Source organism: Planococcus shenhongbingii (assembly GCF_030413635.1).
GTDB lineage: Bacteria > Bacillota > Bacilli > Bacillales_A > Planococcaceae > Planococcus > Planococcus shenhongbingii.
In genome coordinates this window covers 1,379,478-1,437,148 of record NZ_CP129235.1, presented here as the reverse complement: position 1 = coordinate 1,437,148, position 57,671 = coordinate 1,379,478, and the positions used below count along the sequence as shown (strand labels likewise).

Genomic DNA, 57,671 nt, shown 5'->3' with positions numbered 1-57,671 from the left:
GGCAAAAGTAATTTGCCCCCTTCATTCCCTGCGAGGTCTCAGGACTCGCCCTATTCCCGCAGATGTCGCCGCCTTCCGCTGCATTCAGCTCGCTTTTGCCCCCTTTAGAGACGCTCTAAAAGTGTGACTGTTTGAGAAAGCTCTCTTCTGTTGCTTCCTGCTCTCCAGATATGGAGCCAAACAGCGGAGACGCCTGCGGGATAGCGAGACAGCCGAGACCCCGCAAGGCGCGAAGCGGCTGAGGAGGCTTGGCGCTCGCCCGCGGCAAGCGCAGCTGGTTGGCGGAATATCGGTTAATCGATGATACCTAATACAAATTTCAACTTTCTCAACAAGCTGGAAAAAGCGTGGAATCATTATCGATTCCACGCTTTTTTATTCCTTCTCAGCTGATGCTTTTCAAGGCTTGCTTTACAGTGGCAAAAGACTCGATTGTCGACATGTCTATGCCGCTTTTAATGATCGTCTGTGCCAAATCTGGCCGCAACCCGGCCGCAACCACATGAATCCCCATCAGCCTAAGTGTGCTTCCAATTTGATGAATCGCTTCTGCGACTTGAACGTTAATGGTCACCAGGCCCGAAAAATCCGAAATCACATGTCCTACATTCATATTTGCTAATCTCGGAATAACATTGTCGATAATATGCTTGATCCGCTCTTCATCAATAAAACCAATCAGCGGCAACACGACAATATCATCTTTTATAGGAACAATCGGAGCTGACAATCTTGTCAGTTCTTTTTTGGTTTCTTCCTGATACTGGGCAGAAAGCCGTTCAAACGCAAAAAAGGTTTCGTTCAAACTGACATCCAGCAGCGTATTAATCCGTTTGAATATGAATGCCGATTCCTTAACGGTCAAATCCAAGTCTATGCTGATATCAGTGAATAGTTCATTGAAAATTTCTCTTGTAGGAGAATAGCGGATGACGATTTCAGAGATTCTGCCTCCAGCTGACACTTGCATGGCGGCATTCTTTTTACTCCATTCGATTAATGGCTCTGGAACCGACTCTTCATCTTCGTTCACCAACAGATCTCCAAAAAAACTCAAAAGCTGATTGTACATTAAAATCGCTTGTTCCCTCTCCGCTTCCGAAATTATGAGATCCATTCTGCGGATCACATTATCGACGATATCAATGGGCAACGCGTCGATATTTTTCTGTATGTATTGGGAAAAACTATAAATTCCGTTCATTGTAATTCCACCTTTTTCTATTCTCGTCTCTTTATTATAGCTTAAAATAGTATTTTTTCTTAGCACAATTTGTAAGTACACGAAAATTTTACTTAAAATAGATTAATACAAAAAAGCTGCCTGCATTTGATCTGCAAGCAACTTTTTTAAAAATTAAATTTTATTGCGGTTCCACTTTCCGGAAAGTCAAGGTTTTTCCAGTGTAGCCATATAAAACTGTTAATATCGGTGATAATAGGCAGAAGAAAGCGAACGGCAAGTATTCCAAAGTAGAAACCCCTAATATGGAAGTGATGAAAATACCGCAGACGCTCCAAGGGACAAGCGGATTGACGACTGTTCCGGCATCTTCCATCACCCGGCTTAAGTTTTTACCGGTTAAGCCCAGTTTTTCATATTGTGTATAAAAAGCTTGACCGGTCAATAAAATCGACAGGTACTGCTCTCCAATCAATATATTGATGCCGATTGCCGTAAATGCAGATGCTGCAATGACAGAAGAAACCTTTTTCAAGACGCTTTCCAGCTTCGCCAGCAAACATTGGACAATCCCTAATGTGAAAAGCAAGCCACCCATGCTGAGCGCAAGCAAGACCAATCCAATTGTAAACAGCATGCTTTCCATGCCCCCTCGCGAAAGCAATGCATCTATTTCAGTAACACCTGTTTCAGATACGAACCCACTATACAAGACGGCCATAACTTCAGCAGCACTATAGCTGTGGTGGAAAAAAGAAACGATTACAGCCGTCAAGGAACTGATGGCCAATGTCATCATTGCTGGAACTTTTCCTATCGTCAAAACGATTAAGGCAAGTAATGGTATCATTGTATACCAATGAACAGCCCCCGTTTCAAGGAGCCCTTGCTGGAAGAATGCGACATCATCCACTTCACCCATTGATGCATCGGGAGACAGGACAGCAAAGAATATTAAAGACAATATGAAAGCAGGCACTGTCGTCCATCCCATATTGCGGATGTGTTCAAACAAATCCACGCCAACCATTGAAGAAGCTAAATTCGTCGTATCCGACAAAGGAGACATTTTGTCTCCGAAAAAAGCACCGGAAACAATTGCACCGGCAGTAATTGCGAGTGAAATATCCATTACAGCTGCCATGCCGATAAAAGCAACTCCTACTGTAGCAACGGTGGTCAATGAACTGCCAATCGATATCCCTATGATCGAGCAGACAACAAAAACAATTGCAAAGAAGAACAAAGGAGTTACCAGATTAAAGCCAGCATAAATCAGTGTTGGAATGGTCCCACTCATCATCCACGTACTGATTAAGATGCCAATAAAGAAAAACAGGAAGACGGCACTCATGCCTGCCCCAGCTCCCGCTACCAATCCACTTTCCAGTTTGTGATAAGGCACTTTTTTAAACAGGCCAAAGCAAAACAGCAACATGATGGATAAGAGAATCGGAATATGCGGGACTGCTTCAAATCGGATGAGGCTTACGCTAATGATCAGAACAATCGAGACGATCAATGCGACCGCTTCTTTGACTGATGGTGAAATAACTTCTTTAATTTGAAACATGAATGATTCCTCCTGAAATTAAAAAATTAGAATAAAAAAAACCTATCATCCCCATAAAAAAGGGACGAAGGTTTTCTCCGCGCTACCACCCAATTTGACGGCTATTAACCATCCACTTCATTAAAAAGTTGAAAAAACGGATGGCGTACTTCATCCATATCGCTGCCTGAATTTTCACCGCTCATCCAGTCTCTGCTTGCTGCACACGAAAAGATTACTGTACCATCTTCAACATTGCTTATTATATTTACACAATCAATTGTTTTAAATATTATCATGTTCCTAAAGCAAGTCAAGGCCATATTTTTACAATTTATGCATTCTGCTTAATTTCCATTAGCTGAATCGGCTAAATCGCTCTGTTTTGCTTTAGTTTCCCGCCCAGCCAAAAGTTTTACAAAAGGCACGATAAAAACTGAAAGAAATAAAATCCGGAATAATTGGAACGCAGTAACCACTGTGACATCCGCCTGGACCGAAGCAGCAATAATTCCCATCTGGTCGAGCCCGCCCGGCACAACGCTTAAAAAACTAGTGGAAAAACTTAACATATATATGTCCTGTAAAATAAAGCTGATGCCGTATGCCACTGCTATCAAAACAGCACTTGAAAAAAACGAATAAAAAATCAGTTTTGGCGTCAGTTTTATATCTTCTTTCTTTAAAAGAAGACCGATATAGATTCCTATCAGCAATTGGGCAATATGCAGCAAAAGACTTGGCATAAGCGGTACTTCGATGCCCACGATATTCAACAGCATGATGAAAAAAATGGGGCCAAGCAAAAAAGCTGTTGGCACTTTTATTCTGCTGAATACCATACCAGACACATAACAGAGAACTAACAGACCCAAAAGATAAAATGAATAATTGCCTTCAGCGATTTCCCCAGCCTGCGGTGAATTTCCACTTGCAACGATAAAAGGCACAATTGCGACGATCAGCAAGACTCGCAGTACATGATAAAACGTCACAGCAGCTAAATCGACGCCTTTCTGCTCTTCTGCGAAGGTGATGATTTGCGACATTCCACCTGGGACGCAGCAAGTCATAGCCGTGGCTTTATCCACTTTCGTCCGGACAGCCATGATAAAACTGATGAGCAGGAAAAGCAGAAAAAAGACAATATTAATCAGCAGCATGGCTCCAAAATACTGTTTCATTCCTTGCAATGCTTCTAAAGTAAAAGCAAAACCGATTACATATCCGGCAATCACCAGCCCCGTATTCCGAAAAGCTGGATGCCATTTCAAAGAAAGTGGGGTAAAAAATTGAACTGCTAGAACAGCAAAAAGCGATCCTAGCAGCCAAGGCATCGGAGCTCCAATAACTTCGAATAATAAAGCTCCAGCCAGTCCTACAATAAATGCTTTTCCCATCGGATGTATGGTCACATCGGTCATCTACTTTCTTGGAATCCAATCTCATTCTTCAATTATAGCTTTTTTTCCTCTCTGATAGAGTAAATATTTGCTTCACTGCCAGATTGTTTAAAAGCAGCAAAAAGCCTGCCCTTAGCGGCAAGCTTTTAAGTTGACTCTATTCTTTTCCACTCGGCTGAACGGCTTTCCATTACTTCGCCTTCTTCAAGAAATGGCCTGCTCTTTATAATATGGAATCGGCACATCGGATGTCCCTCGGACTTTGGCAAGAAATCTGGCTGCTTCTTTGGATAAATACATTTCTTTCTCTTGCATTTGATTACGCAGAACCTCCAGCATTCTTTGAGCCGTTTCTTCGCCTTGGTAAGACGGATTCACCGAGAAATGCAGAAGGATAAAATGGTTTTCATGCAGTTCTATCCCCACAAGCCCTGTTACATTGTCTCCTTCTTTCCAAAGAAACAATTGCCAATTCGGATTTTGCTCATATTCTTGGATGGTCTCCTGTAATTTTTTAAAATTAAACCCTTTGGACATTAAAGACAGTAACCCCATTGCGACCTTTTGATATGATTTTTTGTATTTGCATAACATCCTGCTACCCCTCGATTTCAAATTCTAAAATCTTTTTCTCTTTATTCTATAAATTGGCATCACCATTAAAGTTCCTTATCCTACGTTTATATACTCTTTTTTTCTGAAATTTAAACATTTATTTTTATTACGTATTTTTCGAGCATAGACATAAAAAAGTCCGCCATTTCAAGACAGACTTTTTTTATCCATATCATAAACCTTCAAAAAGATGCAAGATAATTCACCGAATGCAATGCACGTATGGCACTGGCTGCATGTGTGCCCCAATGAATTTCGAAATTGTATTTCCATTCCCAGACTGCTTCGGCATGGTCACCTTGTTCATAAAGGATTAACCCTCGTTTGATGTCACTGTAAATATCCAGTATGTCGTCAGTCAAAGTTTCGTTTAAAGGCTCTTCCATCATTTCTTCCAAATCCTCATCCGAGTGATAGGGATCATAAACTCCCCAGTAGACATTATGAGTTCCAAAATCAACTTGTGGAAGTTGAAAATCAATATCAAAAGAATCATCTTTTCCAGGCTCGGCTTCTGGCAGATAAAGGCCTTTCGTGTACAGTTCAGTAACTGCAACATGTAATTGCTTGAATTTCTCAATTTCGCCTAAAGAGCCTAACGATTCAATTAAATTGCAATAGTTCTTCGCTGCCTGCAAAAAAGTTTCTACTTTTATTGTTTCCATATCCCTGTCACATCCAGTCCTTGAGTATGCTTCTATATTAAATAGCCATTTTTCCATCTGACTGTTCGCTACTTCTTTTTCATGAGCTTCGTATACTCTTGATGTACAAAATCCCTGAATTTCTCCTGTTCTTCTGTGTATTCAAGAAGCTGCATGGTGTTTTTGGTGTCTCCCAGAAATTTTCTCACTTTCGAATTGTAACGGATGATATGGTCATACCTAAAATCCTGTCTAATCGCGGCAAACCAGTCTTCTTCATTTAACCGTTCCACATTCTTCTCGAAATTCGAAGGGCTTAAAAGAACGTTTTGCAGTTTATCCCCGGCTTTGAATAACACCGCATTCCCTAATATCCTGAATACAAATTCAAACATGAAAAGCCATCCCTTCTAAATCGTTCTTGAACCTTCCCTTATCTGATAATGAGCCAGTAAAGCCGTTTTTTAACAAGCGCTTGCTGCATTATATAGGAACACCCATAAAATCGTTAAATGGCTTCACTAAATTAAATTCTCGCTTTTCCTATTAAATTCCTTCTTTAGGAATTGCTTCTGCCATTCGCTTATCCGGCCAGTTCACTAAAAAAATCCCAGCGAAAATCATAGTGCCGCCGGCAAGCAAAGTAAAACCGATTTCCTCGCCAAGCAATAGCCAACCGGAAATGATTCCGAAGAATGGCGCTAAAAACAGAAACGCACTGACTTTTCCTGGGTTGCCGTTTTGCAGCAGGAAAAACCAGACAGCAAATTGGACAATTGATGCTGGAATAGCTAGCCATAATACGATAAAAATTGAAGCAGGGTTGATCACCAGCTGTGTATTTTCCAGCAGCAAGCTGCCCACCAGCAACAGGATTCCGCCAAAAAGCATTTGATAGGCGGTCAAGACCCAAATGTCAAAGCGTTGTCCCCATTGTTTAATCAGCAAAGTGGCCACTGCCCAAAAAACCGCACTTGAAAATCCTAAAAGGGTGCCGACTTCTGCTTGAAGCTGTCCGCCCATTGTAACAAATACTCCGATAAATCCAAGGAGCACGCCGCTCCATTGAACGGGCCGGTACTGGATGCCGAGGGCAAGTGTACCAAAGACCACCACGAGCAGCGGGTTCATGAAAGTCAAAATGGCAGATTCTCCGGCCGTGATTGTCCGCAAGCTCAAAAAGATGGCACCCATCACGCCTGTTGTCTGGAAAGCGCCGATCAATAAAATCCGCAGCCAATCTTTCAGTTTTTTCGGATGCGGCCGCTTTAAAATCAGTACGATGGCACCCATCAATATTCCCGCCAGCGTAAAACGCATGCCAATCAATAATAAAGGAGATATATAGGACATTCCGATTTTTCCTACCGCAAAAGAAGAACCCATTAAACTCGTTGTCAGAATGACCAGCAGCGCAAAAGCTAATTTATTGTTCAAATTCTAGTCTCCTTTAAAATTCTTAAAAACCTGTATCTCCAACTCTGTCGACTAAAGAGGACATTAATGTTTTCTTCACCTGTGCAGCATTACCCTTCTTTTCTAAAGCCGCCGCCAATATCTTAGAGAAACCGGATTTTCTTTTTCGATGGAACGGTATACTGGCTGTTCACTGCAGCATATAAATTCCCGTGCTTCATAAAAAGGGATGCCTTTTTGATTTTCTTTGGCGACTGATACCCATTGATCCTTGGCGCCGAATTCTTCTTTCTGCTGGCGGGTTATTGCGTCCAAAAGCATCGTCCCGATTCCTTCTCCCCGCCTTATGGGGTCCAAGTAAAGAACGAAAACTTCCCCCGTTGTTTCAGCGATCATTCCACCGCCTCCGGCTCCAATCACTTCACCGTCTTCGAGGGCGACGAAGTATCCGCCCCATTCTTTTCCGCTATTTGTCACTTCGTTCAATATTCGCTTCTCGTTATAAAATTCCTGGACCACAGCCTTAATATATTTTTTTGAGAACATCTCGCTATAGGTTGCCCAGTAGCCCTCCGTGCAAACCCGGGCAATTCCTTTTACATGTTCGGGTTCTGCTTTACAAATAAGCACCATTATAAAACTCCTTTCAATTGCTTGCATAACCGAGGATTTTTTAGCAATTTTTAACGAATTGATTTTTCAGGTATTCATATTCCATTTTTTTGTTTATGCTTTTATTAAAATAAAAGCCGTAGCAGGTACATTAGGAGGCTGGGCAATGATAACTCGGAAAACCGTCATTTTACTTGGCTTATCCCAGCTGATTTGCTGGGGCATCTCTTATTATTTGATCGCAGCATTCGGGGAAGTGATTTCCGGGGATCTTAATTGGAGCAGAACTTTGGTATATGGCGGATTCTCTGCAGCACTGCTCATCATGGGCCTCACTTCTCCTTTAACCGGCAAACTGATTGACCAGTACAGCGGGCGCTTTGTTATGTCTGCAGGATCTATACTCCTTGCAATCGGCTGTTCCGGAATTGCCTTATCCCAGTCTCTTTTGGTTTACTACCTGTCCTGGATTGTATTGGGTTTTGCCATGCGCTTGACTCTTTATGACGCTGCTTTCGCTTCATTGGTCCGAATTGCCGGTTCCGGAGCGAAACGGTCCATTTCGCAAATCACGCTTCTCGGAGGTCTCGCTTCGACCATATTTTGGCCCATCGGCTTTTTTCTTGCGGAATCATTTGGCTGGCGAGCTGCTCTTCTGGTGTATGCCGGTTTTGCTCTTTTGACTCTTCCATTGCATTTGGCTATTCCACAAGAACGTTTCACAGAAGGCAATAGCGCTGTGAGCTCGGATAAAGGTGCTTTACCGAAAATGAACCTGACCGGCCGTGAACGCTTTATTTCCGGCAGCCTCTATGCGCTGATTTTCTCTCTGCTTAGCTTTTTGAATTCTGCGATGTCCGCTCATATGATTGGCATATTATCCGGCCTCGGCCTCGCGGCAGCTGTTTCCGTCTGGATTTCCACTTTGCGGGGAATCGGCCAATCTCTGGCACGGGTGACTGAGGTATTATTCGGAAGCCGCCTGCATCCTTTCACGCTGACAATTTGGGCTTCTGGATTGCTGCCCCTTTGCTTTATCTTTGGCTTATTCAGCGGCAAACTTATTATGACTGCGTTCATCTTCGCGTTTCTTTACGGTGCCGGCAACGGATTGATGACCATCGTCCGCGGCTCTCTGCCGCTTGTTCTATTTGACAACTCCACCTACGGCTCATTTGTCGGTAAATTGCTCATGCCAAGTTTTTTATTGTCCGCTATTGCACCCATTGTCTACTCGTTGATCATCGAAAAATATGGTGAACAAGCTGCCCTTGCTCTTTCTGCCGCTCTTGCTTTTGCTGTTTTCAGCGCCGCTGTCCTATTGAAGAAGAGATATCCATATAGAACTTCATAAATCTTCAACTTCAGCTTTTTTAAATTCCATCAGCCAGCAATCTTTCATTTCCCCTTCATGCAGCTCATGCGCCGGAAGAAATTTTATTTTCTTGAAACCGCATTTCTCGTAGCAGGCTATAGCCCGTTCGTTCCAGACCTCTGGATCCATTACGAGAACATTTGCCTGTTTTTCAGATAATAAATATTCTTTAATCAGGTTAACGAGCAGTTTCCCCAGACCTTTACCCCAATAATCCACTTCTCCTATGAATTGGTCGGTACCATAGATAATTTCTTCCGGATTCCAATATCCATATTCCATTCTGTCTTGTTGATCCAAAGGATAAAATTGAATAAAGCCAATCGCTTTTTCTTCGTATTCGACGATGCACCTGGTCGTCTCATCTTCCTGTCGATAAAAATGCCGGTCTACTTTTTCCAAGTCATGGGGATTGTCCCGCCCTTCGTAGTATTTCAGTACTTCCGGGTCGGTCAGCCATTTCACCATCATTTCTTTGTCCGCTTCCTGCAATTTCCGGATCATCATTTTTTCGTTTTGGATCAACACTGCACTTACCTCCTCCGAAAGCAGATTAATTAATTGAGCTGTATGATATCAATTGGTCTTTTTCGTTATTTATAGTGGTCAAAAAGAAAATTTCTCCTTGATTAGATGAGCTACTTTATCGGGTTGCAGGTTGGAATTATCAATCCGGATATAATTCTCATATTCAATTTCGCCTTCCAGCGAATTTAGCCGGTATTTCTTCATAGAATCCAGTAATTCCCGTTCTGATTCTTCAATATTTCGTTTGGTTGGCTTTTCTTTAAGCCTGCTGGCCGATTTATTGCGCTCAATTCGTATTTCTGTTTCCGCTTCCAACTCGACAAAATAAACTTCATTGCCATTCGACTCGAAAATCTCACATGTTTTTCGAACGAAATTCCAGTCTTCTTCCATGTCAAATGCCCATACATAAGTGAAAATGATACCATTTATTTCGCTTTTAGATAACGCTTTGAATATTTCTGCTCGAAATAGATTCGACAGACGCCACATCTCAGAACTGAATCCAAAAAAGGGATGCAGCAATTCAATGGTCATATGATTATGAAATAGTTTAAGTCCTGTTATTTTTTCAAGTTCTTTTCCTATTGTCATTTTTCCGGTTGCTTGAGGTCCGAATAATAAAATTAATTTCATAATTGCTCCTTTAGTTCAGTTTTTTTATTGGCTTCCAATATCAATACATGCATTTCTCCCATCGGCTCTCTTCTTTAATTGTACCTAAAAATTCCAGTTACCGATAGAACTATTAGAATGTTCCGTTAACATTCCGCTCTAATGCCAAATATAAAAATCCTCCACTCATATGGGATGCATGAGCGGAGAAAATTTATAGAACTGCTTCAGTTGTTTCCGTACTTTTCGTACTTGTCCCTCTGATAAACAAACCGGTATAAACAAGGAAAGTGCCAATCATCAAAATAATGCCGATATAGACGGACATCATTGTGGGAACTAGATATGCGCCAATAACAATTGTGGAGCGTGCGATCAGGTCGGCTCCACTGAATGAAAGATTGGAGAAGGCAGAATAGGAGCCCCGCTTGTCAGCCGGAATCATATTTGCCACTTCAGTATTCCGCACCGGTGAATAAATCAGCTCTCCAAGAGTGGCGATAACGTTAAAAAGAATCAGGATGTACCAGCTGTCCGCTGAAGTGACCGTGATATAGCCAATGCTATAAACAATCAGCCCTACCAGCAACACTTTGCGATTTTTAAAACGGTCTGTGATTTTGCTGATCAGGAATGTAAAGCAGACAACAAACAGCATGTTTTGGATATTGAGGATACTCAGCATTCGGACGCCCGCAATATCGAAATTCCCGACACTTACAGTTTCAAAAGTTTCCGCGAGCCGCACCCCGATATAGCTGTTTAACGAGAATTCCGCAGCGAAGATAAACATCGATCCAACCACTACTTTGACAAAAGGCAAATCCTGAAATGCCACTTTGTAATTTTGGAAGACATCTACTAACACATTGGCATGCTGTTTTTTCAGCACGCTTTTTTGTTCATCAATCAACCAAAGGTGATAAGCAAGCGGCAAACAGATGGATGTGACGGTCAGCAGCACAAATAATTCAATTTGATGATTGACGTATAATAACCCGCCAAGCGCTGCGCCGATCGCCATCGATAAATTCGTTAGCCAGTATTCAATCGTATAAACCGCTTTCCGATTTTCAGGGGTAGTCGAGTCGATAATGATGGCATGCATCGCCGGCCTCCCGAGACTGCTTGAAATGATGAAACCGATATAGGAAGCCGCAAAAAGCCATATGAGGTTCTCGCTCGGCACTAAGCTGATGGTCATCGTCAGAAATGCCAAAGCACTCATCAACGATGTCCATACGACAACTCCTTTGCGAGGAAAGCGGTCAGAAATATAGCCGCCAATCAAGTTGATAAAAAAGCTGATGATGACGGTGCCGACTAAAAACAACCCAGCCCAGACTTTGCTCATCTCCAGCGCAAAGAACAAGGCCATAAACGGCATAACTGCTGAGCCTACTGCCCGGTTGAAAAAAGATGTAATTAGGCGGACTTTAATATTTTGTGGATAGTCTTTCCAGCTCATGTTGTCAACCTCCTTTGTCTTATGTATATTAAACTAGACGAATAAATTGAAAAATGGACATTTTTAGAATATATGTCTACTTTTTAGGAGATGGTGAAGTGGAAAAGAATTTATTGGCGCTTTGGCAAGCAGTCCCTTCTGGTGAAATAAAAAAAGAGAAAATTGTTGAGGTCCTCGATTTAAGCGCCAAACAAGCCACTCGTTATATCCGAAAGTGGGCAGCGGAAGGCTGGTTTAACTACATTTCCGGACGTGGAAGAGGCAACTCTTCTGAACTGCAGTGGCTGAAAAATGTGGAAGAAATTTATGAGAAACAGCTGATGGAAATTATTGAACAAGAAGCAGTTGAAACAAGCAGCAAGTATTTAATGTACGATTGGTCAATCGACAGCAAAACTCGCCTCATCAATAAATTTCGATCGAAATTCGGTTTTTTCCAACATACCAGTGATGTCGACAAATTAATCATTCCGAGAAAATATGCAGTTACAACGATGCATCCTTTGGAAGCGGCCGATATTCAAAGCGCTAATGTCGTCGCCACTATCTTCAATCGGCTTGTGGCTGTTGATGCAGCAGGCAAGGTTTTGCCTGAACTTGCCCATAGCTGGGATGTGTCGGCAACCAGGTTGAGAATGTATTTGAAAAAAGATGTGAAGTTCCATGATGATTCTTTTCTGACGGCTGAAGATGTGGCGGAGTGTTTGAATCGACTGCGTACCCATGTCCACTACAAAGAATTATGGGAACCGGTTGAAAAGATCCAAGCAGTTGGTCCTTTAGTGATCGATTTTGATTTTCCCTCAGGCTGCAGTTATTGCCTCCAAATGCTGGGCTTGATGAACTCAAGCATTTATAAAGAAAGTCAAGGACAGTTGATTGGAACCGGCAGTTTTTACGCTGACAACAGCCATGATTTCAAAACAGTTTTACATGCTTTTAAGGATTTTTTTGGTGAACGCCCTTTATTGGATCGGGTTGAATTCGTCCAAGTTCCGAGCGATTTCGACTTTGTCTACCGCTCAGCGACACAACCGGATACGGAAAAAACGTTTATGGTGGAAAGCGACTCAGGTGTTGGGGTGGTCATCATGAACGCCTTTCGGAATTCAGATATCCGACGAAAAGAAGTGCGTGATTATCTCCACTGGATCATTGCAAAATACCGGCATGAAATCGTCCAATATAACCCTCGGGCTTTGCCTAATCACCAAAGCATGCTGATTGGACAAAATCAGCATTATCAAGTCGAGGAAGTTAAACGACCTATTTTCACGAAACCGCTTATCATCAAAACAACGGATTACTTGGAAAAAGCTACCGCATGGATTCAAGCTGCCTTTGAAAAAGAAGGGATTCCGATCGAAATTCAACATTTGCCATTTGAAGAAATGTTGTTTGATAATGGAATAGACCAGCAGGCAGACCTTTTCATCCGTGGGGAAGTATTTGAAATGAATCAAAATTTCTCTTTTTACCATTTTCTTAAAAACGGAAATTCCCCTCTGGTGAAGATGATCAATACAGATGAAAATTTAAGCCATTTGTTAGAAAAGTATGTACATAGTCCCTTTGAAGAATGGCTTTCATTAAATTTAAAAGTTGAAAAAGCATTGATGGATTCATCTATTCTGATCCCCCTCTATTATGAAAAACGGCAAATTCCTTTTTCCGCTGACTTGATGAATATCAACATCAGCCATTTTGGATATGTGGACTTTTCTAAACTTTGGGTCCGGCCAACTATTGCAGGATAAAAATATTTTTAGTCTGAGCACTGCGAATGATAATGCAGCTGCTCAAAGACGGTATGAAAGAAATGGCTATATGCCAGACTCAATATATCTCCATTACGAACTGCCTTTATAGTTTTTCATTCTCTTAATCCAAGATAGGAGCGATTTCATGAAACCGACAATGAAGAAAACGGAGTTGAAGGACTCTGCAGATATTTGGAACGCGGTCATTTTCGAAATCAGCAGCCATGATTTTCCTACGAATAATCCTTTAATAAACGAAAGTTTTCTAGCTTTCCAGTACTATTCCGAACTCGAAAGCGGTGGCCATGAAATCTTGTTCAACTGGGTTCAGGAGTACATTGAGGAGGTTGGAATCACTCTTTATCTGAATGATTTGTCAGTTGCTTTGGAGAAAATCGGTGCTGACGACTATGGACAGATTATAAAGAAATACGGCGAAGAGCTGTGGCGCTTGTTTAGGGCTTTGGAGAATGGTGAAATGGATGAACAGGCATTTTATGAATTGGTGGAAAAAGCGGACAGAGACTATTATGCTTTAGGCGGTAAATTGGAACAACAATTGGAAGCGCATTTCCTAAACATTTATACAGAGCTGTTTGAAATCATTTGATTCCACTTGAACAATTTCTATAATTTGCTGGACACAACCATAAAAACAGTTCAGTCGAAAAAACCTGAACTGTTTTTATGGTTGTGCTTATTCCATTTACGCCATATATAATAAACAAATTTCACTTGCTCACCGTTTAAAATAATTTCTTCATCCATAATTTCTATTTGCTTGAATCCATTTTTCTTCAATACTTTTTGAGAGGCTTTATTGTTGGTTGTAGTTTTCGCTTCTATCTGCTGAATGTTTATATCATCGGCTGATTGAAGAAGAATTTTTACAGCCCGGCTGGCAATTCCATGGCCGACGAATGATTGTCCCACTCGATACCCCAAATATCCGCTTTGGTTTGTTTGATCGATATCCGCCAGATTGAGACGCCCCAGGATAGAACCTTCCCCATTTTTTATTAAATAAAAGACAGAATCCCCTGCCGAATGTTCTTTTAGTAAAATTTGATGATTTCGCTCAAATACATCCCGCTGATAATATTCGTCTCCACGGCTAGGAATTCTTTCTTCAAAAAAACTCCTATTCTTCATTTCAAACTCAAACAGCGCTTCTGAGTCAGCACCAGTCAATTGCTCAAGTTTTATTTCCATTTTGCCACATCCTGCTTCGCCATAATAAGTATATTGTAAACTTAAAGATTCTCATTCTGTTATAAGCTTCTTTTTGTTTCTTGGCGCGTATGGATTTCCACCATTTTTCTGAGCAATGTTTCTATCTGGTCTCTTTCCGCGACTCGGGCAAGAATCCATTCAATTTCCTCTTCCACTAGCTTGCTGATTTGCGAGGCTGCTTCTGCATGCCGGCTTGCGGTCATCTGATTGAATATATTTTCTGTTTTCAATAAAACCACAGCCGGCAGCGCCTTGCTGATCGCCTTCAACCCTAAACGTGCACGCTCTGGAGCATATTTATAAAGCAGCACCCTCGCCAAATGGTCCATGACGCTCGACAGCATCTTCACGGCCCAGATACCATTACCTCTGGCTGCCGCTTTTTGATACTGGAACAGGAACCATGCTACATCGATTACATCATCCCGGAATTCACTTTCATCCAATTCCAGGCTCTGTGTAGCCACAAATCTTTCCATTACGTTATCAGGATCATATAGCACCTTGAAATAATCTTTTTCCGTAAACTTCTCTGGAGTTACCGTAAACAAATCGATATGCAAAAGATTGTCGAAGACTGCGATGATTTGAGGAGCAATGATGAAAATATCGTCTTTGAATATAACCGGCCGGTATGCCTGTAAATGGTGCAACCGATTATCCATAAAATGTTTTTCATTTTCTTCGTCAACGAGACAATAAAGATCAACGTCGGAATGCTCATCGTGTTCATTCCTGCCCATTGATCCTTTTAGATAAACCGCCCGTACGAATGGATCGGTTTTTAAACTTGCACAAATCTTCTGGACTGCGAGTTCCTGGGGCAACATGGCTTCTCCTGCTTTCAATAATTTATAGATCCGTTAAAAAATTCTCGGCTTCTTTGCCCAATGGTCTGGCCGCGAGATCGCTTCCGGCAATTTCGTATGGCAATCTCCGATGGCCGCGTTTGCCTGAACCTGTGTCAGGAAAAGACTTGTGGACAAATCGGCTCCGCTGATGTCGGCATCCCGGAAATCAGCACCGATTAAATCTGCCGTCCTCAAGTCCGCTTGACGCAAGTTCCCCGCTATGAAATAAGCTCCTCTAAAATCGACGCCCTTCAAGTCGGCTCCTTTTAATTCTGCTCCCATCATATCTGCATTCCGCTGGGTTAGTTTTTTGCTTTTCCGTCCTTTGTTTCGTTTTAAAACATCGGCTCTGGCCAGTTCACTGGCTTTCACCAGCAAATCGTTGACTTGAGCACGATGGATGGGGATATCCAAAGCCATTAGTTCCGGCACTTCCAATAAAGTCAGCCGTTCTGTTTTTTGCATCATTTCTTCCAGTTCATTATAAATTTGCTTAGCTGTTTCTTGTTTCATCGCATCCGCTAAATACCATAGCATTTCATGCAGCTGGGTCATTACCGGAAACACCGCAAACATCTCTTTCGCCGCACCGGGATCTTTCCGCCAATCTTTTCCCTTGAACGTCACCTGTGAGACCTTTTGGCCGGACCCGTAGCAGTCGAACACCGTGCATCCTTTAAAACCGCTCCGACGGAGATCCTCATGAATACCGCAGCGGAAATCGGATTGCAGATTTGGACAAGGCACACCGGCCGCTTTATCAAAAGCAAAATCAGCAGATGCTGTAAAACAAAGACCCGCACAGCAGAGAGCGAAACAATTTCCACAGTCGGCCTTCAGGTTTTTCTGCACAAGCTCTAAATTTTTTTTTGCTCCGTCACGGTTTTCCATCATGATTTACACTCCTTTTGCATATAGAAATAGACAACCGGATTGATGAATCCAAGAGCGAGAATGGCGAGAAACAGGTAAGTCTCAACAGGATCCCCTCTAACCCAAGCTCATCCACAAGAATTCCATGGTAATACATAAGCTGCACTGCCAGCCATACAGTGAGTGCCGATAAAGAGACAACCGCAAAATGATTTAGAAATTTGTTTCTAAATGCCAGAATAAGAATCGCCAGGAATAAAACCAATGGGAAGATGACAAGCGTATAGAATACCGTGCGCAGCAGCGTAAATACGCCAAAAGGTCCATAAGTATAATTAGCTTCTGCTCCCCCAAAAAATCTGTTTTTGCTCACTTCCTTAATAAGTATTTCCATTATAAAGGAATCAGCGATGAATTAAACAAACATTTCAAAAAACATAATGAATTTTTAAAAAAGGCAAAAAAAGAGATGCCTCAATCTCCAGGCATCTCTTGTCTGACTTTCATTTCCTTTTTCCAGCAACTTCTTCCTGAACCATTTCAGGCAAATGCTTCGTGCAGTTATAAAGCGTGCATTCCCATTTGCTTTCAATATTCTCCAAAATCGTAATCGATGTATTATGTAGATTTGTTTTAGTGAAACGTTCAGGCAAAAGGCTTTTCAATGTAGTGCCAATCAAAGCACCGTGGCTGACCATTAAAACTCGTTTGCCCGGATATTTTGCTAAAGCTGCCTCAATGGCTTCCCGTCCTCTTTTAGCGCCTTCTTCCTTCTTCTCCATGCCAAGATCCAATGTCCGCCAGTCCACACCCCATTTTTGAATGCGTTCTTCTTCTGTGGACCCTTCAATCTGGCCGCCAGACAGTTCACGGATGAGAGGTTCAATCCGGCTGACCGACATCCCCAGTTTCTCAGCAATGATTTCCGCCGTTTCCCTGGCGCGGATCAAATCACTGGATATGATGGCATCCCAAGGTTCTTCTTGTGCCAGCCGCTCTGCAATAGCACGCGCTTGCTCTCTGCCGGTTTCGTTTAACGGAATGTCCGAACTGCCTTGCGCAATCCGCTGCATGTTCCAATCTGTTATGCCATGTCTAACAAATCCGATTGTGGTCATTTCTCATTTCCCCTTTTGTTGTATTGAATTCCATCATACTGGATTTTTCACCTGCATGTCGATTGAAGTTCCTTCAGCAACTGTTCCACTCAATAGAAAAAACCCGGCATCCAAATGCCGGGTTCCTCATTACACGCCCATTTTCCGCCGTGTATTATTCACTTTTTTGGTTTGCTGGCTCTTCATCTTTTTTGTTTCCAGTGAAGCGCCACTGCCGCCTTTGTTGTTCGAAGCCTGGTTTTTCTTTGCTTCCAACTGGCGTTTAACCGCTTCCTGCAAACTTACTTTTTTAGGAGTTTCATTTGTTTCCGTCATGTCCATCCCTCTTTTCTTTTAAGACTATCAATCACGGATGTATTAATGACTTCCATTATAACACAATATGTTCCATATTTACTGTTTATTTTCTTTGAACCACTGGCTGACTTGCGAAAAGAATTTAGCCATTGAATTGGCATTCGACATGCTCGGTACACGTGCCAACAGGACTTCCTTCGGCGCTTTAATGCCTTCTTTTTTCTTCTGCAAAATCAGAATGCCTTTAGCAAAAGCTGAATTCTTGAATAAGCTGTCAGGCAGCTCCATAACCGACTGAATGTAAGCCGTCTTTTTTAAGAAAGTATGCAGCTGGCCGGCCTGGGGCGATTCAAATAAGGCTTTTGGAATGACCAAAAACAGATAGCCACCGTCCACTGTATGCTTCAATGCTTGTTCAATAAATAAGTGATGCGCATACGACAAGCCTTCTTCTGCCTTCAATTCATAAGTTGCCGCTATTTCTTCATCCGGATAATAACCAACCGGCAAGTCAGCGACTACTGCATCCACAGGATCAATCAATAAAGGCTGCAAGGCATCCTGGCGGTAAAAAGTGACCGGCTGTTCGACCAAATCCGCCGTTGAAGCTGCCAACCGGATCAGCATATCATCAATTTCAACACCTGCTCCGGTAATGCGGCCATCCAAGTAATTCATCACCGTCAACAGCAGATTTCCTGTGCCAAGCGCTGGATCGAGCAGCGTGAACTCTTTCTCTTTCACAAAAAGCTCCACTAAATAACCCACTAAAAGGCCAAGTGCATCCGGCGTCATCTGGTGATGCGGCTGTACATGCTCCTTCATCCCTTTTAATACAGCCAGCTGGATTGCTTTCCGGACATCTTCTTTGCCCGCTTGTTCCGAAGGCTGGATATGCCCATCCAGCCATGTCTCAGTTGTTTCCAGTAAACTTTCCAGATACGGCAGATCCTGCTCTTTCTGCATTTCTGTCGCATGCTGATCAATAAAATTAAAAATCTTTTCCATTGCTGAATTCATCTATAATCCGTCCTCAATAAGGAAACCCACTCAGCAGGAGTGGGTTTCTTGTATTAGTTTGTTAATGCCTTCACGGCTTCAATTGCTTTATCGTAATCCGGATGATCAGTGCCTTCAGAGACATATTCCACGTATGCGACTTTATCATTTTCATCGATGACAAAAATCGAACGTGCCAATAAACGAAGCTCCTCCATGGCAACACCGTATTCTTCACCAAAAGACAGATCCCGGTGGTCAGACAAAAGAGTAATGCCATTCGTGCCGTTCTCTTCAGACCAGCGTTTCTGAGCAAATGGAAGATCAGCTGAAATCGTCAATACTTCCACGTTATCGCCAAGTGATGCCGCTTCTTGGTCAAAACGTTTCGACTGCAGCGAACAAACACCGGTATCAAGCGAAGGAACTACGCTGATTAAACGAACTTTCCCTGTCGTATCCTGCAATGTAACCGGGCTTAAATCATTTGCCAGAACTTTGAATCCTGGAGCCTGATCTCCCACTTTCACTTCTTTGCCTGGTAAAGTCACAGGATTTTGCTTGAACGTAATTTGTACCAATAATAACGCCTCCCTTTCAACATACCCTTATCTTACTAGAACGTTTCGGCCTCTTGCAACTCAGACCCTTCAGAACGTTTTTTCTCAAACAGAATTCGCTTGCGGTATGTCTCTTCATGGATGACAGTAGTATCTGCTACAAAGTCATGGATTCCTTGTTTTAATTTTGTAAACCCGACAATCCAGTACAAAGGCCAGATGGTGGCAGATATAAAACGGCCTATCCATTCACGGAACAACAACGTCCCCCATGACAGCTTTTCTTCTTTTAAAGAAACGACACGCAGCCCTAAAATCATTTTGCCTACTGTCTGTTCAAAAAACTTCGTCATCAGCACGAAATAGGCATAGAAAACGACAGCGGAAATAATGGCGTATGGGGCGTACCATGTATTGCTGGATGTTTCTAATCCGATCAATAAAAATATCGGTTTAATTAAAATCGAAGTAACGGAAGCAATGAGCAGAAGATCGATCAAGTATGCCCAGAACCGCACCCAAAAGCCAGCAGGCTTGCGTTCATAAAACATCACTTCTTTATAATTCGGTTCAACAGGGCGATTGTTCTGCACATTTTCCACAGAATGAGTTTCATTATCCATATGATTTGTCATTGTCATCGCCCCTCCTTATTTTTCACCATACAAATACATCATACGCGGCGAGCTATTTTCGGTTAGCAATTTAGTGATCATTTGCGATTCCAGGTCTTTGCCAAACAATGAATTAAGCTTCATTGAAAACAGTGACCCAAGCCCTTGAGATGCTCCATATTCAAAGACTTGAGCATCTTCCAAATTGAAGTCTGTGCGAAGCGCTGCCAGCACATCTTCTTCGAAGCCGAAGTCATCTGCCAGCTTCGCGTCGACTGCCTGTCTGCCGTTCATGATGCGTCCATCAGCAAGCTTTTTAACCTGTTCCTCGGACATATCCCGCCCTTCGGCGATTACGTCAACAAACGATTCGTAGGAATCATTCAGCATTTCCTGGAGAATGGCTTGCTCATCCGCAGTCATTTCACGCGTCGGATTTCCGATATCCTTGAATGGCCCCGATTTGATGGTTACAAATTCCACTCCATATTTTTCTGCCAATTTCCCATAATTGACCGTTTGCATAATGACACCAAGAGAACCCGTCATTGTTTCACGGTTCACAAAAATTTTGTCCGCCGGGGCTGAAATGTAGTAGCCGCCGGAAGCTGCAGTGGCGCCCATTGAGACATAGAAAGGTTTTTTTGTTTCTTCCTGAATTTCTGTAATTTTATCGTGGATTTCCGCTGATTCGACTACTCCGCCGCCCGGCGAATTGACTTTCAGCATGACAGCTTTTACCGTATCGTCATTTTTCACTTGCTCTAATTGTTCCATGAACAAGCCGTGGTTATATCCGGTCTGTCCGAGCAGCGCAGAAGCTTCGCCGGTATCCTGGATGGTTCCTTCCACATTCAAAACCGCAATCCGCTTATTAAAATCGCCGTCTTCAATCACTTCTTCTGAAACATCTGTTTGTGCCGTAGCCAGCAAATCGTCAACGCCTGTGCCTAGTGTGCTTTGGAAAATCGCAAATGCTGAGTTGATGACCAACGAAATCCCCAGTATAGCCGCTGCTACAACCAATGCTATCCATCTCTTCGTATTCATTTATCATTTGACCTCCTTTTTTCTCTCTTTATTATACGGCTATCTTGTACAAATGTTTCATTTTACCTCGGATGAATCAATGCTGCGCATTCAACTTCTCTTTTTTAATGCCTCTTGCTTCCAAAACTTTTGAGGTCGTAAATATGATCAACGCTACCCAAATGAATGAAAATGAAATTGCGCTGATTCGATTGAAGGATTCACCGTAAACCAATACGCCCAAAAGGAGCATCAACGTCGGTGCGATGTATTGCAAAAATCCGATCATATACATGGGAATAAGAGGAGCCCCTGTTGCAAATAAAACCAAAGGAAGCGCTGTAGCGGCACCGCTGATGATAAGCAGAATATCTGTCGAAGCTCCTTCGTTCAGGAAAGAAGCCTGGCTGGTGGAAAACAGATAAATATAGTAGATAATCGCAAGCGGCAGCACAAACAAAGTTTCAAGTGCCAGTCCCCGCAGCGCATCCAATTTGATGGTCTTTTTGATCAAGCCGTAGAACGCAAAACTTAAAGCCATCCCGAAAGCCAGCCATGGCAGCGTACCATACGAGATCGCCAAGATGCTGACACCAATTGCCGCAAGCACAAAAGCGACTTTAATAGCCGGTGATAATTTTTCCTTTAAAAAGAAAACACCCAGCAGCATCGAAACAAGCGGATTGATGTAATAGCCCATGCTCGTTTCAACAATCCGGTCGTTTGTAACGGCAAAAATATACAAAAACCAATTGGCGGTTATCAAATAAGATGCCAGCATTAATGTAAAGAAAGTTTTTTTGGATTGCCATAAACTCTTCAAGTCAGCAATCAATTGTTTTCCGCCATTTATCACAATGATAAATAAGACTGTCAAAACAAAAGCCCATAGGATGCGGGACGTCAGTATTTCGTCACTTGGTACGTGGTCGACTTGTTTCCAGTAAAGAGGTAATATTCCCCAAATGGCGTAAGTTAAAATCGTATATAGTATGCCTTTTTTTTCTGCTGCCATCTCGCTTTTCTCACCATTCTTCCTTTTATTTTGTTTCTCGAAATAATAGAACTATTATATGCCCGTCTTATTCTAAAGTAAACAATTGAAAAAAGCAGCCAGTTTGCACCAGCCGCTTTTGCTTTTCGTTGAGATTGCTGAATAGCCTTGCACTCTCGGCCATTTAATGGGTATTCCATGAAAAGCACCCACCTGGAGTGAAATGGAATATCAATCCCCATACTTCTGCTTATTTTAATAAAACTTCCGCTCTTACTTTTTCGCTTGTTCTTTTTGGCGCAATTCGACGCGCCGAATTTTTCCTGATGCGGTTTTTGGCAATTCCTCTACAAACTCGATCGCCCTCGGATACTTATAAGGAGCTGTCAGTTCTTTCACATGATCCTGCAAGTTTTTGACGAGGTCTTCGGAAGGCTCGTTGCCTGGAACCAAAACGACAAATGCTTTAACGATCGTTCCGCGGATTTCGTCAGGCGCTCCGATTACTGCACATTCCTGGACAGCCGGATGTTTGACGAGTGCATCTTCCACTTCGAACGGTCCGATTGTATAGCCGGAGGAAATGATGATGTCGTCGCCTCTTCCTTCAAACCAGAAATAACCGTCATCGTCTTTCGATGCCTTGTCTCCCGTCACATAGTATTCACCACGGAACTGCATTTTTGTGCGTTCGTCGTCTTTGAAATATCCTTTGAACAATGCAGGTGTATTCACATGGACAGCAATGTCTCCCACTTCGCCGGCTTGCGCAGGCTTACCGAATTCATCAATGATTTCCACCCGGTTGCCCGGCGTCGGTTTCCCCATTGAACCGATGCGGATTTCCATCCCTTTCATAACGCCGACAAGCAAGGTATTTTCTGTCTGGCCATAGCCGTCTCGGACTTCAAGGCCGAAGTTTTCTTTAAACACGTTGATCACTTCCGCATTCAACGGTTCACCGGCGGAAACTGCACTGTGCAAAGCCTTTAAGTCGAATGATGAAAGGTTTTTCTGTTTCGCCATCAAGCGGTACTCGGTTGGTGTACAGCATAATACATTGATTCCGCGGCGTTCCAGAATCTGCAGATAAACTTCCGGATCGAATTTGCCATTATAAACAAATCCGGTTGCTCCGCTGCCCAAAGTAGCAAGGAATGGGCTCCAAATCCATTTCTGCCATCCAGGGCTGGCTGTCGCCCAGACCAAATCGCCTTCTTTTGCACCGAGCCAATGCTCTGCAGAAGTCCGCAAATGTGCATAAGCCCAGCCATGGCTATGCACTGCGCCTTTAGGGTTCCCTGTCGTTCCTGACGTGTAAGATAAAAACGCCATATCGTCATTTCTCGTGTCTGCAGCTTGATAAACGTCAGAAGCTGATTCCATTGCTTCTGTCAACGAAACCCATGACTGATCGGAATGGCCGATAACGAATTTAATGACATTTTTCATTTCTTCCACTTCATTGAATTGATCCATAAACGGCTCATACGCAATGACCGCTTTTGCGTTACTGTGGTTTAAACGGTAGGAGATGTCTTTTGCCCGCAGCATTTCCGAACTTGGAATTACAACCAAGCCTGCTTTCAAGGCGCCGATATAGGCTACATACGCTTCAATCAAGCGCGGCACCATCACGAGGACGATATCTCCTTTTTTCAAACCTGCTTTTTCAAAACTGTTCGCTGCCTTATTGGCACGGAGAATCAGTTCATCGTATGTAACTTGCTGGGAGTCTTCTTTGTCATTTTCCCAAATAATCGCTAATTTGCCGTCGCCTGTAGCAAATTTCTCAATTTCTTCGACTAAATTATAACTTTCCGGTGCCAGCAATTCTTCACGATTCATTATATATCCCCCTGTATGAGTGAATGACTTTATACTTCTATTATTATACAGGAAGATTTTAATTATTCAAAATCATTATAAAAAAAGAAAAAACAGCTATGAGTAAAATTCGGCTTTTACTCATAGCTGTTTTTATCGTTGTTTTATAGCAAGCCCTCGAACTTCGCTTCCTGCACCCTCGGAAATTTGATGGTTTCTCGTTCTTGCACCGCTTCTTGAATCAGATCATCAAATGATACAAATTTTTCGTAATATTCCACTTTCTCAAGCTTCGGCTTCGTTTTCGGACTAGACGGCGTGAAAATCGTGCAGCAATCTTCAAAGGGACGAATGGAAATCTCATAAGTACCGATTTGCTGTGCCGTTTCAATGATATCCAGCTTGTCCATCGCGATCAACGGCCGCAGCACTGGCGTATTCGTTACTGCATTGATGGCATGCAGCGACTCTAAGGTTTGGCTGGCTACTTGCCCGAGGCTCTCTCCTGTAATGATTGCCTGGCATTTTGTTTCTGCAAGCACCAAGTCCGCGACGCGCATCATCATCCGCCGCGTCGACGTCATCGTGATATTATCCGGCACTTGTTTGTGCACTTCCTGCTGCAGTTTCGTAAACGGAATAATATGCAGATTGACCGAAGAACCAAACTGGCTCAACTTATCCGCTAAATCCAACACTTTTTCTTTTGCCCGGTCATTGGTGAATGGAGGGCTGAAGAAATGGATCAACTCCAGCCTTACCCCCCGTTTCAGCATATGATAGCCGGCAACTGGGCTGTCGATGCCACCGGACAGCATTAAGAGCGCTTTTCCGCCCGCCCCCACCGGCAAACCGCCAGCGCCTGGAATCACTTCTGCCATCATATATGCCGCTTCTTCACGAATCTCCACTTTCAGTTCAACATCCGGATGCTTCATTTGGACAGTCAATTCCGGAAAGCTGCGAAGTACATGTGAACCGATTGCCTGCGTAATTTCAGGTTTCTCATATGGAAAAGCTTTATTCGGCCGTTTCACTGATACTTTAAAGCTTTTGTTTTGTCGGTCCACTTTACTGACCACTGCAATCGCTGCTTGCTTCATCGCATCAAACGTCAATTCTGACTGGGTTACCGGGCTGAATGATTGGATGCCGAAAACCAGTGGCAATCTTTCCAACACTTTCTCCATATCCTTTTCCTCATCTGAATAGATAAACATGCGGTCGCGCTCTGCTTTGATCCGGATGCTTTCTAAGTCAGAAAACGTCTGGCGGACGTTATCCCGCAGCCGTCCGATAAACGAGCTGCGGTTTTTTCCTTTGGTTGATAGTTCCCCGTAACGGACAAGGACTTGGTTTGTTTTCATGCTGTTTAAACTCCTTTATTTCCCTGTAAATTTATTAAACTAAACGGTAAACCCGCTCGAATGCTTTTTTCAATTCCGCTATATCCTGCGCGGTGGTAAACGCTCCAAAGCTGATGCGAATGACCCCTTCTTTAAATTCACGGGGGACACCGATTGCTTCAATCACATGGCTGATTTCTTTGCTTTTGGATGAGCAGGCACTGGATGTGGAGACAATGACCGATTCCTGTTGAAGCCCTGTTACCAAAATCTCACCTTTCAAGCCTTTCAGTGCAATCGCTAATATATGTGGAGCCGCTGTTTCCGGACTGATAATTTTAACCCCATTAAATCCTTTGAAAAATGTGCGAAGGTCTTTATTCCATTCTGCATAGTCAGGCTTTGGTTCTGCCAGGCGTAATGCCTTTGCTAGCGCTGCCGCTTGCGGCACGGCTACTGTCCCGCTTCGCAAACCGAACTCCTGCCCACCGCCGTGGAGAATTGCCTCTAATTCCACTTGGTTATACGCCAAAACCCCACTGCCTTTCAGTCCATGGATTTTATGGCCTGAGATGCTCAATAAGTCCGGCATGGAATCAGCAAGAAGTTTAACTTTCCCAATGCTTTGGACGGCATCTACATGGAATAAAGCCCAAGACCCTTTCAGAAGCTTTTTGATTTCTGCAATTGGATGGACTGTACCGATTTCATTGTTGACATGCATCAAGCTTACAAGAATCGTATCTTGTCTGAGTGCGTTATTCAACTCATTCAAATCAATGGCACCTGAACGATCGACCGGCAAACGCGTGATATCAAACCCTTGCTGTTCAAGAGCTTCTAAGCTTTTCAGCACAGATGGATGCTCGGTGACTGCTGTTATGATGTGTTTTCCCCGGTGCTGGTAAGCTTTAGCAACACCGAACAATGCTAAATTATTCGATTCGGTCCCTCCAGATGTAAAGACGGCGTGTTCCATCTTTAATAATTGCTTGATTTGGGCACGCGCCCCTTCCAATAAATCCTCAGCTTCGTTTCCCATCCGGTGAATGGAGGCAGGATTCGCATAATATTGCTCGTTTACTGTAATAAAAGTTTCGAGCACTTCTTTTCTAGGTTTGGTTGTTGCGCTATTGTCCAAGTAAATCATTTTCTCCACCTCCGAAAAGAAAACCACCAGCACGGGAGCTGGTGGTTTTCTTTTTGTTTTTAAACTCGCCACGCCTCTTCTTTAACCAGTACCTCAATCCGTTTCATTGAACCTGGTTCAAAGCTTTCGACTGCTGTAGCTGCCTCGTCTAATGCTTTCGTATACCGGAGCTGTCTGAACGATTCTTCTGCTTCCATCAACTTGGCATGCATCTGTGGATTCGTTTTTCGGTAGCGGTTGCCGTATTGGATGATGCGTTCAATCAGCAGCACGTTTTCAATCATTTCTTTTGCTTTTTCTTCTACGTCTTCAATGCTTTTCTCAGCTTTCACTAAGTAATTATCAACTAAATTCATATTTAATGGAACTTCTTGCAAGCCTTGCATGGCAACAAATAAATGCTCTTCCGCTTCTTCAAGCCGGACATCCATTTCTTCTGGAATGCCTGGTACATTGGCTTTATACAGCATTCTGTCAGTTTCCTGCAATTGGCGCTTCAAGTCTTCCACTCTAGTGCGGGCTTCAATTTCATCAATTCGCAGGCTCTTCAGCGAGCTTGTGAAGTCATGCTGAATGACATCGATTTTTGCCAGCTCTTCCTGGATGATTAACAGTTCTTCTTCGAGACTGGAATATGCAGCATGTTTTTCTTCAGAACGGGATTTAAGTAAATCGAATCGCTGCTGCAAATCTTCCAAAGTTTGCAGACATGCTTTAGGAATCGCTGCATCGCTGTCCGGAATTTTATAACTTTGCTGGACCACTACGCACTCATCATACATATCACGAGTATCACGTGTAATCAGTTCCAGATGGCGCGATGTTTCTGCTTTATGCTGATCCACATAATGCTTTGCTTTAACTTCTTTTTCAAGCAGTTCGTAAAACGAATCAATGCGCTCTTTCATCGCTTCGGCTTTTTCTTTTGTCTCCGCGACATTCAGTTCCGCAATATTCTGTTTCATCACAACCAGCTCTTGCTCCATGTCATCTAATTGGTCCGTCAATTCCAAGTGGTTCAAATAATAAGACTGGCTTTCCATTTCGCGGATTCCATTGCGCAGTTCATTGATATAAGACGGTATTTTCGAGTGGATGTCCGTTAACAGCGGCGGAATGTCATCGATCAAAGAGAAAACATAATCTCCTTCATCTGCTAAGCCCATAACAATTTCACGAGCTTTCAAATAATTTCCTTGCTCAGTCAATTGATCGTATTCGGCAAATAGCGGTGAGAACGATTCCAGTCTTTTTTCAAGAGGAACAGCCGCCGCTCCATACGAATGCTGATGAGCCAATAAGTTTTTCCGTGCCAGGCGGTAATGGTCTCTCATCATATCCATTTCGCTGCGGTTTTTTTCTTCACTGCCGATTAATTCTTCAAGTTCACTTAAGATTTCATTCATCTGCCGGTCGACATCATCGATGCGGACTTCGACGTCATTTTCAATCTTTGAAGCTTTTCCGAATCTGAAGCGGTCAATCGCATCTTCTGCATCAAAGAGGGAAGCATCAATTTTCGGAATATGTACATCCATAATTTCCGTCCATATGTCACGCCAGCGCTCGAACATTTCTTCGGTCTGGCCGTTCATGTTCAATTGTTTTACTTTTGTCAATTCTTCGAGTATCGGTTTGTTTTGTATTTGCAGTTTTAATTGTTCCAAGCGTTCAATTTCCGCGTTATGCTTCTTGCGAAACAAAAAGCCGACGATAATTACCGCTAATAGAATGATGACCGCAATGATGATATACTTCATCATAAGTCATATAGCCCCCTGTTCAAAATCACATTTCCTATTCTATATAAATGTTTTACATGATTCTACTATTTTAACATGTATTCTACTCTTTTGTTCGTGAAAATAGAATAAATGAAAGAAATATTTTCAAACTTTGAAAGAAAGCTGGTGTTTTTATGAAAAGAGATGGACATATCCACACTCCTTTTTGTCCTCATGGCACTAAAGACAAGCTGAATGCCTACATAGAAAAAGCGATTGAATCCGGTTTTGGTGATATTTCCTTTACCGAACACGCTCCCCTCCCCTCTTCTTTCATGGATCCGACTCCTGAAAAAGACAGCGGGATGACTTTGGAGAATATGCTCCCTTATTTGGACGCCATACGACAAGCAAAAGATGCATACAAACAGGATATTCTCATTCGAGTCGGATTGGAAGTGGATTATATCATTGGCCATGAATCAGAAACCCGTTCTTTCCTTGAAGAATACGGATCCTCTCTCGATGATTCTATTTTATCCGTTCATTTCCTTAGAGTAAACGATGAGTATCTTTGCATGGATTACAGCAGTGAAGTTTTTATGCAGCTTGCTCAAAAAGCCGGCTCGGTTCAAAACGTCTACGATCTATACTACGATACTGTAGAAGCTTCGATTGCAGCTAATCTTGGCCAGTTTAAACCAAAAAGAATCGGCCATCCGACGCTCGTCCATAAATTCCAGCTGGCTCATGGGGAAAAAATCGATGATTCCCGCCGCATACATGGCGTCCTTGAAAAAATCGCTAAAGCCGGCTATGAAATGGACTTGAATGGCGCCGGCTATTCCAAGCCGGATTGCCTGGAATCTTATCCGCCGGCAAACTTCATCCCTGTTGCCGAATCTCTTCGTATTCCGCTGGTGTTCGGTTCAGATGCCCATAGCGTCAATGGCTTGCATAAGCATTACGACAAACTTTATAATTAAAAAAGCACCAATACCGATATAATCTTCAAGGCATGGAATTCTTGTCCATGCCAATCATAATACGAAATGAGGCCTATCATGTTCACTCAAACAAGTTACAGCGGTACAAGCATAGAACAATACACGCTGCTTGGAAAGCAGTTAGATGCTCTGTTGGAAGGTGAAACTAATACCATCGCTAATTTAAGCAACGCTTCCGCATTGTTGAACCAATTTTTAGAACGGATCAATTGGGTCGGTTTTTATTTAATGGAAGATGGCGAACTTGTACTCGGTCCATTCCAGGGTCTTCCGGCATGTGTCCGGATCCAGGTAGGCAAAGGGGTTTGCGGAACTGCGGTTTCTGAAAAGAAAACCATGCTCATTGAAGATGTCCATGCTTTTCCTGGACATATTGCCTGTGACGCAGCTTCTCAGTCCGAAATTGTCATTCCATTGATTAAAGACGGTGAAGTGATTGGTGTTCTTGATATCGATAGCCCGGAACTCAGCCGCTTTACGAAAGAAGACCAAGAAGGCCTGGAACTGTTTACAACCGTATTATTGAAGCATCTTTGAAAAAATGAAAACGCCCGGACTTCTATTTGAGAAGTCCGGGCGTTTTGTTATGCTTTTTGCAATTTCGCTTTTACCGTTTTAAACGCTTCTGCCAAGTCTGCCGTCAAATCATCTATATGTTCAAGACCGACCGATAAACGCATCAGCGATTCTGTAATTCCCATCGCTTCCCTGCTTTTTTGCGGAACCACAGCATGGGTCATTGAAGCGGGATGCTGGATAAGTGTTTCAGCATCCCCCAGACTGACGGCAATCTTAATCAGCGATAAAGCGTTCATAAACGCCTGTGCTTCTTTTTTGCCGCCTTCAATTTCAAATGAAATTAGCCCTCCGCCGTCGCGCATCTGGCGTTTTGCAATTTCCACTTGTGGATGGTCTTCATCAAATGGATAATAAATCTTTTTCACCAGCGGTTCTTGTTTCAAGAACTCCAGCACTTTCTTTGTATTTGAAATGTGCCGATCCATCCGGACATGGAGAGTTTTCATACCGCGAAGCAAAAGCCAGGCATCAAATGGTGACATAATCCCTCCGACATCTTTCTGGACGCTCATTCGAATCCGCTGCATTTCTTCTGCATCTTTGCCGACCAATATTCCGCCAACCACATCCCCATGGCCGTTCAGATATTTAGTAGCGCTGTGCAAAACAAAATCCGCGCCTATCTGCAAAGGATTCTGCAAATAAGGGGAGCTGAATGTATTATCAACTACTACACGCAGGCCGCGCCTTGCAGCCACTGCACAGACCGCTTCCAGATCCACAATTTCCATCGTCGGATTGATCGGAGTTTCAACATAAATGCATACGGTTTCTGGACGCAATGCCTGTTCAATTTCCTGTTCAGTAGTCATGGCAACCAAATTATGGGTAATGCCATATTTCTCTTCCATCATTTCCAGAAGTCCAAAGGTACAGCCGTAAATCCCCCGAGAACAAAGAACGTGGTCTCCGGCTTTTGTCAGGTGAATCAATATCGCGCTGACAGATGCCATCCCCGAGCCAAATGCAAGTGCCCCTTCCCCGTATTCAATTTCTGACATGCGTTCTTCCAATACACGGACTGTCGGATTTCCTAAGCGGGAATAAATATTGCCTTCACAGGTTCCGGCAAAACGGTCTTCCCCTTCTTCCGCAGTCGCAAACGAAAATGTCGAAGTCTGATAAAGCGGAGTCGCTAAGCTGTCATGATGAAGTGAACTTTTATACCCCTTATGAATTACTGCCGTCTCCAAATTAATCGTTTTTTCATCCATAGTTATACACCCCTTAGCCAAAATAGAAAGCGCTTACATTCCATCTAATTTCATTTTACCTTGAATAGTAAAAAAAGGAAAGCTGCCTTTTCTTGAAGCTGGGTATAACTATTGACTTTTGATTGGCTATCCGGTTATACTATAGTTTGTGTAAAATAATCGCAGCAGTTGTATGTGCGTGTCCGTCCATTTTATTCCTCTACAGTAGGTGTATCGCGTAACTCATGGCTGCAGGGCGAAGGTACAAGAATATAAAATGGCTTACAGCATGAATGCATCTGGTTTTTATTTTACTTCAAAAACCAAAAACAGAGGAGGAGACATATATGTCTCGTTATACAGGTCCAGCATGGAAACTGTCCCGTCGTCTAGGAGTATCTCTTAGCGGAACAGGTAAAGAATTAGAAAAACGCCCTTACGCACCAGGTCAACACGGTGCTAACCAACGCAGAAAAGTTTCTGAGTACGGTTTGCAACTTCAAGAAAAACAAAAACTTCGTTTCATGTTTGGGGTTAACGAACGCCAATTCAAAACTTTATTCAACAAAGCCGGCAAAATGCCAGGTAAACACGGTGAAAACTTCATGATCTTGCTTGAAGCTCGCCTTGATAACGTTGTTTATCGTTTAGGTCTTGCGCGCACTCGCCGCCAAGCTCGTCAATTGGTAAACCACGGACACATTCTTGTTGATGGCAAACGCGTTGACATTCCGTCATTCAGCGTAAAACCAGGACAAACAATCGCTTTCCGTGAAAAATCAAACAACCTTGATATAGTAAACGAAGCAATCGAAGTAAGCAACTTTGTACCTGAATATGTATCAATCGATGCTGACACTAAAGTAGGTACTTTTGTACGCTACCCAGAGCGCAGCGAATTGTCTGCTGAAATCAGCGAACAGTTGATCGTTGAGTACTACTCACGTTAATAAAAGTGCTTAGTAAACAATAGTATTTAAAACCCTGAAAACCTTGTTAAATCAAGGACTTTCAGGGTTTTTTCTATTTACCTACTTTTCGTAATACATCGGACTAGATCGTTCTTTTTTGGGGGGGCAAATAATAAGTGGACAGGCGCTCATCATACAAAAAAACGCCAAACCTTTCATCAGGTCAGGCGTTTTTTCTAATTAATCATATTTACTGATACCATTTCATCGATAATTAAGTGTCGCTGCTTAAACGGATCTTCATATGTGAGTATTCGGGACTTCAAATCAATGCTCACAATCTTACCCTCATGCCGTATTATCTTCCCGTCTATATCTGTGGTTTTTGGATTTCAAGTATTTGTTCAGTTTAGGATCACTCACACTGTTGGGCAGCTTACAATATAACTCCCTCTTCTTCCGCTCTTTTTTTAATTTTAAAATCTGTAAACTGGATATACTGCCTTTATTCACAAAGACAATATAGTAAATTAACATAGGTTTAATACTTATGTCTTATAGTTTAACTACATCTTAGAAAAGGAGTGTATTTTATGAAATTAAAATCATTAACCGGAATAATCATCATTGTATGTGCGGTAATTTTAGTTACTACCAACTTCACCACTTTCTCCGTTCAAGGAAAGGGCAATGAGAATGAAAAATTGCAATTTAACTCTGATGGCAAGTATAAGATTGTACAATTTAACGATATCCAGGACGACGAAGATGTCGATTCCCGCACGATCGAATTGATGAACACGGTGCTTGATGATCAAAACCCGGATATAGCCATATTAAATGGTGACATGCTTACTGCTGAGATTGATACTGCTGAAGAAGTGAAACAAGCCTTGGACACCATTGCACAGCCGATGGAAGATAGAGGCATCCAATGGGCAGTTACTTTTGGTAATCATGATGAAGACCATACACCTAAGACCGGTTTGGATGAAACGGACATGCTCGAAATTTATATGTCTTATGAACACAATGTAAACAAGCCGGGACCTAAGGATGTTACTGGAACTGGCAATACAAACCTGGTTATCAATAACTCCAAGAATACAGATCCAGCCTTTAACATCTGGCTATTTGATAGCGGCAGATATGCTCCAGACGAAGTTGCAGGACAGAATTTTGATGGTTACCAAACATGGGATTGGCTCCGCCACGATCAAGTTGAGTGGTACTCTGAAACGTCAAAAAAACTGGAGCAAACAACTGGACATAAAGTTCCATCACTGGCATTCATGCATATTCCACTGCCTGAATTCGAAAACATGTGGTATGCAAGTCCATCCGACAGAACAGAAGAAAGCCATCAGAAAGCAGTAGAAAAACATAATATCGTAGGTGAAAAGAACGAATGTGTATGCACAGGTCCTTTTAACAGCGGTATGTTTGCAGCTATGCTGGAAAGAGGCGATGTGAAAGGCGTCTTCTCTGGTCATGACCACATCAACACATTTGTTGGGGACTATTACGGAATCAAATTGGGCTACGCAGGAAGTACTGGATTTGGAAGCTATGGCCTTGGGGGCGAAGAAAACGACAGGCTGCGCGGTGCACGGGTATTCAACCTAGATGAAAATGCAGAAGATGTACTCGTTGACACAAAAATGCTTTTCGCTGAGGACTTTGGGATTCAATAACTTTATTAATTGCATATAGAAAATATCATTAGTTAAGCCACCTAATATACATTCAGGTGGCTTTTCATATGATTTTCTTTCAAAAAGTGACAGACCTCCTGACTATAAAGACTTACATTCTTTTGTGGCTTCAGTATTGCTTATCCCGCCAAACTCCTGCACTAGGCCATAAACTTAAAGCACATAATACCGATAATCCAAACCTATGCTTTTCAGGAATCTTGAATCATAATATTCTGTTAGATGAACAAAAAAGTTTTGACTGTCCTACAATGTTTTTGTTTTCTACGATTAACCTGCAAAACCTCCTAAACGATTCAATCGTTTAGGAGGTTTTGATATTCGAGATGATTGATAGAAGTGGAAAACTGCGGTCTGCAGGTTTGGGATGTCTCACGCAGAAAACGTCCCCCTGCTTCTGTATTGCTTCGCTAACTTCGAAACATGAAAATGCGTTGGAGCACTTTCTTCAACCCTTCTCTCTCATTACATTATTTAACAAGTTCATTTTGATTCACTTTCAACGCCTGAGCCAACGAATTATACACTTCAATATCTGTAAACTTAATGCCTAAATGCACAGCGGTCTGGGCAATCACTGGGCTTATGCCGGATAATGCCGCTTTCACTCCGATGATGTTCAAACCGCTGATCAGCTGGAAAACTTGCTGGGCAACCATCGTGTCGATAATCGGCACACCTGACAAATCAATCACCAATCTTTCAAGATTGTGTTTCGAACATTGTTTCAACGTTTTCTCAAAAATGATCTGTGCACGGTGTGTAGTGATTTCTCCTACAAGAGGAAGAAAACCGGAACTTTTTGTCAATAAAATAACAGGTGCACTCATTTCAACAATCATTTGCTGTTGAGCTTGCAGCCGTTCTTGTGCCACTTTCGCATTCTGAGAAGTAAATTCCAGGATCACTTTGCCGATGGCTCGGACCACTCCAAGATTCCATTGGTTCAACTCATCGAAACTGACTTGTTCTTTGTGACGGGAGGCATATTCCGCAATAATTTCAAGGTATTGCTGCTGTGTGCGGAAAAATTCTTCAATGACGACGACGATTGGTGTTGCTAAATGAGCGTCATCTGTTGCGATTTCCTCAATCCATTCCTGAAAATCCTTAAAAAAATCATCTTGCTCTTTTGAAAACATTGAACAAAACCGCACATGAAAATCATGATTTTGGCGTTTAAGATTTTCGATTTCATCAGGGTTGTTCGTGCTATAAACTCCCCCCTTGTTTTTATCCAGCGTTTCATACCAATACTCCGTCATTTCCCAAGTGCGTCTACGTAAATATTCATATAACTCCTGATTTTTCAACATTCTTTTCCTCCTGCTTCAGCCCACACGTTCATCCAGAATTTTAACTTTCCAAGATCTTTTGCAGTCTGCCGATAAGTTATACTTTTAACAATGATAATACATTGTTCACTCTCATGCATTCTTTCATAACAACTATTTCAATATGTTCCAATTTAACAGAAATGTTAAAGCCTTGTCTATTTTGGTTCTAAATCCCGCTATGGTAAACTGTAAAAAAGCGGAGGTGCAACTCATGAGAATCATTTCAATTTGTCCCAGCAATACTGAGGTCCTTGCTTTCATTGGCGCGGAACATTTACTGGTGGGGATCGACGATTATTCTGACTGGCCGAATCACGTGACAAGTCTGCCGAGGCTTGGACCTGATTTGTCTATTCGGATGGATGAGCTGGAAGCATTAAAGCCGGATCTGGTGCTTGCCTCACTCAGTGTGCCGGGGATGGAAAAAAACGTAGACGAGCTGGTTCGACGGAAAATTCCTCATTTGGTCTTGAATCCACAATCGCTCTCTGAAATCGGCCATGACATGCTGGCTGTAGGCAATGCATGCGGAATCGACGCTCAACCCGTACACGCTGAATTTCTTTCAATCATCGGGGAAATCAAAAACCGCTCGTCACTGGCCAAAAACCGCCCATCACTTTATTGGGAATGGTGGCCGAAACCCGTTTTCACGCCTGGCAGCGTCAATTGGCTGACCGAAATCAGTGAGATTACTGGGGCCCGCAATGTGTTTGATGACGTTCCATCGGCTAACTTCCAAACCGACTGGGAAGATGTATTGCAACGGAACCCCGATTACATCCTTCTTGCCTGGGTTGGCATTATGACATCTAAAGTAAAACCAGAGTTAGTCCGGAAAAGGCCCGGTTGGAATTCGATGAACGCTTATGAAGAAATCCATATCATGAAAGAAGAGCTGTATTGCCGCCCTTCTCCGCGGCTGATTGAAGGAGCAATCCGTCTAGGCAAACTAATTCATCCTGAATTGTTCGAAGACATGGAATTGCCGAAGTTCATACTTGAAAAGCAAGCATAGAAAAATGATTTGGCACCTTTCAACTCCATATAAAATGCGCAGCCCGGGTACCGGGCTGCGCATTCAGGCTGTCGAGAAACTCTTATTCTCTTCTTTCATTTCGCTCCAGGGCGGACGCTTTCCGTGGGGTGTGGCCCTAAGCCTCCTCGCTCGCTGCCGCTCCCTGCGGGGTCTCAGGACTCACACTTTTCCCACAGGAGTCGCCGCCTTCCGCTGCATTCAGCTTCCGTTTGACACCTTTAGAGTTTCTCTGGAATAGGGAGCAGATTCGGAAGCTCTCTATTGTTTGTACCCGCTTTCTAGATATGAAGCCAAACAGCGGCGAAAACCGTACTGTCTCTGCATCGCTTCGTTAGCTTCGAGACATGAAAGTGCGCTGCTCCTGCATCGTTTCGCTGCTTCATCGCAAAGACGTGGCCTCACAAACCTCGGCCACAAAACATGTGCTCCTGCGCAAGCTCGTCGCAAAGCCATCGTCCGAAGTAGCTTCGGCCAATGGCTTCGCAGCTGGTTGGCGGAATATCGGTTAAGGGATGATACCTAATACAAATTTCAATTTTCTCAACAAGCTAAATGCGCAGCCCAAGTATCGGGCTGCGCATTTTATCTTCTATATTTTAAATTACAATCCTGCCTGACCTCTTTTATTCGGTCCGCCTAAATCATCTTCTAGATCGGCATTACTGTCACTGCCTAATGGTGAGCTTTTATCGCCTCTTGTTGTGGTGCTGCGCTCACTGCCGATCAATGGATCCTGATTATGATTTAACGCAGTGCTGTCTCTGATCAGTCCGGTATCTGCATCTCGATCACTGGTATACGTTTCGCGGGTAATCCCAGAATCTGAGTCACTTGTAAATGCATCTTTGGTCGAGCCTATATCTGCATCTCTTCCGCTTGTGCTGGTAAAGGAGTCCCGGTCATTTCCAAGACGTGAATCGCGATCATTATTTATAATTGAATCTCTTTCTAATCTAGTATCGGTTTGGTCGCTAATATATGTTTCACGCGTGACGCCGGTTCGCGAGTCACTGCCGCTAATGAACGCATCACGATCATTGTGGTCAAGAATTGCGCTGCTGTTATCATCCACTAAAACTAAAATCCGGCCTTCATTAAACTGGGTTTCGTATTCCTGCGCCTCATCTTCCGGAATCCCCATGCCGATCAAACCACCAGCAAGACCGCCGACGCCAGCGCCCGCTGCCGCTCCAGTTAACCCGGCCACAATTGGGCCTGCCGCTACGATCGGGCCAATGCCAGGTATAGCCAAGGCTCCGATTCCAGCAAGGACTCCGCCAAGGCCGCCAAGCGCACCTCCCGTTACTGCTCCTGTTGCCGCGCCTTCTCCTGCATGGGTGCCGGTTTCTCCTGTTACATTATCGATTTCTTTTTTGTCTTTGCTGAGAACTGAGATATCTTCAGAACGATACCCTTTTCTTTTAAGATCTTCAATCGCACTGATTGCTTCATTTTCAGAATGGTAAGAACCAACTACTTTTGACATTCCGTAACGCCTCCTCAGTTTTTGGTGACTCAAAGCTATCCTACAACTTCAAAATACCCTGAGGTCTTTCTTTTAAACATGGCAGGCATGACTCCGTGCTATATTTAAAACAGATGTAATACGAATGTTACCGGCACGACATTGTTGTATCTTTAGAGCTTCTGTCGATGACTTTAATCTATCAGCCAGAAAGGTTCCCCGAATTAATGCTCATGTTAAATGACTGTCATGAGACAGCCGCTTCATACAGATTGCTGTAACTTTTCCTGTTCATTCCAGTCTACTTCTGAAAGACTTAAGGAGGGATTCCCATTATCAGGAACTTTTCAATCCTCATTACTTTAGTTTTATTAGTCACCGGCTTTACTTATTTTGCTTCACCTCCATTTCCAGCTGTCAAAATCGGCACCAGAAATATACAGGCAACCGCTGGATCTTACTGCTGGGACAGCTTCTTAAAATCCGAATGCGTCGACATGGGCTACGCTTCTCCATGGGAACAAGGACATCAGAAAGCCTTGGCAGAAGTCGATGCTCAGTCGAAAATCACTTTGTCATTCACCAAAGAACCTTTATCGGAAAGCTTATCTATTGAAGTTTGGACTAGCGAAACAGAAACCGCTGAAGCTTTATTTGAAAAAGGCAGAATCACCGCACCAAGCGAACCCGGCATCTATGTCTATCATTTTTATGCCAGCTGGGAACAAAGCAGCCGAAGTTTTGCTTTTCCTATAAAAGTGAATTAAAAAAAGCCGGGAAAAATCCCGGCTTTTTACTATCTCCATTAAGTTTTATTGAAACTGTACCATATGATATTTTTTCTTGCCGCGCCGTACAATGGCAAAGGCATCTTCCAAACGGTCTTTTTCATCTACGACATATTCCAGGTCGGTCACTTTCTCTCCGTTCACTGAAATCGCCCCGTTCGTCACGTCTTCTCTGGCCTGGCGTTTTGAAGAAGTAATCCCCGCCTCAACGATCAAATCAACAATGCTTTTGGGTTCTTTCACCATTTCAACAGAAGGGACATCTTTGAACGCCGCTTTCATCTCTTCGGCCGATAAGGCTTTCAAGTCACCGCTGAATAATGCTTTGGTAATACGCTGCGCGTCTTCAAGCGCTTGTTCTCCGTGGATGAGTTTGGTCATCTCTTCTGCAAGAACCGTTTGGGCTTGGCGCAGATGTGCTTCTGCTTCCACAGCTTTTTCAAGCACTTCGATTTCGTCGCGGCTGATGAATGTGAAGATTTTCAAGTATTTAATAACGTCGGCATCCGCGGTATTGATCCAGAACTGGTAAAACTCGTACGGTGATGTCTTTTTGGCATCAAGCCAAACTGCGCCACCGGCCGATTTCCCGAATTTTGTACCGTCCGCTTTTGTTACCAGTGGAATCGTAATGCCGAATGCTTTAGATTCTTCATCATGGGTTTTGCGGATCACTTCAAGCCCTGAAGTAATATTGCCCCATTGGTCAGAGCCGCCGATTTGGATGCGGCAATTGTAATGGTCGTACAAGTGGTTGAAGTCGATCGCCTGGATCAGTGTGTACGTAAACTCAGTAAACGAAATGCCGCTTTCCAAACGGGACGCCACTGATTCTTTCGCCAGCATGTAATTAACCGAAATCAGTTTTCCGAAATCGCGTAAAAACTCAATCACGCTCATTTCGCCGATCCAATCCCGGTTGTTGACCATGCGTGCCCCATTTTCTGACTCAAAGTCGAAAATCTGTTCCATTTGCACTTTGATCGCTTCTACGTTTTTATCAATCTGTTCAGTAGATTGAAGCTGGCGTTCTTCGTTGCGGCCGGAAGGATCTCCGATCATTCCAGTAGCCCCTCCAACCAGCAAAATCGGCTGATGGCCGTGCATCTGGAAACGGCGCAGCGTCAGCAGCGGCACGATATGCCCAATATGCATGCTGTCAGCAGTAGGATCCACTCCGCAGTACAAAGAAATTTTCTGTTCATCAAGCAGTTTTTCCATTCCTTCTTCGTCTGTTTGCTGGTACAGCAAACCTCTCCATTTTAAATCCTTAATCAATTCGTTACCCATTCCAATTCCTCCTCTATAAAATAAAAAAGCACTAACACTCACACAAGCCCAAGAGGCTGTGTGCTGGGTCTGGACAATAAAAAAAGTCCCTGCATGAAATTCATGCAGGGACGCTTTTGCGCGGTACCACCCAGCTTGGAGAAACAGATTCTCCCGACTCTAATGTGCCATACGGGGCACTTCCGTAAACTCCAAGCCTGTAATTCAGCCGCTGCGTTTTGACCGGTTCGCACCATCCACCGGCTCTCTTGACAAAGCTCGCACGCCCTACTTCGGACTCTTCTTCGTTTGAATATGAAAATATATTAGTTAGTTTACTTTAATCTCACACATTGTCAATCTTTTTCGTTGCAATAAAGAGAATATGCTATAATAAAGCCAGATTTAGGAGGAGGATTACAGTGCAAGAAAAGATAAAAAACGTTCTCAGGCAAACTGAAGAAACTTTAAATAGATGGACCTCCGCAAAGTGGTATAAAAGGCTAAGCATCACCACTGGCGTCTTTTGGAACTTGGCCCTTTTGCTGGCCATTATACTGGTAGCCGGCGGGGTTTTTGCCGCTTCAGTAGGAGCCGGATATTTCGCATCTTTGGTGGACGAAGAAAAACTTCGGACCCCTGATGAAATGCGCGGTGAAATCTACAGCTATGAAGAAACGTCCGAGATGTTTTTCGATAATGATGTTTATATCGGAAAAATCCGCACCGACTTGGAACGGAAAGAAACCCAGCTGGATAAGGTTTCAAAAAAAGCGCTTGACGCCGTTCTTGCTACAGAAGACGAGTATTTTCTGGAACATGATGGAATTGTGCCAAAAGCCATTCTTCGCGGACTGTTCCAAGATGTATCAAACTCGGATAGCCAAACAGGCGGCTCTACATTGACCCAGCAGCTTATTAAAAACCAGATTTTAACGAATGAAGTTTCCTACGAACGGAAAGCAAAAGAAATTCTGCTTGCCATGCGGCTTGAGAAATTCATGACAAAAGACGAAATCATGGAAGCTTATCTGAATATCATTCCTTACGGCCGAAATTCTTCCGGAGCAAATATTGCCGGAATTGAAACAGCAGCCAATGGCATTTTCAACGTTCCGGCAAGTGAACTGAACCTGCCTCAAGCGGCATTTATTGCCGGAATTCCAAAAGCTCCTTTCCGCTATACACCTTATTCTTCAACCGGGGATTTGAAAGAGCCCGAAGGATTGCAGCCGGGAATTGACCGGATGAAAACCGTTCTGTTCCGAATGAAAGAAACTGGCTATATCACGGAAGACGAATATAACCAGGCACTTGCTTACGATATCGTAAAAGATTTCCGTACAGACGAACAGCGTTCCTATGAAAAATATCCGTATATCACTGTTGAATTGGAAAAACGGGCGTCGCGCCTCATAATGGATGTGCTTGCTGAAAAAGACGGCATCGATCCGGCATCTCTAAAAGAAAATGATAAGCTATACGAAGAGTATGCTATTCTGGCTGACCGGGCTGTCCGTTCAAACGGTTACCGGATTCACTCAACCATTAACAAAGAAATGTACGACGCACAAGAAAAAGCGAAAAATGCATATAATAAGTATGGAACTACCCTTACAGTAGCATCGGTCAATAAAGAAGGCGAAGAAGAAATGAAAGAACTTCCGGTCCAGGTCGGCAGTATGACGATTGAAAACAAAACCGGCCGGATCTTAAGCTTTGTCGGCGGACGTGACCATGATATAGAAAAGTTGAACCATGCTACACAAGCCTATCGTTCAATCGGTTCTACGGTTAAGCCTTTGCTGGTTTACGGACCAGCTATTGAATTTGGCGCAATCGGAGCCGGCAGTCCGGTTGTCGACGTGAAATTTAAAGTAAATGACAACGGAAAAGCATGGGAACCGGCTAACTTCATCCCGACCAGCGAACAAGGCATTATGCCAGCGCGCGATGCCTTGGCGCAGTCACAGAACTTGCCTGCCCTTCGCTTGTATGGCCAGATTAAAGAGAAAATGCCGATCAACTATTTGATCAATGCAGGCTTCTCGAAAGTAGTTGAAAGTGAAAATTACAATGCTTCTGCTGCTCTCGGAGGCGGTATTGAAGGTTCAGTTGAAGAACTGACAAGCGGTTATGCCACACTTGCCAATGGCGGCAAAAAAATAGAACCATTTATGATTCAACGAATTGAAGATGCGGACGGCAATGTGCTGTATGAACATAAAGCGGAAGAAAAAGAAGTTTACACACCTCAAACTGCTTATATTGTGACAGATATGCTCCGCGATGTATTTGAAACAGACAGAGGTACCGCAAACCGCGCGAATGGATTACTGGAATTTGAAGCTGATTTTGCCGGCAAGACCGGTACAACTCAGGAAACAAGAGATGTCTGGTTAGTCGGCTACAATCCGAATGTGACGATGAGTGTTTGGCTTGGTTATGATCAAGAAAAATATTCACTTGATAATTTCAGAAATACCAATATCCAGCCCTCTACCCGCGCCAATCAGCTATGGGCCAGCTTGATGAACACGGCATACGAAACAAATCCTGACTTGATCGGGACAAAAGAAACATTCAAAGCTCCAGAAGGTGTCGTGACCCGTTCATTCTGCAGCATTTCCGGACTTGCGCCGGGTGGAGGCTGTTCGTCAGGCAGCCTTGTAGCATCTGATTTGTTCAATAAAAATGTCATGGTGCCAAAGAAAGCGGACGACAGCTTAACATCAGGTTCTTATACAACTGTTGACGGCAGCCGTTATTTAGCACTTGACAGCACACCAAGAGAATTTGTAACGAGCGGCGGTTCAGGCGTGTCGCAAGCCTTTATCGACCGGATGCTTGCACCGTTCGGCGGAGATGCCAGCAAGCTGTTTCCTGGAGATTCAAGATTTTCTAAAGTTGTTTCCGGAGCTTCATTGAAACATGACGGAGTCGCCCCAGCAAGCGTCAGCGCCAGCATTAGTGGCACAACCATCACATGGAGCGATTCTCCTTCCAGTGACATTGTTGGGTACCGCGTCTATAGAAGCGGCGGCGGATCATTGGCTTCCATTTCCGAATCCCGCAGAAATTCATTCAAAGTTCCGGGATCCGGCAGCTATTATGTCGTCGCGGTTGATATAACCGGCAAGCAATCTTCGGCATCCAATACGGTAAGTGTCGCAGAAGCGAAGCCAAAGCCTGCTCCGAAAAAGGAAAAAGAAAAAGATACGGAAAAAGAAAAACCTGATACTCCACCGGCAGACGAACCTGAAGAAACGCCGGAAGAACCAGCGGAGCCTGAGGAACCGACGGAAACGCCGGAAGAACCGACGGAACCCGAAGAGCCTGAAGATCCAGCAGACGAACCTGCAGAACCTGCAGAACCAACGGAACCAGAAGAACCTACAGAACCGTAAGCACATGCAACAACTCGATCCACAAAAAAAGTCCTCAGCTGAATTCTCAGCTGAGGACTTTTCAATTAGCTTATTAATCTTCCATAGTCGATAAATCACCTGTCGGCAAATCTAATTCCCACGCTTTCAAGACGCGGCGCATAATTTTTCCGCTGCGTGTTTTTGGCAGCTTGTCTTTAAATTCGATTTCTTTTGGCGCCGCATGTGCAGCAAGCCCTTTTTTAACGAATTGCTGAATATCCTGGGTTAACTCCTCAGATGGCTCATAGCCTTCATTCAATGCGACAAAAGCCTTGATGATTTCCCCTCGCACCGGATCCGGTTTCCCGATGACCCCTGCTTCCGCAACAGCCGGATGCTCAAGCAATTTGCTTTCCACTTCAAATGGGCCTACGCGCTCGCCTGACGTCATGATGACATCATCCACCCGGCCCTGGAACCAGAAATACCCTTCCTCATCCATATATGCCGAATCACCCGATACATACCATTGGTCTTTTAAGAAATATGATTCGTATTTTGCAGGGTTATTCCAGATTTGGCGCATCATGGATGGCCATCCTTTTTCAATTGCTAAGTTCCCCATTTGATTTGGAGGCAGCTCATTCCCTTGATCATCTACAATGGCTACTTTAATGCCTGGAACCGGTTTCCCCATCGATCCCGGCTTAATGGCCATGGACGGGTAATTACAGATGGTTTGAGCTCCTGTTTCAGTCATCCACCATGTATCATGGATTCGTTTATCAAATACTTGAACACCCCATCGCACCACTTCCGGATTCAATGGTTCTCCGACTGATAATACATGGCGCAATGTAGACAAATCGAATTCTTTCACCAAGGCGTCACCGGCGCCCATCAGCATACGGAAAGCGGTTGGCGCACTGTACCAGACCGTTACACCAAAATCTTCGATTGCTTTATACCAGCCTTCCGGCGAGAAACGTCCGCCTAAAATAAGCGTAGTAGTTCCCGTCAGCCATGGTGCAAATACTCCGTAAGCTGTTCCCGTCACCCAGCCTGGGTCTGCTGTGCACCAGTATATGTCCTGTTCTTTCAAATCCAGTACCCATTTCGCAGTCTGATATTGCTGGACCATTGCATACTGGGCATGCAAAACGCCTTTTGGTTTGCCCGTGGACCCAGATGTATAATGCAGCACAAGCCCGTCTTCTTTATCCAGCCACTCTATCTCAAACTTGTCGGAAGATCCGTTAAGGTGCTTCAGGAAATCCACTGTTTGGCTGTCTTCTTCGATGTTTTCCCCGACCAGGAAAATCGTCTTCAAATTCGGCAGGCGGTCATATGGCACACGCGGAAGCAATTCCGGCGTTGTAATGATTGCCTTTGCGTCACTGTCATCCAAACGGTCATAAATTGCGCCTTCCATGAACGCTTCAAACAATGGCCCGACAATCAGCCCCATTTTTAAAGCGCCGAACATCGCAAAATATAACTCAGGTGAACGCGGCATAAAAATGAACATACGATCTCCTTTTTCCAAGTCCGAATGCACTTTCAATAAATTAGCGGCCCGGTTTGTCATCCGCTTCATTTCATAAAACGTGTAGGCTTCATGTCTGTTCTGGTCTTTATAGTAAAGAGCCACTTTGTTTTTGCGATCGGATTCAGCGTGGCGGTCAATCGCTTCATAGGCCATATTCACTTTGCCCGTCTGATGCCAACTGAATTCCTTCTCCACTTCAGCCCAATCAAATGCTGAAGCCACTTCTTCATAATTATGTAGGTGATGCTCCCCTTGTGTTGCTGGTATAGTTTCCACTTTCATCCCAATCATCCTTTCGCATTGATTCTCTTTCATTCTACAACATTCTGACAATTGAATGCGAACAATTTTAACTTTTTAGAAAATGCCCACTTTTTCAAATGAATTTTGGTACTATAATTCCTTTTCATGTATAATATACCTAATTGTACCCAATAGGCGGTGAAAGTATGGAACATAAGAAGACTTATAATGCCATGGAGTTAAAAACAAAACACGGTCCGATTGTCATTGAAGGGCCCATTCCATCGAATGAATTAAAAGCGCTTGAATTTCATGAAGACCTTGTGGCTTTTCGCCAGCCGTCCCAGCAGCATAAAGCCATCGTTGAAATTGCTGATTTGCCGGAAGGACGGATTTTAATTGCCCGTGATCAAAACATGATCGTTGGTTACGTCACTTTCCTATACCCCGATCCTCTTGAAAGATGGTCGGAAGGAAAAATGGAAAATCTTATAGAACTCGGAGCAATCGAAGTCATTCCCAAGTTTCGCGGCAGCGGTGTCGGCAAATCCCTGCTGAAAGTATCCATGATGGATGACACGTTTGAAGATTTCATCGTGATCACTACGGAATATTATTGGCACTGGGATTTGAAGGGCACTGGTTTGAACGTCTGGGAGTACCGAAAAATAATGGAGAAAATGATGCAAGCGGGCGGGCTGGAGTATTATGCCACCGATGATCCCGAAATCAGTTCCCATCCTGCCAATTGTTTGATGGCCCGTATAGGCAATCGCGTCGATCCTGAGTCCGTGCAAAAGTTCGACCAGCTTCGCTTTATGAACCGCTATATGTATTGAATCAAATAAAGGGGTGTTTTGATGCTTATTGAAGAAATTATGAAAACGGAAGTTTACTCGCTGGACCCTAACCAAACAGTTCAGGATGTCGTTGATCTTTTTAACGAAAAGCGGATTCGCCATGCACCTGTTTTAGAAAATGAAAAAGTTATTGGAGTGGTGACTGAACGGGATTTGAAAGATGCCTTGCCTTCCAGATTCTCAGTTTCCCCTAAAATCAATGCTTATGAGAAAAAAGTATCTGAAATTATGGCTAAAAACCCGATAACTGCTCATCCATTGGATTTTGTGGAAGAAACTGCTTTGATTTTCTATGAACATAAAATCGGATGCCTGCCAGTTGTAAGCCAAGACAAGCTGGTAGGGTTTCTCACCGAGACGGATTTATTGTACAAATATATCGAATTGACAGGTGCCCATCAGCCAGGTTCTCATATTGAAGTCCGCGTCCCTAATCGGGCAGGCATTTTATATGAAGTGTCCAAGGTCTTTTACAATCATCAAGTCAATGTATTGAGTGTGCTTGTCTACCCCGACAAAAAAAGCAGCGCCAACAAAATTTTGGTCTTCCGTGTTCAAACCATGAATCCGTTAGCCATTATTAATGACTTACAAAAAGAAGGTTTTGATGTCTTATGGCCAAACACACCACAAATGAACGAATAAAACATGCTGTATTCGTCTATTCAGAAGATCAACTGGGGTATAAATTTTCTGATACGCATCCTTTCAATCAAAAAAGACTGGTGTTGACCGTCGACCTGCTCCGGAAAATGAATGCGCTTCCAGAAGCACTTATTGTGCCTGCCCGCATCGCAACCGATGAAGAATTGATGCTTGCCCACGATCAGCGCTATATTGAAATTGTGAAGCAAGCGAGCCGTGGAGAAATTTCACCGGAAGCTGGGGAAAGCTATGGCATCGGAACAGAAGACACTCCCATCTTTGAGAATATGCACGAAGCCAGCGCCCGCTTGGTTGGTGGGACGCTGACTGCGGTCGATTATGTCATGGAAGGCAAAGCGCAGCATGCTTTAAACCTTGGCGGCGGCCTCCATCATGGATTCCGCGGCAAGGCCTCTGGGTTTTGCATTTATAATGACAGTTCGGTTGCCATTAACTATATGAAAAAAAAGTACGGTGCCCGGGTACTTTATATTGATACCGATGCACACCACGGTGATGGTGTGCAATGGTGCTTTTATGATGATCCAGATGTCTGCACCGTATCCATCCATGAAACCGGACGTTATCTGTTTCCGGGCACCGGCAATATAAATGAGCGCGGCAGTGGACAAGGCTACGGCACCTCATTCAATTTTCCGATAGACGCTTTTACGGAAGATGAATCGTTCCTGGAGATTTACCGGACTGCTATGAAGGAAATTATCGAATTTTTCAAGCCGGATGTGATTTTAACCCAGAACGGCGCTGATGCGCATTATTTGGACCCTCTGACTCATTTGTACGGCACGATGAACATCTACCGGGAAATCCCCCGTATCGCCCATGAGCTGGCTCATGAGTACTGTGAAGGCCGATGGATTGCAGTTGGAGGCGGCGGCTATGATATTTGGCGGGTTGTGCCTCGAGCGTGGTCGCTTATATGGATGGAAATGAACAATTTCCCTCTTCCCACGGGTAAGTTGCCGGAGGATTGGCTGTCCAAATGGCAGCCTGAGTCGCCGGTCCCTTTAATCGAAACATGGGAAGATCCGGTAAATATGTATCAAGCCATTCCCCGAAAAGAAGAAATAACCGATAAAAACCATCAAATGCTGAACAAAGCCTTGTATATGATCCGGAACGGATAAAAAAGGAGCATTCCCTGCCAATCAGGGGACGCTCCTTTTTTAATTTTGACCCATAGTTCGGCCATTCTTAATTTTTAGTAGACTCCCGTTCTTCAATACGGTAAGGAAGAATGACTTGATTTTCTTCTATTTCTTCTGCATTCATGTACTTTGTCAATAGACGCATGGAAACGGCTCCGATATCATACAGAGGAAGTGCCACCGAAGTTAACATAGGACGAGCCATGCGTGCTAACTTGGAATTTTCATAACTGATGATTTCGACATCCTCTGGAATCTTTTTCCCGATAGCTTCTACCGCATGTATGACGCCGATTGACATTTCATCATTGCTGACAAAATATGCTGTAGGATCAAGAGGTTTTAAGGTTTCAACAGCCTCAATTGCTTCATCATAGGAATTGTTGCATTCAACAACAAGTTCTTCGTTAATCTCAATTCCTGCATCTTGTAAAGCCTGGAAATAAGCTTTTAACTTATAATCCTTATTGACTTTCGAGCTAAGAAGCCCCGAAACAAAGGCGATTTTCTTATGGCCATTATCAATCAATTTCTTCACAGCTTCATAAGCCGCTCCATAATAATCGATATTTACCGATGCAATCTTATTCGATTCATCAATAGATCCCGCCAGAACGATCGGAGTCGGTGATCGTTCCATTTCATAAAGAAGTTCACTCGAGATTACATCGCTCATGAAAACGATGCCATCCACTTGTTTTCCGAGCATTGTTTCAAGCAATTGAAGTTCTTTGTTCTGCTTTTGGTCTGAATTCGAAAGAATGATATTATAACGGTACATCGTTGCAATATCTTCAATACCACGGGCAAGTTCGGCATACATGCTATTCGAAATATCCGGAATGATGACGCCGACCGTGGTGGTCTTTTTGCTTGCCAGCCCTCTTGCTACTGCATTAGGGCGATAACCTAGCTCTTCTATTACTTTTAATACCTTTTTCCTTGTAGCAGGTTTTACGTTCTGGTTGCCGTTGACTACTCGAGAAACCGTAGCCATCGAAACGTTCGCTTCCCTTGCTACATCATAAATTGTAACGGTCACGGGTGCGCCCTCCTTTCCTATATCTTTCATCATACGATAAAAAGTTTAACCTTATCAACTAAAAATAAGGCAATGTTAGATTCTACTGGTGACATTTTACAAAACTATTGCGCTTTTCATAAAAGTATCGGTTGATAGCCTCAAAATCCATCATTAAAATGAAAATCGTCTTGAAAAAATAACCCAGCAAAGTTGAATTAAAAAATGTTTTTTTGCCTACCGCTTTGGGCAAGGCAAAAACTTATTTTTCTGCATTGCACCTGCATCGCTACGCTAGCTTCGAAACATGAAAGTGCGCTGCTCGTCGAAAAGGCATGGCCTGACAACTGTTTTAAAGACTTTCCCGTACTAAAATTCTCAGTTCAACTTATAGCCCAAAAAATAAAAAGCCGGGGGCTGCCCGGCTTTTATCAATTACATTTTCAATTCGTATTGCTTCATGAATTTCATCAAAGCATCGTAGTATTCGTCGAATTGGTTTAAATCCATTTGCTGTGCAGCATCTGATAAAGCAACGGCTGGATCTGGGTGCACTTCTGCCATAACTCCATCAGCGCCGATTGCGATTGCCGCTTTAGCAGCTGGAAGCAATAAATCACGGCGTCCAGTTGAATGAGTTACATCCACAAATACTGGAAGGTGAGTTTCTTGTTTTAGTATTGGAACAGCTGAAATATCAAGCGTATTTCGTGTTGCTTTTTCATATGTCCGAATGCCGCGTTCACAAAGAATAATCTGATCGTTTCCGGAAGCAATGATGTATTCGGCAGCATTGATGAACTCATCAATTGTTGCTGACATTCCTCGTTTTAGCAAAACAGGTTTGTTGATTTGGCCAACTGCTTTCAGAAGTTCGAAGTTCTGCATATTGCGCGCACCTACTTGGACTACATCCACGAATGGCAATGCTTCTTCCAAATGATGAGGTGTTACAATTTCAGATACAACAGCTAAATTATATTGATCTGCAGCTGCTTTCAACATTTTTAAACCTTCAAGTCCCAATCCTTGGAAATCATAAGGAGATGTACGTGGTTTGTATGCTCCGCCCCGGATTAAACGAAGGCCTTTAGCTCCGATAGCTTCAGCGACTTTAGAAACTTGTTCTTGGGATTCTACTGCACAAGGACCAAAGATGAATGATGGCGTACCTTCACCAATTTGTTCCCCATTAATCGTAATAATAGTATCTTCAGGTTTCTTTTTACGTGATACTAAAAGTGCTTTGCGGTGATCTTCTTCTTGCATATCAAGGGCTGATTTAAAGATTTCTTTAAAAATATGATCAACGGTTTTTTGTGCCAGTGGCCCGTTATTATTTTCTTTTAACAAATTCAGCATATGGCGCTCACGTAACGGATCGTAACGGTTTACACCTTGTTTCTCCTTGATCTTACCGATTTCTTGGATGACTGTTGCTCTCTCGTTGATAAGAGAAAGAATTTGCAGGTTGACTGCATCGACTTTTTCTCTAAGCTGCTCTAACTCTGAATGGCTCATTCTTTTACTTCCCCTTTCGTAAATCACCTTACTTAGTGAGTAATGTTAACACATTAGAACTATTATATGCAAAGTATTCGGTAAAGTCACGAAATTTCTTTTAACGATTTAACGTACTAAAGCGTTAAAGACATCAAAAAGCCGAAGCAACAAGGCTTCGGCTCTTTGTTATGCAATAAATTCCTGCATGGATTTACTTGTAATATTGCCATGCGATGCATGCCAATCAACTACTTGATTGGAAAAGTGAAATAATTGTGGCGATTCATGCTTGATTTGCGTTAGCGCCTCAATATTTGTCGATAACTCCCGGTCTTCCTGGACTACCAAGAATAAAAATAATTGATTGGGATGCAAAGAACAATATTCGTTGAACTCATTCCAAGCTGCAGCTGAAACTGGACACGTACTGCTATGTTTGAACAGCCAGTAATGCTGTGTACCAGCTGTCGCCTGTTTTAAACTGTCTAAATCTTGTACACGCACTAAATTTTCCATTTAACCCGCTCCTAGATTATTTCGTTGATTTGTTGTTGCTAGAACTGTTCTTGTTGGAGCTATTGCTGCTTGAATTTGATTTATTGGAACTATTGTTGTTTTTGTTGAAGCTGTTATTGCTGGAGCTGTTTTTGTTTGAGCTGCCAGTGCTTCCAGATGTTCCAGAAGTGCTTGTGCTGCCCGTTCCTGTTGAGCCGGTAGTGCTTGTTGAACCAGTCGTGCCTGCAGTTCCAGTAGTGCTTGTAGAACCGCTCGTGCTAGAGCTTGTGCTGCCTTTTTGTTCTGCTTTTTTCTCTTCTTTAACTTCTTCTACAGCTTCTTTCAATGCACTTGCAGTCGAAGCGAATGCTTCATGGCCTGCTGATTCAGCTTGATCTACTGAATTTTGAACAGTATCCAGCATTTCAATTTGTTCTTCGCCTTCAGAAGAGGCTGTGCCGTCATCCATTGGTGACTGGCCGCCTTTAAGGTTTTTCACTTTATCAACAACTTTTGTTGACTGTTCTTTCACTTGCTGAGTCAAGCCGCTGGATTTCTCTTTAGCTGTATCTGTATAGCTTGAAGTTTTTTCTTTTAACGTGCCAGCATGCGTATTCAAGTCCGAACGCAATTCTTTGCCTGATTTTGGTGCCAGGAATAAAGCAGTTGCTGCGCCGATGATGCCTCCGATTAATGCACCAATAATGAAATCTTTTGAGCCTGCTTCTTCTTCGTAATCATATAGATCGTCGTAGCGGTTGCCCATACCGTATGACTGCGGCACGTAATCACTTTGGTTAAAAGCACTTTCATTTGCGTAATAAGTGTTTTGATTGGAATTTTGGTTGGGATTCTGATTCGTATTTTGCTGATTTGGAGAATAATAGTTTTTATTGTATTGCGATTCATTATAATCTGGACGCTGGTTATTAGTATTATTGTTATTGTTTTGTGTCATTTTACATTCCTCCATTATTGTTTTGGTCAATTAAAACTGATCGTTATGCGGCAAGCGCTTTTGCCCAGGAACTGGTGCATAAGATGATGAAGCGCGTGCTTCATAAATTTTGCGTTCTTTCCATTTATCGCGGATTCCCATGACAACATTGCCCCATTGTACAACTTGGGCAATCTTATCTTCATTTTCTTCAACTTGTGAAGAAACTGTTGTGGTGATGCGTCTAACTGAAGAGTTCAGGTCTGTGACGGCATTGCCCACACCCCTGACGGCGTCAACCACCGTATTCAACTTCTCTGATTTCACCTGGATGTCTTCTGCTAATTCATTTGTCTTATGCAGAAGGTTTGTTGTTTCCAACGTCACACCCTGTAATTGGTTTTCCAGGCCGGATACTGTGCCTGAAACTTCTTTTAATGTGTTTTTAAGGGAATTTAATGTCATAGCCAATGCTACGCATAAAATTAAAAATCCGATAGCCGCGACAATTGCAGCTATGTAAAGCAGTATTTTCCAATCCATGCTGTTTCCTCCTTTTCCAAAACTGTTATACTATCTTTTCTACCCTACCCTTAGCCTACCTAAACACTGGGTCTTTAGATTAATTCAACAAATCTATAGGAATTCCTTCATAAAAAAAGACAATTTGACTTAAAAGTCAAACTGTCTCTTCTGCAGTGATTAATTTTTCGAATGCTTCTTGGAATTTAGTGACATCTCCTGCACCCATAAATATAAAGACGCCTTTGTCATGTGAAAGCAAAGGAGCCATATTATCTATTTGCAGAAAGTGGCTGCCTTCAATCTTCACTTCGAGATCATGGATCGTCAAAACTCCTGCTGCTTCACGTGCTGAACCAAAGATATCGCATAGGTAGACATGATCCGCTTCCCTTAAACTGTCTGCAAATTCCTGCAGGAAAGTTTGCGTGCGTGAAAATGTATGCGGCTGGAATATCGCAATCAATTCCCGGTCCGGGAACTTTTGGCGGGCCGATTGCAACGTGGCTCGGATTTCTGTCGGATGATGGGCATAATCATCGATAAGAATATGGCCGCCTACTTCCGTTTGCGTAAACCGGCGTTTTACTCCGCTGTAATCTGAAAACTGCTGCTGTATAATGTCAGCTGGGATATTCTCATAATGGCAAAGTGAAATAACCGCCAAAGCATTCAATATCGCATGGTCTCCAAACATCGGAATCGTAAAGGTGTGGAAAAATTCATTTCTGATAACCACATCAAAAGTAGTACCAGTTGTTGTCTTAATCACATTTGTTGCCTGAAAATCATTTTCAGGTCCAAATCCGTAGTAAACCACTGGAACCGGCGCTTGGATTCTTTGCAGATATTCGTCATCTCCACAAGCAATGATGCATTTTTTCACTTGCTGCGCCATTTCTTCAAATGCTCTAAAGACGTCATCGATTCCTCCAAAATAATCAGGATGATCGAAATCGATATTTGTCATAATGGCGTAATCTGGGTGATAAGCTAAAAAATGACGGCGATATTCGCATGCTTCGGCAACAAAGAAATGGGAATTCGCTTTGCCGAATCCAGTGCCATCCCCAATCAAATAAGAGACCGGTTTATACCCATCAAGTATATGCGCCATCAAACCGGTCGTGGATGTTTTCCCGTGTGCCCCGGTAATCGCAACTGATACATACTGCTTCATCAAGTCACCCAGGAACTCATGGTAGCGGATGATTGTCGCTCCCAGTTCCCGTGCTTTTACTAACTCTGGATGATTATCGTTAAAGGCATTTCCCGCGATGATTGTCATGTTTTCATGAATATTATTCTCGTCGAAAGGCAGAATCGTGATGCCTCTTTCATGCAGACGATCTTCTGTAAAGAAATACTTTTCAATATCTGAACCTTGCACTTGCTCTCCCATATCATGCATGATTTGGGCAAGCGGGCTCATACCAGAACCTTTAATTCCGGTAAAATGTAAAACTGTCATAAATGAACCTCCTGTGGAAGTTGAAAATTAGTCTATACGAATCGCCGAGCGAAATCTATAGCTGGTCACATAATGCAATCACTCGATTATACCATCTTTTATGGAGCCGATGATATAACCGATATTTCCTGTTGTTTATAGCTTCATGGGCATTATTTACTGAAAAACATCCGCCATATCCTCTTCTGTTATCAAAACCGCTCTTGCCTTGCTGCCATTTTGTTCAGAGATAAAGCCATGCTGCTCAATCATGTCCATTAATCTTGCTGCCCGATTATAACCAATATGGAACTTCCGCTGCAACAGAGAAGTAGAAGCGCTGCCTTGAGAAATGATAAAACGGCAAGCTTCTTCAAATAAATCATCTTGCATATCAGGAGAATCACTGCGTTTAATCAGTTCTTCTTCTTTAAAGAAATATTCTGGTTCACCTTGTTTTCGGACATGGGCAATAACCTCTTCAATTTCTTCATCTGTAACAAACGTGCCTTGAAGGCGGACCGGTGCGGACATTCCATTTCCAAGATACAGCATGTCCCCTCTTCCAAGCAGCCTCTCCGCTCCTTGAGTATCCAGAATCGTCCGGCTGTCGACTTGTGAAGACACTGAAAAAGCAATGCGCGTCGGGATATTCGATTTGATAAGGCCGGTAATCACATCCACTGAAGGTCGTTGTGTCGCAATTACAAGATGTATTCCGCATGCACGTGCCTTTTGGGCAATCCGGCAAATAGCGTCTTCAACATCAGAAGGCGACATCATCATTAAATCGGCTAACTCGTCAATGATGATTAGAATATAAGGCAAATGCTGGGCATGATCGCCCTTTTCTTTAACCAGTTTATTGTAGCGGTTTAAATCCCGTACTCCGACATGCGCGAACAGCTTGTAACGCCGTTCCATTTCTTCTACTGCCCATTTAAGCGAAGCTGTCGCTGCCTTGACGTCAGTTATGACAGGGCTGATCAAATGAGGGATATGGTTGTACGGCGCCAGTTCCACCATTTTAGGGTCAATCAGCAATAATTTCAAATCGCGCGGAGACGATTTATAGAGCAAACTTATCAATACTGAATTGATGCATACACTTTTGCCAGAGCCAGTAGCTCCTGCTATTAAACCGTGCGGCATTTTACGCAAATCCAGCGTAACCGGTTTCCCTGTCAAGTCGAGCCCCAAAGCTGCTTCAAGCGGCGATTCTGAACTTTCGAAAACAGGGCTGCCAATTACTTCTGAAATTCGGACAGGACGGGATTTGCGATTAGGTATTTCGATGCCAATCGAACTTTTCCCCGGAATCGGCGCTTGAATGCGTATATCTTTTGCTGCTAAAGCCAATTTCAAATCGTCTGCTAAATTGCGGATTTTGCTGACTTTCACCCCTTGTGCAACCGTCACTTCAAATTGCGTAACTGCCGGACCTTGCACAATGCTTAAAATCGATGCTTGGATCTGGAAATGAGACAACGCTTCAATAAGCCGTTCTCCTTGCTCTTCCATCCATGTTTCATCAATCAAATCATTTTCAGGTGGGCGCAGAACACCAATTTCCGGACGTTTATATGGAACTGCTTCTTTAACTGCTTTAACCGGTTCTATCGATTCCTCTTGTTTTGAAGATGCTATTACTTCTGACATTAATTGCGTATTAACATCGATTTTTTTAGGAGGTTTTTCTTCAGTTGTTACAACTTCCTCTTTTTTGCTTTCCAAACCAGGGGATTTCGGCGGAAGAGGCTTTTTAAGCCGCTCTTTGTCTGATTTCAACATCAGTACATTGAATGGTACCGTCTTCTCACGTTTCCCTTCTGGTTTCGTTGCTTTTTTCAGAGGGTTTGGTTTTTCGGCTGCTGTTTCTTGTACTTCAATTGCAGCAATTTCAGCAGGCGCAGATACTTTTTTAACTTCTTGAGCTTCTACCATGATTGGAACGTCAGGCACTAGCTGTTCTGAAATTTCCGGTTGTGGTTGAACAATCGGTCTATCTTCAATGATTGCCATGTTTTGGATTTCCGGCAGTTCTTCAATAACCGGATGTTCTTGCACTATTGATGTCTCTTCCACAATCGTTTGCTCTTGCACAGCTGGCGTCTCTTCAATAACCGGATGTTCTTGAACTATTGATGCCTCTTCAGTCATCGGCGGTTCTTGGGAAGCTTGTGCTTGCAATGCCGGTTGTTTGTCAGGCGTTGCAGTTGTTTGACTTTCTGGAGTTGCTGTTGCATCCGGCGCTTGCCCTAAAGCCTTAATTCTTTTCAAATCAATAGCATCTTGGGCATAAGTTGACAGAATTTTTTTCGGATAGAATCTTATTTCTTTTTTCTCTAACTCGTTTATCGTCGGAGTTGGCTTGCTGTCATTGTAGCCATGAATTGGCGAAGGAACCCGACCTGGTTCAAAGCTGCGGGTTTTCTTTATTGGCTGCGTGTCAAGACTCCGAGGTTTTGCCGGCTTTACCGGTTTCGGCGCTTCATAATTTTTGATTTCCGGTTTTTTCGGTACGGATGGGACTGGCGCTTTTTCCACATTTCTTGCGGTCCTTGGTGTTTCATATGCTTGTGCTGCCGGCCGTGCAGGGTTTGGCGGCGTATAGTCTTGTACATAAGAACCGGCCGGTTCATAGCGGCGATTCTTATTTAATGCAGGACTGCTCGGTCTGCGTTTTGATGGTGCTGTTCTCAGAGCTTCGGCTTTTGTTTTCTCCTGCTGCAAAGGTTCTGTGGAGAATCCTGTGCGAGGGTTCTGTTTTAAAAACTTGCTTTTTTCATCATCTGTTATAACCGGAAAACGAAATGGTGATTTTTTAGAAGGGGCTTTCGGTGCCGCTTCCTGCTCTTGGGCCACTTCATTTACTTCTTCTTCCGTGTCTTGGAAAAATAAACGGTCCCATATATTTTTAAACCAACTCATGCCGCGTCACGCCTTTACTTCAAATGTAGAACCCGTTTCTGCATCTTCCGGCAAAACGAGGATCCCTTTTTCTTGAGGTGCATCAGGCAATGCCAGCTCTTTCGCTGAACAAATCATGCCGCTTGAAGGAACACCGCGCAGTTCCGCATCTTTAATAACCATTCCAGATGGCATTACCGCGCCAACTTTTGCCACTACCACTTTTTGCCCTTGTTCAACATTCGGAGCGCCACAGACAATCTGCAATACTTCTGTTCCAATAGAGACTGTACACACACTTAATTTGTCTGCATTTGGGTGTTTTTCTTTCGACTCTACATACCCCACCACAAATTTGGGTGAAAGATCTACTTCCAGAGTTAGATCCACTCCATTTTTCTCTAACGCATTTTGCAACGCCGTAACCATTTCTTCCGACACTTCTACTGTCGCCGCTTCTGTCAGATCCAAATATTGGGAAGCGTTGAATAAGTTAAACGCAGCAATATTGCCGTTTTCGTCTTTAATGAGTGTAATGTCATCAAATTGTTCCGTATGGATTTTTTCCGGTGTTTCTGTTTGTAATTGTGCTAATAGGACGTCGCCTATTCCCTGTTTGTTGTAGAATGCATTCATTTTTTATCGTTCTCCTTCTGCTGTCGGTTTTTAGCCAGGATGAAAATCGGCTCTAATTCATCATTTTCGTAAATGAAAGATAATGAAGTAATGGGCACTTTGCCGTTTGTGAAGAAATGCATGGCCATCTGGGCCAACACATCATAGCCGGTTTCGTTGCGTATATCCCCTATAATCAAGACATCTTGATGGGGGACCGAAACTGTCATATCACCTGTTATTTTAGATTTCATTTCTTTAAGGAAAGCTTCATTCAAGATGCGTGTCGCATCGTACCCGTCGTTTTCGTTTAAAAAGTAAAACACATTGCCTGCGACGTGGTCTTCTTTTACAGCCGTCTTCAGCTTCTTCACTTGAAATTTTGCAATTTCCTTTAGCTGCTCTTCAGTCAGACTTAATGAATTTAACATATTTTCATCAATTAAGCGATAGGTAGTCCCAGCATCCAACGCATAAAACACTCGTGTTTCTGCTGTATGCTCTGAAGTGATGAATTTATGTCCTTCTTTGGATTCTGTTGGAAAAGACGTCGAACGGATAATGGGATAAATGTGTTCGGATGATTTGAGTTCACCTTTGGCTTCTTTTTCCATGGCGTCAAAAGTCTCTGTTATCGTATAAACGATTTCCTGAATCGCGGAATCGCCTTTTGCTTCATAGCGGTTAATCACTTGCGGCAAAGAAAGCGTCATTCCTTTTCCGATTGCTTTATGTTGAATGTTTAAAATATTGTTTTCCCGGTCATAGCGCCATTCCAATTGCTTGCTCGGCATACGCTCTCTTAATAAATTTACCAGTTCGGTCGGTTTCATAAAAACGTGTCCCTTCTCTCAAAAATAAACGGCTCTGCCAGAATTTGGCGAACCGTCATTTTGTTATTTAGACAAATTGGATAAAAAAGCTTCAATCTCTTCTTGTGTTTTACGGTCTTTGCTGACTAAACGCCCCGATTCGCTGCCATTTGCATACGCCAGAAAACTTGGTATTCCATAAATGTCTTTTTCAATGCATAGATCAAGGAACGCATCCCGGTTTACTGACACAAAAGTATAGTCGCTGAAGGTGGATTCAACTTCAGGCATAATTGGATCAATAACCCGGCAATCCGGACACCACCCAGCAGTAAACATAAAGACAACCGGACTATTTGCTGCTAGTTCATGAAATTCTTCCGTGCTTGTTAAATCTCTCATTTGTTTATCCCCTATCTCGAATTGTCAATAGAGCGGACGGTTTTCATCATCCATTCCATATTAGGATCAATTTTACTTCCT

General features: G+C 43.1%; 55 protein-coding genes (1 of these 55 only partly in view). 13 read left to right on the top strand and 42 right to left on the bottom strand.

Features of this window, described 5'->3' with window-relative positions; genetic code table 11:
• Nucleotides 1–385 precede the first annotated feature (385 nt).
• The 8 genes from QWY16_RS07150 to QWY16_RS07115 form a co-directional block, all read right to left on the bottom strand.
• Complete coding sequence (locus QWY16_RS07150; protein WP_300992275.1) at nucleotides 386–1,204, bottom strand: STAS domain-containing protein; 819 nt, start codon at nucleotides 1,202–1,204, stop codon at nucleotides 386–388.
• A gap of 160 nt (nucleotides 1,205–1,364) precedes the next feature.
• Complete coding sequence (gene nhaC / locus QWY16_RS07145; RefSeq protein ID WP_300992274.1) at nucleotides 1,365–2,756, bottom strand: Na+/H+ antiporter NhaC; 1,392 nt, start codon at nucleotides 2,754–2,756, stop codon at nucleotides 1,365–1,367.
• Between the two features lie 326 nt (nucleotides 2,757–3,082).
• A complete protein-coding gene (locus QWY16_RS07140) occupies nucleotides 3,083–4,150 on the bottom strand; it encodes an AbrB family transcriptional regulator (RefSeq protein WP_367281335.1) in 1,068 nt (355 codons plus the stop codon).
• Nucleotides 4,151–4,342: 192 nt separating this feature from the next.
• Entirely contained in the window at nucleotides 4,343–4,732 is a 390-nt protein-coding gene (locus QWY16_RS07135; RefSeq protein ID WP_300992273.1) for a GNAT family N-acetyltransferase, read from the bottom strand.
• A gap of 203 nt (nucleotides 4,733–4,935) precedes the next feature.
• Entirely contained in the window at nucleotides 4,936–5,418 is a 483-nt protein-coding gene (locus QWY16_RS07130) for a DUF5063 domain-containing protein (protein WP_300992272.1), read from the bottom strand.
• Nucleotides 5,419–5,486: 68 nt separating this feature from the next.
• Nucleotides 5,487–5,792: a hypothetical protein gene (locus tag QWY16_RS07125; RefSeq protein WP_300992271.1), complete on the bottom strand. Its 306-nt coding sequence runs from the start codon at nucleotides 5,790–5,792 to the stop codon at nucleotides 5,487–5,489.
• 151 nt (nucleotides 5,793–5,943) lie between these two features.
• A complete protein-coding gene (locus QWY16_RS07120) occupies nucleotides 5,944–6,834 on the bottom strand; it encodes a DMT family transporter (protein ID WP_300992270.1) in 891 nt (296 codons plus the stop codon).
• Nucleotides 6,835–6,936: 102 nt separating this feature from the next.
• Nucleotides 6,937–7,446, bottom strand: coding sequence for a GNAT family N-acetyltransferase (locus QWY16_RS07115; protein ID WP_300992269.1), 510 nt, complete (start codon nucleotides 7,444–7,446; stop codon nucleotides 6,937–6,939).
• Between the two features lie 145 nt (nucleotides 7,447–7,591).
• Between QWY16_RS07115 and QWY16_RS07110 the strand changes: the two genes are divergently transcribed.
• Complete coding sequence (locus QWY16_RS07110) at nucleotides 7,592–8,779, top strand: MFS transporter (RefSeq protein ID WP_300992268.1); 1,188 nt, start codon at nucleotides 7,592–7,594, stop codon at nucleotides 8,777–8,779.
• Here QWY16_RS07110 and QWY16_RS07105 read toward each other — a convergent pair.
• From QWY16_RS07105 to QWY16_RS07095, 3 genes are all read right to left on the bottom strand, one after another.
• Nucleotides 8,774–9,328, bottom strand: coding sequence for a GNAT family N-acetyltransferase (locus QWY16_RS07105; RefSeq protein WP_300992267.1), 555 nt, complete (start codon nucleotides 9,326–9,328; stop codon nucleotides 8,774–8,776). The two genes, QWY16_RS07110 and QWY16_RS07105, sit on opposite strands and share 6 nt — an antisense overlap.
• 78 nt (nucleotides 9,329–9,406) lie before the next feature.
• Nucleotides 9,407–9,964 (bottom strand): AAA family ATPase, encoded by a 558-nt coding sequence (locus QWY16_RS07100; protein WP_300992266.1) that lies wholly within the window; start codon nucleotides 9,962–9,964, stop codon nucleotides 9,407–9,409.
• A gap of 193 nt (nucleotides 9,965–10,157) precedes the next feature.
• Nucleotides 10,158–11,411 (bottom strand): MDR family MFS transporter, encoded by a 1,254-nt coding sequence (locus QWY16_RS07095; RefSeq protein ID WP_300992265.1) that lies wholly within the window; start codon nucleotides 11,409–11,411, stop codon nucleotides 10,158–10,160.
• A 98-nt stretch (nucleotides 11,412–11,509) separates the two neighbouring features.
• On the opposite strand from QWY16_RS07095, the gene QWY16_RS07090 reads away from it, so the two are divergent.
• Nucleotides 11,510–13,168, top strand: a complete 1,659-nt coding sequence (locus QWY16_RS07090) for an ABC transporter substrate-binding protein (RefSeq protein ID WP_300992264.1) — start codon at nucleotides 11,510–11,512, stop codon at nucleotides 13,166–13,168.
• 148 nt (nucleotides 13,169–13,316) lie between these two features.
• On the top strand, nucleotides 13,317–13,781 hold the full coding sequence (locus tag QWY16_RS07085) for a hypothetical protein (RefSeq protein WP_300992263.1): 465 nt from the start codon (nucleotides 13,317–13,319) through the stop codon (nucleotides 13,779–13,781).
• Nucleotides 13,782–13,831: 50 nt separating this feature from the next.
• Here QWY16_RS07085 and QWY16_RS07080 read toward each other — a convergent pair whose 3' ends face one another.
• The 15 genes from QWY16_RS07080 to ezrA form a co-directional block, all read right to left on the bottom strand.
• The gene (locus QWY16_RS07080; protein ID WP_300992262.1) at nucleotides 13,832–14,383 is read right to left on the bottom strand and encodes a GNAT family N-acetyltransferase; all 552 of its coding nucleotides are present in this window, start codon (nucleotides 14,381–14,383) and stop codon (nucleotides 13,832–13,834) included.
• Between the two features lie 59 nt (nucleotides 14,384–14,442).
• Entirely contained in the window at nucleotides 14,443–15,234 is a 792-nt protein-coding gene (locus tag QWY16_RS07075; protein WP_300992261.1) for a nucleotidyltransferase domain-containing protein, read from the bottom strand.
• A gap of 33 nt (nucleotides 15,235–15,267) precedes the next feature.
• Nucleotides 15,268–16,149, bottom strand: coding sequence for a pentapeptide repeat-containing protein (locus QWY16_RS07070; RefSeq protein WP_300992260.1), 882 nt, complete (start codon nucleotides 16,147–16,149; stop codon nucleotides 15,268–15,270).
• A 482-nt stretch (nucleotides 16,150–16,631) separates the two neighbouring features.
• Nucleotides 16,632–17,246, bottom strand: a complete 615-nt coding sequence (locus tag QWY16_RS07065; protein ID WP_300992259.1) for a histidine phosphatase family protein — start codon at nucleotides 17,244–17,246, stop codon at nucleotides 16,632–16,634.
• Nucleotides 17,247–17,375: 129 nt separating this feature from the next.
• On the bottom strand, nucleotides 17,376–17,561 hold the full coding sequence (locus QWY16_RS07060; protein ID WP_300992258.1) for a hypothetical protein: 186 nt from the start codon (nucleotides 17,559–17,561) through the stop codon (nucleotides 17,376–17,378).
• Between the two features lie 78 nt (nucleotides 17,562–17,639).
• A complete protein-coding gene (locus tag QWY16_RS07055) occupies nucleotides 17,640–18,563 on the bottom strand; it encodes a class I SAM-dependent methyltransferase (RefSeq protein WP_300992257.1) in 924 nt (307 codons plus the stop codon).
• A 53-nt stretch (nucleotides 18,564–18,616) separates the two neighbouring features.
• Nucleotides 18,617–19,123 (bottom strand): thiol peroxidase, encoded by a 507-nt coding sequence (tpx, locus tag QWY16_RS07050; protein ID WP_300992256.1) that lies wholly within the window; start codon nucleotides 19,121–19,123, stop codon nucleotides 18,617–18,619.
• A 35-nt stretch (nucleotides 19,124–19,158) separates the two neighbouring features.
• Complete coding sequence (locus QWY16_RS07045) at nucleotides 19,159–19,737, bottom strand: RDD family protein (protein ID WP_300992255.1); 579 nt, start codon at nucleotides 19,735–19,737, stop codon at nucleotides 19,159–19,161.
• A 15-nt stretch (nucleotides 19,738–19,752) separates the two neighbouring features.
• Nucleotides 19,753–20,766: a signal peptide peptidase SppA gene (sppA, locus tag QWY16_RS07040; protein WP_300992254.1), complete on the bottom strand. Its 1,014-nt coding sequence runs from the start codon at nucleotides 20,764–20,766 to the stop codon at nucleotides 19,753–19,755.
• A 76-nt stretch (nucleotides 20,767–20,842) separates the two neighbouring features.
• Nucleotides 20,843–21,760, bottom strand: a complete 918-nt coding sequence (rarD, locus tag QWY16_RS07035) for an EamA family transporter RarD (RefSeq protein WP_300992253.1) — start codon at nucleotides 21,758–21,760, stop codon at nucleotides 20,843–20,845.
• The gene (locus tag QWY16_RS07030) at nucleotides 21,721–21,939 is read right to left on the bottom strand and encodes a hypothetical protein (protein ID WP_300992252.1); all 219 of its coding nucleotides are present in this window, start codon (nucleotides 21,937–21,939) and stop codon (nucleotides 21,721–21,723) included. Before QWY16_RS07030 ends, rarD begins: the two co-directional genes overlap by 40 nt.
• Nucleotides 21,940–22,012: 73 nt before the next feature.
• On the bottom strand, nucleotides 22,013–23,587 hold the full coding sequence (gene mbcS, locus QWY16_RS07025; RefSeq protein ID WP_300992251.1) for an acyl-CoA synthetase MbcS: 1,575 nt from the start codon (nucleotides 23,585–23,587) through the stop codon (nucleotides 22,013–22,015).
• 143 nt (nucleotides 23,588–23,730) lie between these two features.
• Nucleotides 23,731–24,933 (bottom strand): tRNA uracil 4-sulfurtransferase ThiI, encoded by a 1,203-nt coding sequence (thiI, locus tag QWY16_RS07020; RefSeq protein WP_300992250.1) that lies wholly within the window; start codon nucleotides 24,931–24,933, stop codon nucleotides 23,731–23,733.
• 34 nt (nucleotides 24,934–24,967) lie between these two features.
• Nucleotides 24,968–26,062 carry a cysteine desulfurase family protein gene (locus QWY16_RS07015; RefSeq protein WP_300992249.1) on the bottom strand — a complete coding sequence of 365 codons (1,095 nt, stop codon included), beginning with the start codon at nucleotides 26,060–26,062 and terminating at the stop codon, nucleotides 24,968–24,970.
• 59 nt (nucleotides 26,063–26,121) lie between these two features.
• Nucleotides 26,122–27,825 (bottom strand): septation ring formation regulator EzrA, encoded by a 1,704-nt coding sequence (gene ezrA, locus QWY16_RS07010; RefSeq protein WP_300992248.1) that lies wholly within the window; start codon nucleotides 27,823–27,825, stop codon nucleotides 26,122–26,124.
• A gap of 155 nt (nucleotides 27,826–27,980) precedes the next feature.
• Between ezrA and hisJ the strand changes: the two genes are divergently transcribed.
• Both hisJ and QWY16_RS07000 read left to right on the top strand, forming a co-directional pair.
• Nucleotides 27,981–28,772 carry a histidinol-phosphatase HisJ gene (gene hisJ, locus QWY16_RS07005; protein ID WP_300992247.1) on the top strand — a complete coding sequence of 264 codons (792 nt, stop codon included), beginning with the start codon at nucleotides 27,981–27,983 and terminating at the stop codon, nucleotides 28,770–28,772.
• 78 nt (nucleotides 28,773–28,850) lie between these two features.
• Nucleotides 28,851–29,330, top strand: coding sequence for a GAF domain-containing protein (locus QWY16_RS07000; RefSeq protein ID WP_300992246.1), 480 nt, complete (start codon nucleotides 28,851–28,853; stop codon nucleotides 29,328–29,330).
• A 47-nt stretch (nucleotides 29,331–29,377) separates the two neighbouring features.
• On the opposite strand, the gene megL is transcribed toward QWY16_RS07000, so the two are convergent.
• On the bottom strand, nucleotides 29,378–30,586 hold the full coding sequence (megL, locus tag QWY16_RS06995) for a methionine gamma-lyase (protein ID WP_300992245.1): 1,209 nt from the start codon (nucleotides 30,584–30,586) through the stop codon (nucleotides 29,378–29,380).
• Between the two features lie 326 nt (nucleotides 30,587–30,912).
• Between megL and rpsD the strand changes: the two genes are divergently transcribed.
• Together rpsD and QWY16_RS06985 are read left to right on the top strand one after the other, a co-directional pair.
• Nucleotides 30,913–31,515, top strand: a complete 603-nt coding sequence (gene rpsD / locus QWY16_RS06990; protein ID WP_300992244.1) for a 30S ribosomal protein S4 — start codon at nucleotides 30,913–30,915, stop codon at nucleotides 31,513–31,515.
• A 554-nt stretch (nucleotides 31,516–32,069) separates the two neighbouring features.
• Nucleotides 32,070–33,170 carry a metallophosphoesterase family protein gene (locus QWY16_RS06985; RefSeq protein ID WP_300992243.1) on the top strand — a complete coding sequence of 367 codons (1,101 nt, stop codon included), beginning with the start codon at nucleotides 32,070–32,072 and terminating at the stop codon, nucleotides 33,168–33,170.
• Between the two features lie 491 nt (nucleotides 33,171–33,661).
• Here the strand turns inward: QWY16_RS06985 and QWY16_RS06980 are convergent, their stop codons facing one another.
• The gene (locus QWY16_RS06980; protein WP_300992242.1) at nucleotides 33,662–34,507 is read right to left on the bottom strand and encodes an STAS domain-containing protein; all 846 of its coding nucleotides are present in this window, start codon (nucleotides 34,505–34,507) and stop codon (nucleotides 33,662–33,664) included.
• Nucleotides 34,508–34,739: 232 nt separating this feature from the next.
• Between QWY16_RS06980 and QWY16_RS06975 the strand changes: the two genes are divergently transcribed.
• On the top strand, nucleotides 34,740–35,546 hold the full coding sequence (locus QWY16_RS06975; protein WP_300992241.1) for a cobalamin-binding protein: 807 nt from the start codon (nucleotides 34,740–34,742) through the stop codon (nucleotides 35,544–35,546).
• Nucleotides 35,547–36,168: 622 nt separating this feature from the next.
• Here QWY16_RS06975 and QWY16_RS06970 read toward each other — a convergent pair.
• Nucleotides 36,169–37,053 carry a YflT domain-containing protein gene (locus QWY16_RS06970; RefSeq protein WP_300992240.1) on the bottom strand — a complete coding sequence of 295 codons (885 nt, stop codon included), beginning with the start codon at nucleotides 37,051–37,053 and terminating at the stop codon, nucleotides 36,169–36,171.
• Between the two features lie 476 nt (nucleotides 37,054–37,529).
• Between QWY16_RS06970 and QWY16_RS06965 the strand changes: the two genes are divergently transcribed.
• Nucleotides 37,530–37,799 (top strand): hypothetical protein, encoded by a 270-nt coding sequence (locus tag QWY16_RS06965; RefSeq protein WP_300992239.1) that lies wholly within the window; start codon nucleotides 37,530–37,532, stop codon nucleotides 37,797–37,799.
• 45 nt (nucleotides 37,800–37,844) lie between these two features.
• On the opposite strand, the gene tyrS is transcribed toward QWY16_RS06965, so the two are convergent.
• A complete protein-coding gene (tyrS, locus tag QWY16_RS06960; protein WP_300992238.1) occupies nucleotides 37,845–39,110 on the bottom strand; it encodes a tyrosine--tRNA ligase in 1,266 nt (421 codons plus the stop codon).
• A 401-nt stretch (nucleotides 39,111–39,511) separates the two neighbouring features.
• Between tyrS and QWY16_RS06955 the strand changes: the two genes are divergently transcribed.
• A complete protein-coding gene (locus tag QWY16_RS06955) occupies nucleotides 39,512–42,496 on the top strand; it encodes a transglycosylase domain-containing protein (protein ID WP_300992237.1) in 2,985 nt (994 codons plus the stop codon).
• Between the two features lie 73 nt (nucleotides 42,497–42,569).
• On the opposite strand, the gene acsA is transcribed toward QWY16_RS06955, so the two are convergent.
• Nucleotides 42,570–44,288 (bottom strand): acetate--CoA ligase, encoded by a 1,719-nt coding sequence (gene acsA / locus QWY16_RS06950; RefSeq protein WP_300992236.1) that lies wholly within the window; start codon nucleotides 44,286–44,288, stop codon nucleotides 42,570–42,572.
• 167 nt (nucleotides 44,289–44,455) lie between these two features.
• Here acsA and QWY16_RS06945 point away from each other — a divergent pair, with 167 nt between their 5' ends.
• The 3 genes from QWY16_RS06945 to QWY16_RS06935 are packed head-to-tail and all read left to right on the top strand — an operon-like array spanning nucleotide 44,456 to nucleotide 46,902.
• Nucleotides 44,456–45,088: a GNAT family N-acetyltransferase gene (locus QWY16_RS06945; protein ID WP_300992235.1), complete on the top strand. Its 633-nt coding sequence runs from the start codon at nucleotides 44,456–44,458 to the stop codon at nucleotides 45,086–45,088.
• A gap of 21 nt (nucleotides 45,089–45,109) precedes the next feature.
• The gene (locus QWY16_RS06940; RefSeq protein ID WP_300992234.1) at nucleotides 45,110–45,754 is read left to right on the top strand and encodes an acetoin utilization AcuB family protein; all 645 of its coding nucleotides are present in this window, start codon (nucleotides 45,110–45,112) and stop codon (nucleotides 45,752–45,754) included.
• Nucleotides 45,724–46,902 (top strand): acetoin utilization protein AcuC, encoded by a 1,179-nt coding sequence (locus QWY16_RS06935; protein ID WP_300992233.1) that lies wholly within the window; start codon nucleotides 45,724–45,726, stop codon nucleotides 46,900–46,902. The genes QWY16_RS06940 and QWY16_RS06935 overlap by 31 nt, the downstream gene beginning before the upstream one ends.
• Before the next feature lie 67 nt (nucleotides 46,903–46,969).
• On the opposite strand, the gene ccpA is transcribed toward QWY16_RS06935, so the two are convergent.
• The 11 genes from ccpA to QWY16_RS06880 all read right to left on the bottom strand — a co-directional run.
• The gene (ccpA, locus tag QWY16_RS06930; RefSeq protein WP_300992232.1) at nucleotides 46,970–47,965 is read right to left on the bottom strand and encodes a catabolite control protein A; all 996 of its coding nucleotides are present in this window, start codon (nucleotides 47,963–47,965) and stop codon (nucleotides 46,970–46,972) included.
• 414 nt (nucleotides 47,966–48,379) lie between these two features.
• Nucleotides 48,380–49,465 (bottom strand): bifunctional 3-deoxy-7-phosphoheptulonate synthase/chorismate mutase, encoded by a 1,086-nt coding sequence (locus QWY16_RS06925; RefSeq protein WP_300992231.1) that lies wholly within the window; start codon nucleotides 49,463–49,465, stop codon nucleotides 48,380–48,382.
• A 168-nt stretch (nucleotides 49,466–49,633) separates the two neighbouring features.
• Complete coding sequence (gene ytxJ, locus QWY16_RS06920) at nucleotides 49,634–49,963, bottom strand: bacillithiol system redox-active protein YtxJ (protein ID WP_300992230.1); 330 nt, start codon at nucleotides 49,961–49,963, stop codon at nucleotides 49,634–49,636.
• Between the two features lie 16 nt (nucleotides 49,964–49,979).
• Entirely contained in the window at nucleotides 49,980–50,900 is a 921-nt protein-coding gene (locus QWY16_RS06915) for a YtxH domain-containing protein (protein ID WP_300992229.1), read from the bottom strand.
• 30 nt (nucleotides 50,901–50,930) lie between these two features.
• Nucleotides 50,931–51,422 carry a DUF948 domain-containing protein gene (locus QWY16_RS06910; RefSeq protein WP_300992228.1) on the bottom strand — a complete coding sequence of 164 codons (492 nt, stop codon included), beginning with the start codon at nucleotides 51,420–51,422 and terminating at the stop codon, nucleotides 50,931–50,933.
• Between the two features lie 136 nt (nucleotides 51,423–51,558).
• Nucleotides 51,559–52,872 carry a UDP-N-acetylmuramate--L-alanine ligase gene (murC, locus tag QWY16_RS06905; protein WP_300992227.1) on the bottom strand — a complete coding sequence of 438 codons (1,314 nt, stop codon included), beginning with the start codon at nucleotides 52,870–52,872 and terminating at the stop codon, nucleotides 51,559–51,561.
• Nucleotides 52,873–53,028: 156 nt separating this feature from the next.
• Nucleotides 53,029–55,782, bottom strand: coding sequence for a DNA translocase FtsK (locus QWY16_RS06900; protein ID WP_300992226.1), 2,754 nt, complete (start codon nucleotides 55,780–55,782; stop codon nucleotides 53,029–53,031).
• A 6-nt stretch (nucleotides 55,783–55,788) separates the two neighbouring features.
• Nucleotides 55,789–56,397: a YtpR family tRNA-binding protein gene (gene ytpR, locus QWY16_RS06895; protein WP_300992225.1), complete on the bottom strand. Its 609-nt coding sequence runs from the start codon at nucleotides 56,395–56,397 to the stop codon at nucleotides 55,789–55,791.
• Nucleotides 56,394–57,209 (bottom strand): DUF1444 family protein, encoded by an 816-nt coding sequence (locus QWY16_RS06890; protein ID WP_300992224.1) that lies wholly within the window; start codon nucleotides 57,207–57,209, stop codon nucleotides 56,394–56,396. Before QWY16_RS06890 ends, ytpR begins: the two co-directional genes overlap by 4 nt.
• A gap of 63 nt (nucleotides 57,210–57,272) precedes the next feature.
• Nucleotides 57,273–57,590: a thioredoxin family protein gene (locus QWY16_RS06885; RefSeq protein WP_300992223.1), complete on the bottom strand. Its 318-nt coding sequence runs from the start codon at nucleotides 57,588–57,590 to the stop codon at nucleotides 57,273–57,275.
• Nucleotides 57,591–57,601: 11 nt separating this feature from the next.
• On the bottom strand, nucleotides 57,602–57,671 hold the end of the coding sequence (locus QWY16_RS06880; protein WP_300992222.1) for a hypothetical protein. Its footprint extends 446 nt past the window's final position; 70 of the gene's 516 nt are visible here — the last part of the coding sequence; its start codon lies off the right edge, out of view — the gene reads right to left on this strand; its stop codon occupies nucleotides 57,602–57,604.

What these genes read in the sequence shown, in the direction of transcription:
- QWY16_RS07150 (WP_300992275.1), bottom strand. Translation starts at nt 1,204, where the DNA reads ATGAACGGAATTTATAGTTTTTCCCAATACATACAGAAAAATATCGAC.
- nhaC (WP_300992274.1), bottom strand. Translation starts at nt 2,756, where the DNA reads ATGTTTCAAATTAAAGAAGTTATTTCACCATCAGTCAAAGAAGCGGTC.
- QWY16_RS07135 (WP_300992273.1), bottom strand. Translation starts at nt 4,732, where the DNA reads ATGTTATGCAAATACAAAAAATCATATCAAAAGGTCGCAATGGGGTTA.
- QWY16_RS07130 (WP_300992272.1), bottom strand. Translation starts at nt 5,418, where the DNA reads ATGGAAACAATAAAAGTAGAAACTTTTTTGCAGGCAGCGAAGAACTAT.
- QWY16_RS07125 (WP_300992271.1), bottom strand. Translation starts at nt 5,792, where the DNA reads ATGTTTGAATTTGTATTCAGGATATTAGGGAATGCGGTGTTATTCAAA.
- QWY16_RS07115 (WP_300992269.1), bottom strand. Translation starts at nt 7,446, where the DNA reads ATGGTGCTTATTTGTAAAGCAGAACCCGAACATGTAAAAGGAATTGCC.
- QWY16_RS07110 (WP_300992268.1), top strand. Translation starts at nt 7,592, where the DNA reads ATGATAACTCGGAAAACCGTCATTTTACTTGGCTTATCCCAGCTGATT.
- QWY16_RS07100 (WP_300992266.1), bottom strand. Translation starts at nt 9,964, where the DNA reads ATGAAATTAATTTTATTATTCGGACCTCAAGCAACCGGAAAAATGACA.
- QWY16_RS07095 (WP_300992265.1), bottom strand. Translation starts at nt 11,411, where the DNA reads ATGAGCTGGAAAGACTATCCACAAAATATTAAAGTCCGCCTAATTACA.
- QWY16_RS07085 (WP_300992263.1), top strand. Translation starts at nt 13,317, where the DNA reads ATGAAACCGACAATGAAGAAAACGGAGTTGAAGGACTCTGCAGATATT.
- QWY16_RS07080 (WP_300992262.1), bottom strand. Translation starts at nt 14,383, where the DNA reads ATGGAAATAAAACTTGAGCAATTGACTGGTGCTGACTCAGAAGCGCTG.
- QWY16_RS07075 (WP_300992261.1), bottom strand. Translation starts at nt 15,234, where the DNA reads ATGTTGCCCCAGGAACTCGCAGTCCAGAAGATTTGTGCAAGTTTAAAA.
- QWY16_RS07070 (WP_300992260.1), bottom strand. Translation starts at nt 16,149, where the DNA reads ATGATGGAAAACCGTGACGGAGCAAAAAAAAATTTAGAGCTTGTGCAG.
- QWY16_RS07065 (WP_300992259.1), bottom strand. Translation starts at nt 17,246, where the DNA reads ATGACCACAATCGGATTTGTTAGACATGGCATAACAGATTGGAACATG.
- QWY16_RS07060 (WP_300992258.1), bottom strand. Translation starts at nt 17,561, where the DNA reads ATGACGGAAACAAATGAAACTCCTAAAAAAGTAAGTTTGCAGGAAGCG.
- QWY16_RS07055 (WP_300992257.1), bottom strand. Translation starts at nt 18,563, where the DNA reads ATGAATTCAGCAATGGAAAAGATTTTTAATTTTATTGATCAGCATGCG.
- QWY16_RS07045 (WP_300992255.1), bottom strand. Translation starts at nt 19,737, where the DNA reads ATGACAAATCATATGGATAATGAAACTCATTCTGTGGAAAATGTGCAG.
- sppA (WP_300992254.1), bottom strand. Translation starts at nt 20,766, where the DNA reads ATGAATACGAAGAGATGGATAGCATTGGTTGTAGCAGCGGCTATACTG.
- rarD (WP_300992253.1), bottom strand. Translation starts at nt 21,760, where the DNA reads ATGGCAGCAGAAAAAAAAGGCATACTATATACGATTTTAACTTACGCC.
- QWY16_RS07030 (WP_300992252.1), bottom strand. Translation starts at nt 21,939, where the DNA reads ATGGAATACCCATTAAATGGCCGAGAGTGCAAGGCTATTCAGCAATCT.
- mbcS (WP_300992251.1), bottom strand. Translation starts at nt 23,587, where the DNA reads ATGAATCGTGAAGAATTGCTGGCACCGGAAAGTTATAATTTAGTCGAA.
- thiI (WP_300992250.1), bottom strand. Translation starts at nt 24,933, where the DNA reads ATGAAAACAAACCAAGTCCTTGTCCGTTACGGGGAACTATCAACCAAA.
- QWY16_RS07015 (WP_300992249.1), bottom strand. Translation starts at nt 26,062, where the DNA reads ATGATTTACTTGGACAATAGCGCAACAACCAAACCTAGAAAAGAAGTG.
- ezrA (WP_300992248.1), bottom strand. Translation starts at nt 27,825, where the DNA reads ATGATGAAGTATATCATCATTGCGGTCATCATTCTATTAGCGGTAATT.
- hisJ (WP_300992247.1), top strand. Translation starts at nt 27,981, where the DNA reads ATGAAAAGAGATGGACATATCCACACTCCTTTTTGTCCTCATGGCACT.
- QWY16_RS07000 (WP_300992246.1), top strand. Translation starts at nt 28,851, where the DNA reads ATGTTCACTCAAACAAGTTACAGCGGTACAAGCATAGAACAATACACG.
- megL (WP_300992245.1), bottom strand. Translation starts at nt 30,586, where the DNA reads ATGGATGAAAAAACGATTAATTTGGAGACGGCAGTAATTCATAAGGGG.
- rpsD (WP_300992244.1), top strand. Translation starts at nt 30,913, where the DNA reads ATGTCTCGTTATACAGGTCCAGCATGGAAACTGTCCCGTCGTCTAGGA.
- QWY16_RS06985 (WP_300992243.1), top strand. Translation starts at nt 32,070, where the DNA reads ATGAAATTAAAATCATTAACCGGAATAATCATCATTGTATGTGCGGTA.
- QWY16_RS06980 (WP_300992242.1), bottom strand. Translation starts at nt 34,507, where the DNA reads ATGTTGAAAAATCAGGAGTTATATGAATATTTACGTAGACGCACTTGG.
- QWY16_RS06975 (WP_300992241.1), top strand. Translation starts at nt 34,740, where the DNA reads ATGAGAATCATTTCAATTTGTCCCAGCAATACTGAGGTCCTTGCTTTC.
- QWY16_RS06970 (WP_300992240.1), bottom strand. Translation starts at nt 37,053, where the DNA reads ATGTCAAAAGTAGTTGGTTCTTACCATTCTGAAAATGAAGCAATCAGT.
- QWY16_RS06965 (WP_300992239.1), top strand. Translation starts at nt 37,530, where the DNA reads ATGGGCTACGCTTCTCCATGGGAACAAGGACATCAGAAAGCCTTGGCA.
- tyrS (WP_300992238.1), bottom strand. Translation starts at nt 39,110, where the DNA reads ATGGGTAACGAATTGATTAAGGATTTAAAATGGAGAGGTTTGCTGTAC.
- acsA (WP_300992236.1), bottom strand. Translation starts at nt 44,288, where the DNA reads ATGAAAGTGGAAACTATACCAGCAACACAAGGGGAGCATCACCTACAT.
- QWY16_RS06945 (WP_300992235.1), top strand. Translation starts at nt 44,456, where the DNA reads ATGGAACATAAGAAGACTTATAATGCCATGGAGTTAAAAACAAAACAC.
- QWY16_RS06940 (WP_300992234.1), top strand. Translation starts at nt 45,110, where the DNA reads ATGCTTATTGAAGAAATTATGAAAACGGAAGTTTACTCGCTGGACCCT.
- QWY16_RS06935 (WP_300992233.1), top strand. Translation starts at nt 45,724, where the DNA reads ATGGCCAAACACACCACAAATGAACGAATAAAACATGCTGTATTCGTC.
- QWY16_RS06925 (WP_300992231.1), bottom strand. Translation starts at nt 49,465, where the DNA reads ATGAGCCATTCAGAGTTAGAGCAGCTTAGAGAAAAAGTCGATGCAGTC.
- ytxJ (WP_300992230.1), bottom strand. Translation starts at nt 49,963, where the DNA reads ATGGAAAATTTAGTGCGTGTACAAGATTTAGACAGTTTAAAACAGGCG.
- QWY16_RS06915 (WP_300992229.1), bottom strand. Translation starts at nt 50,900, where the DNA reads ATGACACAAAACAATAACAATAATACTAATAACCAGCGTCCAGATTAT.
- QWY16_RS06910 (WP_300992228.1), bottom strand. Translation starts at nt 51,422, where the DNA reads ATGGATTGGAAAATACTGCTTTACATAGCTGCAATTGTCGCGGCTATC.
- murC (WP_300992227.1), bottom strand. Translation starts at nt 52,872, where the DNA reads ATGACAGTTTTACATTTTACCGGAATTAAAGGTTCTGGTATGAGCCCG.
- QWY16_RS06900 (WP_300992226.1), bottom strand. Translation starts at nt 55,782, where the DNA reads ATGAGTTGGTTTAAAAATATATGGGACCGTTTATTTTTCCAAGACACG.
- ytpR (WP_300992225.1), bottom strand. Translation starts at nt 56,397, where the DNA reads ATGAATGCATTCTACAACAAACAGGGAATAGGCGACGTCCTATTAGCA.
- QWY16_RS06890 (WP_300992224.1), bottom strand. Translation starts at nt 57,209, where the DNA reads ATGAAACCGACCGAACTGGTAAATTTATTAAGAGAGCGTATGCCGAGC.
- QWY16_RS06885 (WP_300992223.1), bottom strand. Translation starts at nt 57,590, where the DNA reads ATGAGAGATTTAACAAGCACGGAAGAATTTCATGAACTAGCAGCAAAT.